Source organism: Methanosarcina sp. (assembly GCF_035390745.1).
GTDB lineage: Archaea > Halobacteriota > Methanosarcinia > Methanosarcinales > Methanosarcinaceae > Methanosarcina.
The window spans coordinates 57,672-99,963 of record NZ_DAOOUJ010000006.1 but is presented as its reverse complement, the minus strand read 5'-3'; the positions used below and the strand labels follow the sequence as shown (position 1 = coordinate 99,963).

Genomic DNA, 42,292 nt, shown 5'->3' with positions numbered 1-42,292 from the left:
ATCAATTTTTTTAAAATAAAATAACATTAGTTAGAAAGATTGATATAGAAATAATATATAAAGTATGACGAAAGTTAAAATTTGTAGGAAAAGATAAGCTTTTGAAATATGCGGCTGCAGGACCGAAATGGGAATGGAAAAACGCCCTCAGATTCGCTTTATCAGCATAGTTTTATCAGTATAGTTTTAAAACGCCAGAAATTAAAATGTCTTTACTGAAAGGAGCTGGAGATTTATATGTTATTAAAAAAAGAAAATATGAGCAGGTTTTTACTATACCTTGCAGGAGTACTGATTTTTTTCACATATATTTCTCCATGCCTGGCAACTTACAACTTTGAAGGCACCCCTGAACAGGATGAACTGATTGAAATCACATCAGGTACGGTAAAGGGAGGATTGTATATTGACGGAGGAGAAGGGCTTAAAAAAACTCCTTACGTTCAGGAATTCAATGTCCCGGGAGATTCCGTAGTTTGGGCAAGAGTATATGTAGGGCTATGGGGAGGCACAGAAACAAAAACAGGAACTCTTGACCTTACTGTTGGAGATAAAGAGTATGAAAGCCTTGATCTGGAAGGCAAAGCAGATAAAGGGGATGACGAGGACCAGAATCCTGCTATATACTGTTCCGGTCATGGGGTTTACTGGATAGCTTATGATGTCAGCTCAAACATAAGTACCGGCCCCTTAACAGTAGAAGCAAAGACAAGCGGAGATATTGATGGAAGAGTGTACGGGATAATCCTTGCTGCGGTATATGAAGATAAAGAAGGGCAGGACACAAAATACTGGGTTGAGGAAGGTAACATAAACCTTCACGGAAAAGGGTGGAGTGAGGACCTGGCATCAACTCATGATGAAGCATATGCGGAATTTTCCGGAAAGATGGATGTAGATAAATACAAAACCGCAAACCTTGCTGTAGTGTACCTCTGTGGCAGCCCAGGTCTTGAAGATTCCCTTTACTTTAACGATGAGCAACTTGCAGATGGGGAAAATAAAAACGACATAGCAAGCTCAAAAAGTTATTTTGATTTTAAATTCTTTGATGTACTGGATTTTCTTGCAGAAGAAGATAACGAACTGAAGTTTCAAAGGGATGATGAAGATTATGTGCATCCGGTGCTGGCAGCTCTGAGCCTGGGGACGGGAGAAGAAGGAAGCTCTGACCTCATTGTCTCAGGACTTACCGTTCCTTTGCTTTATGCAGGGGAAGACAATACAATAAAAGCAAGCATCAAAAACATAGGAAAGGACTCTGCATACGGTTTTCAGGCAGCGCTTTATGCTGATGACGAAATAGTATCCACAGCCCCTGTATCTTCTCTTTCTAACGGTAAAAGTAAAACAATTGAATTCAGCTGGGAACCCTCCCGTGATGGGGAACAGGCTCTGAAAGTATACGTTGATTACACCAATAAGAAAAAAGAACTATGTGAGGTAAACAACTGGAACACCCCTTTTCTTGCAAGGATTGTGGATCTAACACCTCCTGAAATCGAGATAGAGTATCCGGAAGATGGGGACTCTGTGGATGCCGGATACCTTACAGTCAGCGGAACGGTTGAAGATACAAACAGGAACCTTACAGTAGATGTTAACGGCCAGAAAGCACTGCTTTCAGGGGAGAGCTGGAGTGCCAGCGTTCCAGTAGTTTCTGGCCCCAATACAATAGTTGTTTATGCGGCTGACGGGGAAAACAATACTGCAACTGAGCTTATTCTCGTCGACGGAAAGGCTTCATCCCAGCCTGAATACAGGCAATCCATAGAATCTGAGAATGGAACGGTAATCTATAATCAAGCCAATCAAATAGAGCCACTTAACCAAACAAAAACCCAGAATCAAACAGGGCCAGTATCCAAATACGAAAGTAAGATGCATGCAGTTCTTCGGATTTTAATGGAGAGATTGGGCTTATTTCTGCAGTTTTATTTGCAGGGCTTAGAAACAGGAGGGGAACAGTCATGAACAGAAAGGCAAAAAGAAATTATGCATTCTGTGTATCTGCAGCTTTTTTCATTGCATTGTTTCTGCTTTCAGGTCTTCTTCCTGCATCGGCAAATGAAGACGACTGGGACAACCTGACAGTTACCCTCGGGCCTGAGAACTCAATAGTTTCAAAAGATGAATACTCCCTGGAAGCACTGAAATTTGACGGGTACGGCATGGTGTGGGTTCAGGTCTTCAAAAACGGCATTCTTATCGGAGATGCTGTTCTGGAAAATAACAGTTCGAGCTGGTGCTATTTTGACAGTGAGAATGTAAGGCTGAAAGCATACAATGTCACTGACCAGAGAAGTCTTCCTATGTTTGGTAGTCTATTTTTCCCAAAAGCCGAGCTTATCTTTGAAACAAAAAGAAATTTTGAAAATAACGTTATCCTTGAGCTCGATCTCGAAGCAGACAAAGATGAATACTATCTCAGTGATGAAGTAATTGTTGATATGGAACTCAGAAATACCGGACTGGTAAAAGCCGAGAAAATAGAACTTGAGCTGGATTCGGACGAGCTCCTTGTAAAGGAAGGATGTCCGGAGAAAATAATGCTTGATAAGGGTTCAAAAAAGTCCTGTGAACTGCGGTTTAAGTTTCCTGAAAAAATAAAAGAAAATTATTTCATAAAACTAGACGTAAACTGGAAAGATAGTTCCGGCAAACACTCTCTTTCCAAAAATGTAGAAATTGAGGTCGCTGAACCGCTGGCAATCTACAAAAATACAGGTTCAGAAGGTTTTGCAGGAAGCCCTGTGTATATTACGCTCTCTGTGAAAAATATCCAGGACAGGGCGGTTAATGTCAGGCTTCTGGATTTGCTGCCAGCAACTTTTTCAGTTGTTAATAATACCTCTGGAGGAAAGGAACTGAATTCAGGAAGTTCATCCTGTTTAAGCTGGAACTTTGTGCTGGACCCGGAAGAGAAAAAGACCTTTTCTTACAGTGTAAAGTCAGAGATTTTAGGAGCCCACCGGGTTCCCCAGGTACATGCATATTCAAATTTATGCGGGCAGCCCTACACCGAAAGTTCCGATTCCGAGAATATAATTACCATATATGAAAATATTTCATACAGCCCGTACAGCAATAAAACCCTGACAGAAGTAACTCTTGCTTCAGGAGCCGACATCTCAGCTTATCTGGATAATAACGGATATGCTCTTCTGGACATCCTGGTGAAAAATGATGCCCTTGATGCTTCCATATTTATTCCAAAGGGCACAAGGCTGCTTGATAGTCAGAAAGAGCCTCTTAAAGCAATAACGATAACAGAGACAGACCATCCTGCCCTTCCAGGAACGCTGTATCTTGCAGGGAAATATTATTATGGGCTTGAACCTGAAGGCGCAGAATTTGACCCTTATGTTAATCTCAGTATGGGCCTCAACAGCTCAATGAAAGGAAATTTCGTATCCGTATACTGCTATGATGAGGATAACTCCGCATGGACTCTGGTTAACAGCACTCTCAGCGAAAACAGAATTTCAGCAAAGCTCACTGGCTTTTTCGTGTATGCAGCTCTTGCAGAACCTCCGGCACAGGTAAATCTGTATGTTAACCTGACATCTCCATAATGTGGCTGTTTATCGGTAATGGTTTGCTCTCTATCACGTTCCATAAAAGAGATTTTCTTCTAAAAAAGGTAGAAAAGAGCAGAGATTAAGAGCTATTCGAGCACTAAAAACCTGCAAGTAGAAATTTCAGTTTTCTTTTATTTAAAACTAAAATACCTGACAGCTATATACAGGAACGGTACAATACATTTCCTGTCATTTATTATGAATTCTTATATAGTCAGCAGCAAGGATTTCTTTGAATTCAAGTATTTTTCACAGGCTCCAGGGATGATACAAAATGCTTAAAACACGCCTCCGAGATTTTCTTCTTACAAAAGATGACTGGCTTTTTGCAGTTTCTGATTACTTCCGTAAAGATGGAATAAGAGCCACACTCCGTTACGTGCCGGATGAAAACGGGGAAAGGGAGTTAAACGGGATAAGGTACAAAAAATACGATTTCGGCCCTGCTTTTGAGTTCATGAAAAAACACAGGCCTGACTGGGTTCAGGACGTTCATGTTGTTCCGGAATCCGAAGTAAAAAAGGTGCTCCGTCCCTCTGACGTGATTCCGGAACTTGTGAATTCCGACAGCCGTGTAAGGGCAATCGTAAAAGTGCTTGACCTTGCAGAGATTCCCAGGACAAGTATGGGGGTTACGGGTTCAATGCTTGCAGGACTGCAAAACGAAAGTTCTGACATAGATTTTGTTGTCTACGGTCCCATGTGGTTCAGGGCAAGAGACGCTATAAGCGCTGCCAAACAGCAGGAGGGGTCCATAAAAGAGCTCGATGAGGATATGTGGCAGAGGATCTACAGAAAAAGAATCCCTGAAATCTCTTTTGATGAATTCATGCTTCACGAGTCCAGAAAAGGAAACCGCGGCATGGTTGAAGGCACTTACTTTGATCTTCTCTTCGTGAGGGAATGGGACCAGATTAAAGATCCCCTGCTTCGGGGAAAAGATACTGTCAAAATGAAAATCGAAGCCGAAGTCAAAAACGCTGACTTTGCCTTTGACAGCCCTGCTTATTATAAAGTGGAGCACGAGGAAATTGACCATGTTCTCTCCTACACGCATACCTATGCAGGTCAGGCTCTTCCCGGAGAGATTATAGAAGCCTGCGGTGTGGTCGAAGAAGTTGGGGACATAAAACGGCTTGTTGTGGGTACTTCGAGGGAGCCGAAAGGAGAATGGATAAGGTCTCTTACATGGCTTGAGAAGTGCGGATACACTTGATTTAAACGAAAATCTACTAAAAACTTAGAGAGAATATTGAATACAGCATAAAAATAGAGAGGAAGGTTTTTCCGAACCTTCCCATATTTTGGAAACCTTATTCCATTTTTCTTTTCTTCAGGGCTGTATATGATGCCAGAATCCCGGCTGCCGAGAATAAAACTCCGGCTCCCGGAGCACTTTTGTTTTCCTTCTCTTCATCGGAATCCAGATTTCCATCACTTTCTTCTGATGCTTCTTCTGAACTCACAAGATTATTATCTCTGGCAGGATCAATTTCGATTGACTGGCTGTTTTTCTCCTGACCTGAGATTGCAAAAGGTGAAAATCCAGGGGTTTCTGAGCTAAAGTAGAAATAATCTTCATCTTTTCCGGTCAGAGTTGTGGGCAGTGAGTTCCATGTGTTGTTGCTGTACCTGTAAAGAGTAATCGTGTTTTCACCTATCCCGTTATCGGAAAGCCATGTCCGGTTTACCCTGAAGCTTATACTGGCATTTTCAAGGTTTTCTGAACTTGAAAATCCGCTGTTCCCAACCCAGATATTCAGGTTTTTGTAAACCGTTCCAGGAGCAGGCTCTTTAACTATTGAGGATGTGTTCTTCAGCATTTCCACAATTGTAGTAGTTTTTCCGAAGTTCTTTTTGGGATCAAACTCTATTTTTACGATCTCGTTTGTTTCTCCTTTGAAGGTGTAGCAGGTGTGGATTCCCTTGAAAATCTGCTCATTTGAAACCTCTTTGAGTTCTACATTTCTGCTCGATTCAGGAGAACCCCCCCCGCCTCCGCCTCCGCCTCCGCCTCCCCCACTGCTGCCTCCCCCGCTGCTACCTCCGGAAGAAGTTGTTTTCTCCTTGACTGTGATATAGCCTGTTTTTGTCTCGGTATCGTTTCCATAGGTAGCATTGGATGCCTTGAGACTTACGGTATATGTCCCTGTTGTTTCATAGGTCCATGCCGGATTTTTCTCTGAAGAATCAGCGCTTCCGTTCCCGTCAAAATCCCATTCCCAGGAATCCGGGTTGCCTGTAGATAAATCAGTGAACTGGACTTTAAGAGGAGCAGTACCGGAGATAGGGGCTGCGGAAAAATCAGCTTCAGGAGGGGAATATGTCGCTGTAATTTCAGAAGCCCCCGTGACAGGGACTGCGGAGACCAGATATGCGGAAATATTACCTGAAAATGTGAAATTGCCAGGTTCTATGACTGAAGGCACTGTAACATTGTACACAACAGTTTTTCCTTCTCCTGCCTGAAGGCTCTCAACCCATATCCATTCCAGGGTAGACTCTTTGAAAGTCCCGGTACTCTGGAAAGTAGCTCCGTCACTTTCAACCACACTCACATTCCATCCGTCAGGAAGGTTTTCGTCGAGGGTGAGGGCTTCAACATACTGATCAGTTGATATATTCACAGTCACTGTAAAAGTTCCGCCTGTATAAACCGTTCCTGCGGAAACCTCCCTGTTTGCTTCCATTCCAGAAGCTGAAACCGGAAGTATAGCTGTTACAAAAAATATACCCAGTATAAGACCGGAGATTAAATATGAAAATCTGATCCGGTTTTTTGCTTCAGGGGTTTCAATCGTTTTCATGAAGACGAATCCTTTAGTTTTCTTGAGCTTATCTATACATCTTTCTTAAATTCCATATTCTGTATTGGTCTATATTATTATAACTGTACTCACCCGGACTGGAGCAGTAATTTTAGTAGACACGCAAGGACTTATCAATATTCAGCATCATAAGGCATCAAAATTAAGGAAAGAAAAGATATAACTTCAAGTTCACCCGCAGTCAAAGTCACATATAAATAAAACAGTGCCCTATTTTCTGTTATGATAACCAGAAAAAGTTATGTATGGCTTGCTCTGATTTTTGTAGGAGTTGCAGCTGCCGGTGCAGTGTTTGCTTACTCTGCCCCTGCTGGAAATACGGTTCAGGCAGATGAGCGCGAAACCACTGCTGATGGAGGAGAAATAACTGCCAATGGGATTGAATCTTCTTCCAGTGTAATAACAAAGGTAAAACCTTCAAATCCCCTGGAAATTCTCACTGCTGGAGCTGCAGAGACTGATTCGGCTACCGAGGTTACGGTCTATAACGATAACCTTGCCCTTGTGAAAGAACGCCGGAAACTCGACCTGAATACCGGAGTTAACAATGTCGAATACACCGATGTGGCTGCACTTATCGATCCGACCTCGGTCATGTTTGAAGACACAAAAAACAAAAACACTGCCGTGCTTGAACAGAACTATGAGTATGATCTGGTAAGCAGTTTCAAACTTCTTGACAAATTCCTGGGTAAGGAAATCACTGTAACCGAAAAGGAAGGAGAAACATACACAGGGACTCTTCTCAGCCACGACGGAAGGGTTGTGCTAAAGCTGAGCGACGGAAAGGTTGTAAGTATCACGGAGGTCTCCAGATTCGAGTTCCCTGACTCCGCAGGTCTGCTTACAAAACCCACCCTTGTCTGGCAGGTCTATTCTCCCGTTTCAGGCAGCCGCGATGTTCTCACATCTTATCTTACAGGCGGCATGAGCTGGAATGCTGATTATATCGTGAAGACAAATGCCGATGATACAAAAGCTGACATACAGGGATGGGTCAGCGTCGACAATCAGGCTGGAACCACCTATGAGGACGCCAGATTGAAGCTGGTCGCAGGGGAAGTCCACCGTATAGCTGTACCGGAGCCAATCTATTATGAAGGGAATGTAGAAGAAGCGGAAGTAGCTTATGAAGTTGAGAAGGGAGGCTTTGCTGAAGAATCCTTCTTTGAGTACCACCTTTACACCCTTGAAAGAGCAGCTACCCTGAAAAACAACGAGGTTAAGCAGATTTCCCTGCTCTCTGCGGATTCCGTGCCTGTAGAAAAGGAACTCATCTTTGATGCCTCAAAAAGCAGTGATGTGCAGGTAGTCCTGAACCTTACCAACTCCAAACAAAAAGGCCTTGGAATGCCTCTTCCTGCCGGGGTTGTGAGAGTGTACAAGGCTGATTCCGAAGGACAGCTCCAGTTCCTCGGGGAAGACAGTATAGACCATACTCCAAAGGATGAGGAAATAGAGATTGTTGTCGGAAATTCCTTTGATGTAACCGGCACCAGGACCCAGACCGATTACAGGAGGGTAAGTGATGATGTCTGGCGGGAAAGCTATGAGATCGAACTGAAGAACCATAAGTCCCAATCCCAGAAAATAAGGGTTGTAGAACACTTCTATGGAGACTGGGAAATTACCACTACATCAGATACTTATGAAAAGACGGATGCTTACACTGCCGAGTGGGAAGTAACCGTGCCGGCGGACGGTTCAAAAAAGGTCACTTTCACAGTGGAACGCAGGTATTGAGTTTCCGGATATAAGTATGAGTCTGGACTAAAAATATCTGAGAAATCTTCCAGATTCCGGCTTGAAAGAATAAGCCCGAAAAATTTTCACAGGGGGCGTTTGCCCTCTTACTTTTCAAATTCCTCTTTTATCTTTTTCCAAAAAGTCAGTGATCTCTAATTAATTGTTTGATCTATTCAGGAATCGTTAAAGGTAATATTCTTAGTTTTTTCTTCCTGCACCGCACACTTAAGTCCTGTGGGATAAGAGCCTCTCCGAAAAGTGGTTACCTGCTGTAACTTTTAATATGCAGTATGCAAAATCACAACGGGTACTTTGATATTATATACCTGTTATGGCTTTTCAACGTGCATTACTGACTTTCCGGACAGGCTCTAAATGCTATATCACCTTTTTATTTTTGAGAATGTTGCCATGTATGTCTGATCCTGTTATATCAACCTCTGATTTTACAGAACCCTTACTTTCTTTTATGTAAATATACAGCAAGCAAGCTAAACACCCCACAAACCATTTCAAAAGCAGGTATATTTACAGTTTCTCCCTCAGAATTTACATCGTAAATCACGAAACTATGTGTTCCTGGGCTGACTGTATGGAAAATATAATACACATTATCCGCGTGGATTACATTATCAGTACCAATAGCAGAACCGTCATATTGAGCCTGTATACCATTCTGAATATTTGTTAGTTTTATTGTGAAGTTCTCTATCTGTCTGGTTGTGGTGATGTCCACTGAAACACCATCAGGTATGTTATGTGCCTGGATCTTTGCGGTTTTGAGATTGTTATAGTCGGCTATCTGGTCCAGGTTAGAGAAAGCTGTATAATCGTGACCTTCATTTACATAATCCAGTAACTTTGACATATTTTCATACAGGTCTGGTCTTGTCATTATTCCCTGTATATGGCCACCAATAATGTAGTTTGCCGGGAAATTGATGCCATAGAAATAATTCATCTCTGCAACGTTCTGCGTGTAGAAGTCTTCCGCATTATTGTAGCTAATATCAAAGGTCTTGGGTATCTCTATCTCTATGAGGTTTGACTCCTTACCGTAAAGAATCTTTTGTTTCGGGAAGAAAACATTGTTGCTTAAAGTGTACCCTATTGGCACATTACCTGTATACCATCCATAGTTTGTACTGATGGAGAATCCAGCATCCGATGCCGCCTGGTATGCAGGCATTGCTGCATTGGCTCCAGGAAATCGGATTGATGAAAAACCGTAGTCTGAAACGCCGTAAGCTTCGTTTATTATATTTTCTGCATCAGTCACGTTTTCTTGGAACTGAGAAATGCTATAGTCACTGGATGTCCAATCAGTAATGAAATGCGGGTGAATTGTATGTGTGTCGCCATACTGAGCATAATAATCTAACCCTGTCTTTGTTGTTTTAGTGGAATTTGGTATTATGAAAAATGTGTTTAGGTTCTTTACATCTGTCAGACTTTTGCTTGCTTCCATATCAAAGAAAGGTTGCACTTTAGCGATCTCTGAATCAGATGCAAGGACGTCATCTATCGTAATCGTAAATTGTTTGTCTCCTTTTGGATACGTGATACTAATACCATATGTGTTGTTGTCAAGTTCAAGCATCCAGGCTTTCACGCTTTGGAATAATTTTGTTGCAGATGCCCTGTCAAAATAGTTACACGAGCCTCCGCTGATGAACATGTTTTCATTACTGAAGATAGCTCGAGCTCCGGTTTCAGGGTTTTCGAATTTTATGAGCATATCACCATCCCGTGAGTCGAACATTAAAACCCTGTATTCAAAGTCTGAAATAGTTCCCGAATCAGGATCGAATGCTCTCATATACGTAGATTTTTCAGTAGAGCCAAGTGAAGTGTAAGTGTTATTCATGCCATATGTAATCGGATCATTTGTATCTACAAAGATTGTAGTGTAGTTACCGACTACGGCCTCGGACGGGTTTCCTAATATGTTGATTCTATTTGCAGATATTGTACCATCCTCTTCCAGCCGTGGATCGGCAAAAAACCAAACTCGTCCACCGCTGGAAAGGTACATGTTGATTGCTGAAGCTGCAGTATCTGACATATGTTTGTCAGGAACAAGCAACAAATCATAGTTATCTTTATTGAGGTTCTCAGATATTGTGGAATCAGTGAGATATGATAATTTATATTCGAAAAACATCGACGTAAACAAAGGGTCATGAGCTACAGTATCAGTGGATGGGAGATAGACTGCTATTTTCAGTGTATTATCCAGACAGTTTTTGTTTTCTGAATCTGCCACTGCTGGTGTAGATATAAGTAAAGTATATATTATTATGAAAAGTATATTTTTGATATGCATGTTAACCCCTTTAAGTACCCTGGTGCATCGATTCCCAATTAACTCCTCTTTCATTTAGATTATATTTTGGCCAGACATTTTCGTCTTTTTCTTCAATTATAAGTTTCCAGATAAAAGTGGCTGGCTATTCGTAAGTTACCTATATATTACCTGATTTTCCCTTAATTCCTTTATTGAGTCAACTTTTATCCCTCTCAACAGGCTTCTTGCCATTTTACTGAAAAAACTTTCAATTATATTTAGCCATGAATCATGTTTGAGTATTAATACAAATTCAAATTTACCCGGGAACTGTTCCGGATATTCTCGAGTTTCTATAGAGGTATGTGTTTTGTGATTGTCCTTATAATTTGATCTTTTCTTTAGAATAAATTAACTCAAGTCCTTTAAGGGATTGTATGAATCCCAATTTTCTATATTTCTAAAATATGTTATAAAGATTTTTTTGGATATAAAATCAATGCCTGAAAATATAAAAAGAGTTTTACATCTTCTGTATTCATAAACTCTTGCTATTGCGGGATTACGCCCTTCTACTGGCATAAGATCCGGGTAAACATTTCCAGTAACTCTTAACAGATAACCAATGGAACGGCTTTATGTAGGTGAAAAGAATCGAAGCGAATCTTGTAGAAGTATTTAAACATAAACTAAAACTGAACGAAATATTAAATAAAAAAGTTTATTTATTATTTGTAAAAAATTATAGTATTAGGTATAGTGAGCTATTGATAGCGCTTTTGTTTTTTATTTAATGGTAAGTCCTTCTTTTCTGCCAGTCAAAATCAAAATCAATCAACTTGTTATTTTTGGCTAAATGTTACAGTATAACTAAAACCTGTATTATTTCATTCACAGAGCCTTTAGTTCCGTTTATTAATCTTATACGACCAGCATTCAGAGAATACTATCTAAATAATGTTAGTTCAATAAGCTAACATTATATAGATAGTAGATGTAGTTTATAGCAAGTACAATTAAAAAAGAACTTAACAGTGGGGGAAAGAAAACATGAAACTGGCCTTGGATAAAACTGGTTAGTTTCGGAGAAATCTTTACATAAAATCTAAAAGCGCCTTGTTCACCTGGCTCTTATGCCTTCAAACAAGGATAATCTGGAACGATAGAAACCTGCCCGAAAACTGGGTACCTAAACTTACACGAATACAGTCAAAATTACTTGAAATAAAGATGGGTGATGCATTATGGAGTATGTAACAAAAAAATGTCCAATTTGTGGGCATGAATTTGTAGTCCTGGAGAATGTGGAGAAAAAGGCAATTTACTGTACACTTAAATGCCTTTCAGCCGCTCAGGGAAAAGTGAAGAGAGGAAAAGTTTCCTCGTTCATGTCTGTATAATTATCCAGTTCATCGGAAAAAGTATAATTTCTTTACTTTTTCCTTTTAACCTGAAATAATTAAACCTGAAGCAATAAAAACTAAAACCAGCTTAAATCAAAAAACCAGCTTAAATCAAAAAAATAACTTAACAGTGGGGGAAAAGTATGAGGATAAGAGTTGTCAGTTCAAGGGAAGAGATCTTTACACTTAATCCGAATGAGCGTATTGTTCACCTGGCTTTCAGGCCTTCAAACAAAGACATCCTGGGATTGGTGGAGACATGCCCGAAGATCGAGGTAATTCAGGTACCTAAATCTTACATGGCTACTGTCTCCAAATCCATCGAAATGTTCCTTCAGATGCAGAGGATCCATCTCCTCGAAGGAGACGTCTGGGGGCACAGGAAGGACATCAACGAATACTACGCAATTCCATCTTCAGTAATTGAAAAGATTAAGGAAATGAAAACCGAAGGTAAATCCACTGAGGAGATTGAGAAAAAGATCTCAAGGGAAAGCAAGCTGAACCCTGGAATGGTTTCTTACATCATGACAAAAGAAGCTCCTGTCTGAATTCAAACAGGACAAAGTAAGACAATAAGGACAAAATAAGACAATAAAAATTTGCTGAAGATTAAAACATAAAAAAGAATTGAATCGAAAATAATCAGGATAAAACCAGATATTAAAATTATTAAAAATTAATTGAATTTTCCATTTAATATCTGATAGCTATACAGGCAATCAGATGAGGTAGGATGTGGGGGGGTTAAAATGATTAAGAGAGATATCGGAGATTTTGCAAAAATTCTAAGAATATCAGTAGTGCATCAGCCGGATGTCGTATTTAGCCGAAAAGAGAAGAGCAAGAAAAAATTTTCGAACTCATCCGGCAATCACCTTATACACAAATTCATGCCGATTGTCTCATTACTTCTGGCTATATTAATCACCGCTTCAGTGGGATTATTCCTTTACACGGGAATTAATCACTTAAACGGCAGTACGCCTGGAAGTGTCACTATAAGCGATAATCCTACAATCGGAAGTATAAATGTCAATAAAATAATGGAGGTATACTTCTGGTTCTTTATCATAACCGCTTTGTTGCCACTTTCGTTCTTCGTGATATGGAAAGTATTGTCAGAGTGGAATAAGAAGAGGGAGCAGACTAAATACCTGCTTAAAGGTGGTAAAGATCCTGAAGATCCCGATCATAAAGATCCGATGCTAGTCTCTGTTATAGCCCCGGCTTATAACGAAGAGAAATCAATAGGCAAGTGCCTTGAATCCATACTTAACCAGGACTATAAAGGGGAAATTGAGGTAATCGCTGTTAATGACGGGTCCAGTGACCGGACTGCAGAGATTATTTCAAAATATCCTGTAAAACTTCTCGATCTGAAAGTAAACGGAGGAAAAGCAAACGCTCTAAATAAAGCGATTGAGATTGCAAAAGGAGACATCCTGATCTTTACGGACTCAGACTCATATATGGCTCCCGATGCTGTGAGCTCTTTAGTCAAATGTCTAAACGAGAATAAGGATGCCCAGATGGTGGCAGGAAATGTCTATATCCATGACAATCACGGAAAAAAACAGATAATAAAGTACTTCCAGATGATTGAATATCGCATAGAACAGGAAATTACCCGCCATCTTCAGGGACTGTCCAACAGTATTCTCGTATGCCCTGGACCTCTTACTGCTGTCAGGAGAAAAGTATGCGACGTAGTCAGGTTCAGTAACGAAACAATAGTTGAGGATGCAGACTTTACAATCAAAGCTCTTAAAAACTCTATAAAGATAATTCAGGAACCAAAAGCAATAGTTTACACGAACGCACCTGAAACTGTTCGCGGGTGGTATAAACAGAGGAAGAGATGGTGGTACGGAAACCTCCAGTTATGGAGGCTCCATAAGAAATGGGCAGTGAGAAACCTCTGGATGGTATTCAACTATTCAGGATACATTACGGGAATCTGCTCTATCATCCTGATGATATCAGTACCGTACTTTATCCTTCAGTATGATAACATCCCGCTGGTACTGATGATCGGAATGCAGTGTATTGCTTTCTCTATACTGCTGTATGTAATGCTCATTGGTCCATTCTTTGCCAGAGACAAAAAACTGCTACTAATGCTGATACCCTATGTATTGATCTATGCGACAATAAAAGTGGTAGTAATCAGCAGCCTGTTCCTCCGCTACTTAACAGGCATAGGAGTAAAAGTCAAATTCGGTGCAAAGACCTTTGTAGTAAGATAATAAAAACTTAAAAACTAAAAACAGTTACAAAAAATTATCTTCTACAGGGGTCAATCCCCCTGTTTTTTGAGAAAAATGTGGAGAGAATCTTATGCATATATTTTTGTGGGAAGTTGGCGGCTTTCATCTCCACCTGCCATTTCTGCCAAACCGTAACTGCAGAGGAATGAGACTTCAAGCATGGAGTTAAAAACCATGAAATGCCACTATATTACTCATTTCCAGTCTAACCATACAGGAACCGCCCGCATGAAGTTTAAGGGAATCCACAAATTGTGCAGGCAGTTCTGCAGTCAGACTTTTGTTATGTTTGACAAGTTTGAGGGAAATTCTTTTTTTAGGTCCTTTATTTATGATACTGTTGACATGTGCAGGATAAATGTTTTCGTCCCGACCTTCAGAATCGGAGTCATCCCGAAGAAGAGTTATATTCTCAGGATGGATTCCCCAGGATATTTTATCTCCGGATTTAAGGTTCTGAGATTTTATTTTTATTCTCATGTCTCCGCTTTTTAACACTGCACTTTTTGACTCTTCCTCATATTTTTCCACATAAGCATCGTCAAAAATATTTGATATGCCTGTAAGTTCTGCCACATGAATGTTTTCAGGATGACAGAAGATTTCTTCCGGGGTTCCGAACTGCTGGGCCTTTCCCCCATGTAAAATAAGAACCCTGTCAGCCAGCAGGAGAGCTTCTTCAAGGTTATGGGTTATAAATAACAGCGGTATTTCAATCCTGTTTTGCAAATTTTTTATTTTTTCGGCAAGTCTGATTCTTATTTTCATATCAAGTGCTGAGAGAGGTTCATCCAGAAGTAAAATTCCCGGTTTGGGAGCCAGAGCTCTTGCAAGGGCTACCCTCTGCTTCTGTCCGCCTGAGAGTTGAGAGGGAAAACGGGTTTCCAGCTCCTCTATATGGAGAAGGCTCAGCACTTCCATAATCCTTTCTTCTCTTTCTTCTTTTTCCCAGTCTTTGAGACCGTATTCTATGTTTTTTCTAACGTTCATATGAGGAAAGAGGGTATAGTTCTGAAAAACATAACCAAGATTGCGTTTCTGGATGGGAAGATTAATTTTCCGGTCTTTGTCGTAGTAAACTTTATTTCCAACAATTATTTTTCCATTATCAGGTTCCGTGATTCCCGATATGCACTTAAACAACGTGGTCTTTCCTGATCCAGAGGGCCCAAAAAGTACGACAAGTTCGTTTTCCATTTCAAAGCTGACATCTAACGTAAAAGCCTTCCTGGTGCCTTTTTTTCCGTTGATTTCAGCTTCATTATACCGTTTTATAAGGTCAACTTTAACGCCCAATCTCATACCTCTAATTTTTCTACGAATCTACCGGTTAGAGCAATGGTCAGCAAGGACATAAAGACCAGGATTAAAACCAGCGCTTCGGCAAGTTCATTGTTACCTGCCTGGAATGCGCTGTATATTGAAATAGACATTGTATTCGTTTTTCCTGGAATATTTCCTGCCAGCATCAGGGTTGCACCGAATTCTCCAGTAGCCCTGGCAAAACTGAGTATCAGCCCTGCCAGTATTCCTTTTTTTGCAAGAGGGAATGTTATTTGCAGAGCGGTCTCAAGTTCACTTTTTCCAAGGATATAGGCAGAGTACTCAATTTCCCTGTCCACTGCTTCAATGGCTGCTTTCGCGGTATATACCATCAGTGGAAGAGAAACCGTATATGCTGCAATAACTGCTGCCTGCCAGGTAAACATGATCCCTTTCCCAATAACATCGAAAATCATCTGTCCAAGAAGCCCGTGTCTTCCTACAAGAATCACAAGAAGATAACCGATTACTGTAGGAGGAAGGACGAGGGGAAGGGTCACGAGCAATTCCACAAGCCTTTTTCCCCGGAAATCATGCCTTGCAAACACATAACCTATGGCTACGCCACTGCACAGTACAAGAATGGACGATATGGCTGCTACCCAGAGCGTGAGAGTTAAAGGAAACCATATCTTGTCCATCATGGAGATCATTTCTTATGTTTTTAGCTTATGCTTTTATTTTGATGCGGCAGTAAACCCGTATCCTTCCAGAATCTCCTGACCTTCTTCTCCGGTCACGTAATCCAGGAATTCCTGTGCTTCTTCTTTGTTCTCAGAAGTAGAAACCACAGCTATCGGATAGCTAATAGGGGTACTTACAGTCACATTGGTGACGATTTCTATTGTTCCAGGGTCTGCAGTCTTTGCATCGGTCATATACACAAAACCTGCATCTACCTCTCTTCTTTCAACATATGTAAGAACCTGTTTGACATCTTCGGCAAGTACAAACTTGTTTTCCGTCTGATTTAACAGTCCTGCTTCAGTCAATGCGGTGAGAGTATAGTTTCCGACAGGAACAGAGTCAGGATTTCCAATTGCGATTTTTTCAACTTCTGGAGCTGTAAGGTCTTCTATTCCCGTTATATTGAGGCTACTGTTTGCAGGAACTATGAGCACAAGGGAGTTCTGGGCAAAGTCTTTCCTTGTACTGTTTTCAATCAGTTCCTCTCCGGCAAGTATGTCCATGTTTTTCTCGTCAGCCGAAGCAAAAACATCAACCGGGGCTCCTCCCTCTATTTGCGTACGCAGGTTTCCTGATCCTGCAAAATTGAGACTCACATCTACACCAGGATTATCGGCTTCAAACCGTGATTCCATATCAGTAAAGGCTTCGGTAAGGCTGGCAGCTGCAGACACCATAATTGTTTCAGACTCCTGCTCAGAAACCGATGTCTCTTCTGCAACAGGGGTACTCGTTTCGTTTGTATCTTCGCTTCCGTTTTCAGCACATCCTGTTGCAAGGAACACGCCTAATAACACTAACAGAACTATTAGTCCTTTTTTCATAATTTCACCTGCACAAAATATAATAAGACGTTATGTTTGATAATACACAACGATCCTTCTGTATTTTTATAGTATAAGAATGTTCCCGAATTTGCCATAAGTTCAAAGCCATGTTTTTATACACGGTAACGAAACAGGTTTAATAATATCGTTTTTGATTCTTTGACTTCCTGAATCTGTAATTTTACAGAAAAAATGGCATGCCATCAGGTACTGGTTCAGGAACCCATTTTATCATGGAAACATTCTGCGTGACGGAGTTGAGTATTCAGAATAATCGTGAAATAAATTAAGTCGCTTTTCAGGACTATTAAGATAAGATAATTCCACTTTCCGCAGATCTACACTGCTATTTTATCTGCATCTTCAAACGAATAATGAGATAGCAGTAGCTTTCTGTGCACTTCTGTGGAAAGTGGAAAGGTTTTGATTATTTTATTCCCTTATTAAATGAGGAAAAGGAAATAAGGCTTTCAGTCTGTTGCTACCATCACACTTGAGGCCTTGAATGCTGCGTATACTTCACTTCCTACTTTTAACTTCATACTTTCAGCTGAGGTCTTTGTGATGATGGAAGTGATTTCTGTTCCTTCTGGCAATTCGATTACAATTTCCGCATTGACCATTCCAATGACAATACTTTTAACCTTACCTTTTAAGACATTGCGTGCACTCAGTTTCATTTTTTTGGACCTCCATTTAACACGGAATTTTACTTCCGCAAACTTACATATAAATATATCCTTATATGAACCTTACGAACTCAGGATTAATTTCCGATCTGTGGCCCAGGTATCTGAATAGGAATGTAAATTTTCCACTCAAAAAAATGAGGAGACGATATGTTTATATCAGGTTGTAAATTTACTTCTAAATGAAATTCTTTGTAGAATTCCAGCTATTGGAAGGAAAAGCATCTTACCGGTAGCGAACCCAAATATAAGGAATATTAACTGGTAAACAACAGCAAAAGAGCTTGAACACGGTTTTTTTCTATTGGGATATGGAAAGTCCTGAACTATCTTTGATTCCCCCACCCGTCTTCCTGGCTGCAGGAGAAAAGGCGCATTCCTGAGACCTGTTGACATTGAAGTACTAGTTCATAAAAATGATACAGTGCTGTACAACTGCTGTGCACTGTTCATTCAAATAAATATGAACTGCTGTGCAGCGCACGGAGCAATGTTGAGAGGTACACAAAATGCAGGGCAATAATCTATTGTTTTTCTGTTTTGAAGAAAGCACCGAATATGTGATATTGGATATTTATGCTGGAGGGCGGCGATTATGTTATTTAAAAACATAATATGTCCAGCCTGTGGGGCTGCCTGCGACGATATCCAGGTTGAATTCAGGAACGGGGAACTCGAAGCTAAAAACATATGCAAAGTAGGAGCTTCGCGGTTTAAGGTGATTAAAAGTTCCCGAAGGCTCAGGCAGCCACTTATAAAGCTGGAAGGGAAATTAAAGCCTGTTTCATGGGACAAAGCTCTTGAAAAAGCTGCTGATATCCTTGTTTCGGCAAAACGTCCTCTAATTTTCATGGGCAGCGATAATTCCTGCGAAACACATGAAATAGGGCTCATGATAGGGGAATACCTTGGAGCTGTTGTCGATTCAAATACCACAATTGGAAATGGGCCGGCAGCAATGGGAACTCAGGAATCCGGAAAAACAGGTGCAACCGAAGGGCAGAAGAAAAACAGGAGCGACCTCATAGTCTACTGGGGAACGAACCCCCTTGAATCCATGCCCAGGCATATGTCCAGATACGGAATTTTTCCCAGAGGGTACTGGACAGGAGGCGGACGTTTTGACAGAACAATTATTACCGTAGACCCGAGAAAAACTCTTACTTCTAAGGTTTCCGACCTTCATGTGCAGCTCAAACCCAATTCCGATTATGAACTGATAAGTGCCCTTCTCACCCTTCTTCACGGAAAAAATCCTCACCCATCAGTAGAAGAAATCACAGGAGTTCCCATCTCCTTAATGAAACAGATGCTCCACATGATGAAAAACTGCAACTTCGGCTCAATCTCGGCAGGTGTCGGGCTTTCGTCCTCAATCGGAAAACACAGGAACACCGAAATTGCCATGAACCTCGTAAAGGAGCTGAACAGCTACACGAGGTTTACCTTTGGAATTCTCCGCAGCAACTGCAACGTGGCAGGCTTCAATCAGGTTGCATCCTACATGTACGGATATCCTTTCGCGCTTGACTTCATGCGGGGTTATCCGCGTTACAATCCGGGAGAATTCACTGCTGTGGACCTATTGCGGGAAAAGGATATTGATGCAGCCTTTGTGGTATGCACGGACCTATTAAATCAGATCCCTGCCGACTGCTCAGCTTACCTTGCCGAAATTCCCCTTATCTGCCTGGACATTTCTCCATGTCCTACCGTAGTTGCCTCGGATGTTGTGCTTCCAGGGGTAATTGACGCTATGGAATGTGAGGGAACCCTTTACCGGCTCGATGATGTGGCTGTTCACTTCGAACCGTTCGTTAATTCCCCATTTGAATTCACAAAGAGTAACGAAGATACCTTAAAACAAATTTTTATAAAAATTCGAAATAAAAGAAATCAAGCTAATTTCCTTCCTTCCAAAAATAAAGAAGAAGCGAAAGAAAAAGAAGAAGAAGAAGAAGAAAAAGAAGAAAAAAAAGAAGAAGAAAAAGAAAAACTGATACTTGGAAATTTGCTCTGAATATCCTCAACCGTTATGTTTGATTAAACATAACGTTATATATAGTTAGTGTGCATTTAGCTGTTGAGGATCACAGGAGAGTAAAACGGTGTTCAAAAAAAGTCTCATGCCCTCGAAAGAAGTAAGGTGCATATCTCAGGCAAAGGTAAAACGCTGAAAATATTACCTTTGGACCGTCCGCCTTTGAGCCGCCCAGCTTTTTAACGCAGGAGAGTTGGTAAGAGAAAATTTTCTCTCTTTTCCAAAAGTTTTCCTCTTCTCAGGAAAATACAAAATCCACTGTCCACAATCCTTGCTCCGATCAAAAAATATAAAAGTGGATTTTTCCTGAAAGATCATGTAAATGATAGAAAGCCAAACTCCCGGTGAAGAAAAGATGGACCTGGTTCGGTAAGACCTTTTTACTCAAAATCCTGATGGATGGTTTTAAGAGTATCCTTTTCCAGCACATGAATAGGGACTCTAAGAGACATTATCAACACCGTACCCGGTCCTGTGATCCCCATAAAATTCCAAAAGTTCATGCCCAGCAAAAAGCAAACTGTCTAAATGTGGTTCTATGGTAGACTCCATTCATGAGATGATTAGAGCAAGTTTCGGATACGAAGATGCGGTAAAATGCATATTCGGTTTGAACTCTCTTGATCTCGAAACATACAAAACCCTGCTCTTACACGGCCCCATTACAACCGAAGGACTGGGAGAAATAGTGAAAAGAGAAAAAAGTACTGTATACCGTTCCCTGCAAAACCTCATAGCATGCGGTATTGCTTATAGAAAAAAAAGGTCTATTGAAGGCGGAGGGTACTACTATGAATATATATCAGTCGAATCCGGGAAAGTTAAACAGGTACTAAAGAAGAATATTGATGATTGGTACTATCAGATGAACGAACTAATAGAGAAAAATGAGTTTGTTGACAATGTCGGTTGATTAAAATAATGGATGAGCATACCCAAAACTTATAATTACATCTCTGAACCTCAAACTCTGAACCTCAAATTCCCATGATGCATCTCGCCTCCAGTCATGAAAACAGTTCTAAAACTATTATTATGCAAAACAAAATTGGTTTTGGGACGGACTCACTTATAATTTAAAAATGATATAAGAGATCTTCATGAGAGATTTTATATGATAGACTCATATAATCCACTGGCTTGGTTTTTTATTTTTTGATTCTTTTTTCTTCAGCTCTTAATTTTTAAGCTGGACAGGTCATTGACAGTTTATTGTCTGTGGGTGAGAAAGTATGAAATTGAAGCTGAAAATGAAAAATTTAGATATATCCATACTTTGTGTCCTTTTGATTGTGGTCCTTGGTGCATCTCCTTCTCTTGCTCAGATGGGCCAGGGCGGAAATGCCGCTGGAGGCATGGGCCAGGGAATGGGCCAGGGTATGGGTCAGGGAATGATGAATGGTTACGGGTTTGACCAGTACGATAGCAGGTTTTCAGGGTTCGGATCAATGACTTTCGAAGAAGCCTGCAACAATTTCGGAGTTCCGGTTGAAACAGCACTTTCTGACCTCGGGCTTCCTGAGGATATGGACACGAAGCTTACCGTTCTGGAAGTCGAAGAGCAGTATGGAGTCACAGGGCAGGAAATTGCAAGCTACATGGTAATGACCATGAAGAAGACGCCGACTTCCCTCAATTCCAGGCAGCGACTCATGATGTGCCAGCAGGCCGTGCAGAACGTAAGAGGCATGGGGCAGGGAATGTATTTTATGCATCAGGGCCGCTTTGCATACGGAAACTACACGACTTTCAGTTTTGATCCCGATGCAGGAGAAATCAGCAACTTTGCGCTTAGCGGAGACCAGATTTTCAATTCAGTAACGGTTTCTGATTTTGCCTTTAAGGATGAACATCTTGCAGGGGCAGCATCTATTTATTATGGCAAAGACAGCCGGATTTTGCTTCACGACAACCCTATGGGAATCATGCAGATCATGGCTTTTGCCAATAAAACCGTTATTTTTAACCTCTCCGAATATGTGGAAGCAGGTGTGGATACTGAACTTTCTGATGATCTGGGAGATGCAATTATCGTAAATATAACCAAAAACAACTTTGAGGGATCCCTTATTGTCTTCAAGAATTATCTCGCCACCGTTACTGATGACGAACCTCTCGAAGGGCTTGATGTTAAAGTCTCGGGTGATAAAGTCACAGTAACTCTTGTAAACAACAGCGTGGTCATGTTCCGTGCATCCCCCATGGACCCTGCTCTCATGCAGACCGGCTACATGTACGGTTCCCATGCTGCATACATGAACCGGATGCTCAACAGGGAAATTGCCCGCGGCATGGTAGGAGCTGAAATCGCTCTCCGTGCAGGAGGAAATAATTCCTCAGCTGTGAACTACACTCCCATGGGCATGCAAATAAGAGAAAGGGACAGAGACCGTATAGTGCTCGCGGTAGAATCAAACCTTTCGGATGGCAAGGTCATTACTATAAATCTGGACAACGAGACCATCAACCTTTCAAATCCCGACCGCCTCAGGCTTCGGATTGATGGAAATGCAATTGAAAGAGCCGAAAATATAGATAAACTCTTTGCTGGCGGAAACCGTCCGCTCTGTTATCTAGTGCAGGAAAACGAAACTGCGACCATGGCAGTATATATCCCCGAATTTTCGGAACACGAAATCGTAATTGACCTTGAGCCAGAAGCTGGGGAAGAGGAAGCCGGAGAAGAGAGAGCTACTGAAACTGAATCCAAATCCACACCGGCTTTCGAGATTGGGCTCGGAGTTGCAGTGCTGACTTTCACATGCCGGTTGAGGCGCAGGAGGCAATAAATAGTTCTTCCCGGTATGTTTAAATCAGTATCATTTAAAATAGATTCAGAGACTGCAGAATTCAAAATTCTGCACCACATCCCTTATTTTTAAAGATTTACATTTTGCAGAATAAGGTGTGGAGAGAAATTTGCAGAATCTCCGGAGGCTGAAAAAAGCCCTCACAGGGGGCAGCCGCCGGCAAATTTCTCTAAAGTGGATAAAGTAAATATTCTGGAATAAAGAAGTGAAAAGGAATTGCAAGACCGGGTACAGAATTGTTCTGTAACCTGGTGTTTTTTTTTGCATTTATCCTTCGAGGACAATCTCAATGTTAATGTCCTTTGGGACCTGGATTCTCATGAGCTGGCGGAGTGCTCTTTCATCGGCTGCTATGTCGATGAGCCTCTTGTGTACGCGCATTTCCCAGTGGTCCCAGGTTGCAGTCCCATCACCGCTTGGACTCTTCCTTGTGGGGACGACAAGCTTCTTTGTGGGCAGCGGAACAGGTCCTGAAATGCTAACTCCTGTTCTTTCCGCAATTGACTTTACCTGGTTGCAGACTCCGTCCAGATCCTTGGGACTGATGCCTGACAATCTGATTCTAGCTTTTTGCATACCTTTTTTCTCCTTAAAAAAATGAAAAAAGGAGAGTGTTATTTCTGCTTAACACTCATGCACATGCCTGCGGCAATTGTCATACCCATATCACGGATAGCGAACCTGCCGAGCTGTGGAATCTCTTTTACGGGCTCGATGACCATCGGCTTTGTTGGTTTGATGGTAACGATTGCTGCGTCTCCGGCCTTAATGAAGGTTGGGTGCTCTTCCTTAACCTGGCCAGTCTTCGGGTCCAGCTTCTTGTCAAGAGAAATCAGCTGGCATGCGATCTGGGAGGTGTGGGCGTGGAAAACAGGTGTGTAGCCTGCGGTGATTGCTGAGGGGTGCTGAAGGACGACGATCTGTCCGACAAACTCGTCAGCGACCTTTGGCGGGTTGTCAACGTGACCACAAACGTCTCCTCTGCGGACGTCGTTCTTGCCGATACCACGGACGTTCCAGCCGATGTTGTCTCCGGGGAGTGCCTGTGGAATTTCTTCATGGTGCATCTCAATGGACTTAACTTCACCGCTGGCTCCTCCGGGCATGAAGACTACCTTGTCACCTTTCTTCATTACACCGGTTTCAACTCTGCCTACAGGCACAGTTCCGATACCGGAGATGGTGTATGCGTCTTCGACAGGGACCCTGAGAGGGAGAGTGGATGGTTTTTCTGGTTCCTTGAGGTTGTTGAGGGTGTCCATCATGGTGGGACCCTTGTACCAGGGAGTTTTGTCGCTGTGCTTTACGATGTTGTCACCGTAGAATGCAGAGGTTGGAACGAAGGGGATTTCGCTTGGCTTGAATCCAATCATTTTCAGGATACCGGATACCTGCTCAACGACTTCCTTGTACCTCTTCTCGCTGTATTCAACTGCGTCCATCTTGTTGACTGCAACAATAAGCTGGGTGATACCGAGGGTTCTGGAAAGGAAGATGTGTTCCTTGGTCTGAGCCATGACACCATCAGGGGCTGCAACGACGAGAACTGCAGCGTCAGCCTGGGAAGCGCCTGTAATCATGTTCTTAACGAAGTCACGGTGGCCAGGGCAGTCCACGACTGTAAAGTAGTATTTGTCTGTGTCGAATCTCTTGTGAGCGATGTCAATTGTGATACCTCTTTCACGCTCTTCCTTAAGAGAGTCCATAACCCATGCGAATGCGAAGGATTCCTTACCCTTCTGCTTTGCTTCTTCTCTAAACTTGTCAATGATGTGTGGAGGTACAGCTCCTGCATCATACATTAAGCGTCCTACGAATGTGGATTTTCCGTGGTCAATGTGACCAATCACTGCTAAATTAAGGTGTGGTTTGTCTGCTGCCATTTATTATTCTCCTTTATAAATTATGGATGAGTTTCAATGCTATATTAAATCAAAGTATATTAATATTAGGGCAGATCTCGTAATGATCAGACCTTCTCCGGTCTTCTTTCAACCATTACTTACAATTTCCCGACATGAACATATATCAGGTCAACGTAATTTGAATTTCCAGCGGCCTGGACTGTTTTCCCCATTATAGGCATATCTTGTTTTAAACCTTTCCCATTGACTGAACTCTCTAGAAAATTCTGAAACCTTTTATTTGAAACATTCCAGACCTTTCTTTTCTGAATTAGAAGGGAATTTTGACTTAAATTGGTTTTGCCTTAAATAGAGGATGAAGCGGAAAAAATTCCGCTTACATTGAAAGGTAGTCAGAAGCTTTGGGCAGATCTTTCTTCAGGCCCTTCCTTTCTCTGATCTGGCCGACGATTTCGCCCAGGATGCTTGAAGGCACAACGTCAAAGCCTCCGAACTCGGTGCTCCACATAGCACGCCCTTCGGTTGCTGACCTGATCTCGCCGGCAAACCCGAACATTTCAGCCACAGGTACTCTGGCCTCTATAATTGCCAGGTCCCCTTCTGTGGTCATGTTGAGGATAACACCGCGGCGGCCCTGAAGTTCCTTTGTTGCACCGCCCATCAAAAGCTGGGGTACCTGAACAAAGACCTTCTGGTAAGGCTCAAGCAGACTGTCTTCTGCCATGAGCATGCCTGCCTGGATTGCCTGCCTTGCTGCAGGAATAATCTGGGCTGGACCTCTGTGGATTGCGTCTTCGTGGAGTTTTGCATCTACAAGCACGCACTTTACATTTGCCACAGGTTCTCTGGTAAGCGGACCTGCACGCATAACCTCTTCAAACCCATCGAGAACCAGTTCCATGGTTTCGTTAAGGTACTGGATACCCTTGGTCATATCGATGAAGATATTGGAGTTGAAGATGCCGACAATGCCTTTTGCTTCTTCTTTGTCCATTCCTAGATCAATAAGTTTCTGTCTCCTCTCAAGTTCAGGCATGTTCATGCTGACTTCCCCTTCCTTGATTGCGCTGACAATCTCGGGGTCAAGGGGTTCGACATAGATATAGAACCTGTTGTGCCTGTTCGGAGACTTTCCTTCTACAGCCTCGATCTTCCTCTTAATTGTTTCCCTGTAAACGACAATCGGCTTGCTCGTGGTGATTTCCACATTCTTATCCCTTTCGATCCTGTGGGCGATAACTTCCAGGTGAAGTTCTCCCATACCTGCCATCAGGTGTTCCCCGGTTTCCTCATCCAGAGTAATCTGGAGGGTCGGGTCTTCCTTTGCGACCTGCCTGAGAACCTCAATGAGCTTGGGAAGGTCTTTGGTGTGCTTGGCTTCGACAGCCACGGTCACCACAGGTTCGCTTACGTGCCTGATGCTTTCGAAAGGAGTCATTCCTTCAAGGGTGGTTACGGTGGATCCGACAATTGCGTCTTTTAAACCGGTAACTGCGGCAATGTTTCCTGCAGGGATCTTGTCCACTTCAAGCCTTTCAGGACCCATGAAGATACCGACCTGCTGGACCCTGCTCTTCTTTGCAGTCCCTGAGGTGTAAACTTCCATACCACGGGTAAGAGAACCGCTGAACAGCCTTCCTGTTGCAACTTCTCCTGCGTGGGGGTCAACGGAAATGTCAGTTACCATGAATGCGAGGTCTCCTTCTGCATTTGCATGGGTCATGGACTTTCCGATTTCGGAGTTCTCGTCTCCGTGCCAGATGACCTTTATCCTGCCCTTCTGAGCATCAATCGGGTTTGGCAGGAAATGAATAACCATGTCAAGAACAGCTTCATGCAGAGGGCACTTTTCTGCCAGGGTCTTCATGTCTCCAGCTTTACAGTAATCATAAACGTCCTTAAAGGAAACCCCGGTCTTCTTCATCATAGGAACACTGATTGCCCAGTTGTAAAGAGCTGACCCAAAAGCTACGGTTCCGGCTGCTGCATCGACTTTCCAGCCTGCCTTGAACTTTTCAGGGTTCATGTTCTTGATGAGCTTGTTCACGTGGTCAATAACTTTTCCGAGGCGGACCTGCATTTCCTGAGCGTCGACCTGCAACTCATTGATAAGCCTGTCTACCTTGTTAACGAAAAGCACGGGTCTTACATGTTCCCTGAGAGCCTGCCTCAGCACAGTCTCGGTCTGGGGCATAGTGCCTTCTACTGCGTCAACTACCACTACCGCACCGTCTACTGCTCTCATGGCACGGGTAACGTCCCCACCGAAGTCAACGTGTCCGGGGGTGTCGATAAGGTTAATCAGGTAGTCTTCATTATCAAATGTGTGAACCATGGAAACGTTGGAGGCATCAATTGTAATACCTCTTGCCTGTTCCTCTTCATCGGAGTCCATGAACAGCTGTCTGCCGGCAAGTTCCTTGGAAATCATGCCTGCGCCTGCTAACAGATTGTCCGATAATGTGGTTTTACCGTGGTCAATGTGTGCAACGATTCCGATATTTCTGATCTTCTCTGGATCATTCATGAGCGTTGTCACACGCTCGACCATTTTCTTTCTTCGTCCCATGCTAATACCTTTTAAGCGAAATATGAATGATTATATGTTTATTCAGGAAAGGCCCGGATAACGATTAACGGGCTGCCTTTGCAACTCTTTCCTTTGCATCCTTTCTGTTAATGGAGAAGGATTTTGTATCACGGTTTGCGGCTCCAATGAGTTCAGTTGCCAGACATTCTGCAACAGAGCGCTTGGATTTGAAGGCTGCAGCATTTGTTCCCATGCTGATGTAGCGCAGAGCAGTGTCAACGCGCCTCTGAGGAGCAGTGTCAACTGCTTTTGGAACAGAGATTCCGCCGTACTTCAGCCTGACCACTTCTTCTCTGGGTCCTGCATTTGCAATGGCGTCCACGAGAACCTGGATGGGGTTCTGCTTGGTTTTCTTGTTCACAATGTCAAAAGCTTCCTCAACTGCGCGGAGAGTCACCTGCTTCTTTCCGCTGTTGATTTCGGTCCTCATGAGGTTGTTTGCGAGGCGCTCTACAATCGAGATTTCGGATTTGTTGAACTGCTGCCTTGCATGTTTCCCGCTGCTGTGAGGAACAATTACAGGTGTAAGGCTGACATAGCGCTTAATTCCAAGGTCTTTGACCTCGACTTCCGTAGGGTCCCATTTCCCAAAAATCTTGTACAAATAAATCATCTCCTGGGCTTTTCCAATCTGCCGATGACCAGCTGGTTCAGGGACACGTTGTTTACGGCAATTACCTTGAAACGTACGCCTGGAATGTCACCCATAGCACCGCCCATGCGGCCTCCTATCCTCTCAACGGTAACTTCATCGTGTTCATCAATGAAGTTTACTGCACCGTCTCCGGGACAGAAAGCGGTAACCTGACGCCCGTTTTTAATGAGCTGGATTCTTACGCATTTTCGGATTGCAGAGTTCGGCTGTTTGGCTTCAACTCCCACTTTCTCTAATACTATACCCCGACCCTGCGGTGCGCCACCAAGAGGGTCAGCTTTCACGTTCAGACCAAGAACACGCCTGCCGTAGTATGTATCTTTCCAGCGGGCATCCTTCCTGGCTTGTTTGAGTATATTAGCTGCATATTTTCCTTTAGCCATAGTAATTTCTCCAGTTAATAATTGATCACAGTTTCCTGATTTGGCATAAAATGCCAGAATTGTCCTTCAACGCCGGATTAATGGATCAACGTAAATTAAGGAATATCACTGCAGGATCACGTCTTCAATAGTGTGATGACGGCGTGCAAGCATCTTTACTTTCTCTATATTTTTTCCGTTGCGACCGATGGCAAGCCCCTTCTCTTTATTGGGTACCTCTACATAAGCTAATCGCTTGCCATTTTTGTTTGTAAGGTTCACTGAACTTACAGATACCGGCCCGAAAGCATTCTTAATAAAGGTTACAGGGTCCTCTGAATACTCCACAAGCTCAATGGGTTTGTCAAGGGCTTTTTTAACACGGTTTATATTCTCCCCGTTTTTGCCTATTGCAAGCCCCATATCACCCTGCTTTACAACATATACGAGCCTTTCCTCTTCCGGAATACAGTCAAGTATTTTGGCCCGCGTCATGTTTTCAAACAACGCAATGTACTGGATGCTTTCTGCAGTAAGTCTTATTTCACCCAAGACGTTGCAACTCCTTTTTATCAAGCTGTAGCTGCCAGTATATCCGATTCGCCCGCGTCAAGGATTGCCATGGCTGCAATCGTGAAAGGCTTTCCGCATACAGGTCCGAGTTCTACACTTGTACCTTCGTATTCAAGAACCGGAACATTTGTTTCCTGAACTTTCTTCTTAATTTCTTCTGGGCAGTTTGATGCCAGGATAACCATTTTTGCTGAGCCATTTGCTGCTGCATCAACGGTCCTGTTGGCTCCGATAATTACTTTTCCTGTTTTCACAGCCTTGATAAGGGATTTATCAACATTGATCTTCATTTTCATCAACTCTCGTCTCAAATTAGCTCTTCTACTCTATCTATTTCTGAATAAAGATTCCAAGCTCGGTGAGTATATGGTACTCTAAATACCTGATGCCTTATATCAATTTTCTGGTTATGAGCCTCGCGGACTCAAGTTTCTGCAGCAGGATTTGGTGAAGTCTAATAAGGTAATGTATACCTGATCTGGACTCGTCCTGTATCAGATTATACATTTAAATAATTATAGGTCATGCCGGAGTTTTAACTCCCGAATTTATTCTTCTTTGGCTTCAACTTCTTCTGCTATGATTTCCGGTGTTACATCAGGTGCTGCTTCCGCCACTTTCTCTGCCTTTATTTCCGGTGACGCTGCTTCCGACATTCTCTCTGCTTTTCTGCTTATCAGATGGACATCTCCCGTACCCATGCGGATCGGCTGGCCCACAATGATGTTTTCCGTAACACCCTGCAGTTCATCCACATATCCGCGCATACCTGCATCAAGCAGATGGTTGACAGTAACTTCGAAAGCTGCACGGGCAAATACACTTGCCTTTTCACCTGAAATTCCGTGCCTGCCTATCTGTTTTACTTCCCCATCCGAGGTCATGAGGTCTGCCACAAGCATGATATGCCTGATGTCCACGGTAAGACCCTGTTCACGCAGGGTATCCGTAGCTTCTTTAATAATGGCGTTTCTCGCAGCCTCAATGCCCAGGACTTCATAAATTTCATTAATGTTGTTTGTACTGGTTCTGGTCTTGTCAACACCCTCGAACTGGAGAACTTCACGCAGAGCTGACCCTTCTGTATAGAGAGTATATTCTTCACCCTCTTTTCGGACCACGACTCTTTTGATACCTTCTATGCCTTTGAGAGTAACATTGTGTATGCTCTTTGCAAGCTGGAGCAGTTCCCTGTAAGAGGGCTCTCCGGGAGTAATAACTATCTGGTTGTCTATATCGGGAGAAATGCTGACCAGGACATTCAGCTCTTCATTAAATTTCTCCTTTACCTGGTCTATGGTAATATTCCTGCCTTCCATTGCCTTTTCGTGCAGGTCTATTATAAGCTTCATCTGGGAAAGGTCAGTTGTAACGTCAGCTATATGGTCGATTTTGGTCGCTTCAATCTCCCATGCCAGGGCTCTTGTCTTTTCCCTGTCATAAGCATAGTCTTCAGGATGTTCTTTTGAAAGAGCAATTGTCATCATAGGAGTGCTCGGAATCTTCCTCGCATCCACGATTTCAATAAGACGGGGCAGACCGAGAGTAACGTTAATCTCAGCCACACCGGCGTAGTGGAAGGTACGCATCGTCATCTGAGTACCCGGTTCCCCTATTGACTGAGCTGCAACAACACCCGCAGCGTCGCAGGGCTCAATGCATGAGGCAGTATATTCGTCCATTACCCGTTCTATAATCTCTTCCATTTCCTTTTTGCTTACCCCGGCTTTGAGGACATCTTCCCTCAGTGTTTTTAAAATGTTAGAAGGAAGCGGGAGGTCCTTAATCATGCTGTCTACTGTGGCTTCGCTGATACTCATCATGCCACCTCCTTGTTTACCACGGAACGGACAATCCTGTGGATGGTGTCAGGTTTGCTGAAATCACTCTTTGTCGGGTTAATTCCATCTTCCCCGTACTTGAACTGAACAAGCACACCTCTGGTGTCCCTGACTGTAAGGTCGTACTGAACCTCAAGGTCCTGAAGGGCATTGACAAGTCTTCTCTGCAGGTAACCTGACTGTGATGTCCTGACTGCAGTGTCCACAAGACCTTCTCTGCCACCGATTGCGTGGAAGAAATACTCGGTCGGGTTAAGCCCGCTCTTGTAGCTTGCCTTGACGAACCCATGGGCATCCGATCCCAGGTCACCTTCAAGGAAGTGGGGCAGGGTTCTGCCTGCGTACCCTCTGCGGATGCGCTCACCACGCACTGCCTGCTGGCCGACACAGGCTGCCATCTGGGTAAGGTTAAGGATAGAACCTCTTGCTCCTGAACGGGCCATAATAACTGCAGGATTTTCAAGACCCATGTGGCTGTCTGCAATTCCTCCGGTCTTGTCTCTGGCTTTACCCAGCTTCTGCATGATGCTCATTTCAATTGTTTCGTCGAGAGTTCTTCCCGGGAGCGGATCGAGCTCTTTATTGATATACGACTTGATAAGGTTCTGTACTGCATCTTCAGCTTCAGCGAGAACCTCATTAATCTGGATTCTGGCTTCTTTTGGAATATCTTCATCAGCTATTCCGAAACTCAGGCCCGTGCGCATGATTGCCCTGATTGCCAGTTTTGTCATATCATCTATAAACTGGGACCCTGCTTCGGGACCGATTTCCTTGATGATGCGGTCCTGGATCTTTCCTTTGAAAGCCCCTATTGCCGCTTCGTCTATCGTGCCCTTAATGAGTTGTCCATTCTTTATTACCACATATGCATCGTTGGGACATTCTGCTTTCTTACAGGTGTCACAGTGTGAGCAGACCTGGGCTGTGAACTCTGTATTGAGACCGTCAGGAAGAATCTGGCTGAAAATCTGTTTTCCTGTCCAGTATGGCTTTCCATTCTCATCGTACCCTGCAGGTTCAGGCAGGCTGCGTGCGCTGCTTTTTCTCAGGAGGTCGTAAGCATCATGACGGGAAATTTTGTTTTCAAAACGTGTCAGCAGGAAAAGCCCTGAAATGTGGTCGTGAATCCCGCCGATAATGGGACCTCCGAAACGCGGGGAGAGAATGTTTTCCTGAACCTGCATGAGGATCTTTGCCTCAGCCCTTGACTCTTCAGTCTGGAGGGCATGCATGTTCATTTCGTCACCGTCAAAGTCAGCGTTGTACGGAGGACAGACTGCAGGGTTCAGCCTGAAAGTTTTGTTCGGCAGCACTTTCACAGAGTGTGCCATAATACTCATCTTGTGCAGAGACGGCTGCCTGTTGAAGAGCACGGTATCCCCGTCTTTTAACTGGCGTTCCACAGTCCAGCCGAATTCCAGCTTATCGGCAAGGTCATCCTTGTTCATATTGGTTACTTTTATGCGCCTGCCATCAGCCCTGAACACATAATTTGCTCCGGGATGAATATCTTCGCCGTTCCTCACATAAACCTTGAGCTGTTCGATGTTCCTTGGGGTTACAACTACAGGAACTGTCAGGGTCTTTGCAATGGGCATAGGGACGCCGACTTCGTTTATACTGAGGTTCGGGTCAGGAGAGATGACGGTACGGGCAGAGAAGTTAACACGCTTACCTGACAGACTTCCTCTGAACCTTCCTTCTTTACCTTTTAAACGCTGAGAAAGGGTCTTGAGAGGTCTGCCTGATCTGTGCCTTGCAGGCGGAATTCCTGAAACTGAGTTATCAAAGAATGTAGTAACGTGATACTGAAGCAGCTCCCAGAGGTCCTCAATGATAAGCTGAGGAGCTCCTGCTTCCCTGTTTTCCTGGAACCGCTGGTTAATTCTGATAATGTCTACCAGCTTGTGGGTCAGGTCGTCTTCACTGCGCTGCCCGGATTCAAGAGTAATTGAAGGGCGCACTGTAACAGGAGGTACTGGAAGGACGGTAAGGATCATCCATTCAGGCCTTGCGTTCTTCGGGTCCATCCCTACAACCCTGATGTCCTCATCAGGGATATTTTCAAAGCGGTCCCTTATCTCGGTAGGGGTCAGCTTCTCTCCGTTTTCCAGGTATTCACTGGGCTTTTCGAATTTGATTTCGAGCTGTTCTTCATTACAGTATGGGCAGTTCTTTACCTTGCTGGCTTCTTTATACACTTCATTAATCAGGTCATCAGGCATGTGCCCGATTTCTTCAATTGCAATGAGCTGATCCAGAAATTGCTGTTTCTGAGCCGGATCCAGCAGGAGCCTGCTGCATTTCCTGCAGGTTGCCCTGAGGAGTTTTCTGATTACCTTGTTAAAACCTACGTGGACAACAGGGGCAACAAGTTCAATGTGCCCGAAGTGTCCGGGACACTCTCCTGCCCTGCCGGAACAGGTCTTGCAGCGAAGCCCGGGGTCAATAACCCCGAGTTTTGTGTCCATGAGTCCCATGTCAATTGGAAATCCGTCGTCATCATAGGTGTCAGCCGTGATAATAGGGGTTGCACTCATCTTACGAATTTCTTTTGGGGACATTAAACCGAATTTGATAGAAGCAATTCTTTTAGGAATCGGAGGTACGTTTGCCATATGTCCACCTCAGTTACACAGCATCTTCGAGTTTAAGCCTGGGAGCTACTCCGAGTGACTTAATCTCGTCAAGTAACAGCTTAAACGCATAGCTCATCTCTACAGGATATATGTCCGTGTCAGCCCCGCATGCCGAACAGAAAGCTATGTTCCGCTGCTTGTCGTATGTTGCAATCATTCCGCAGTGCGAGCAGACAAGTTCCACCACTTTGTCAGACTCGTCGAGCAATCTTTCTTTTAAGGACATGGCAGCTCCGTGCCCTACCAGCACATCACGCTCCATTTCACCGAACCTGAGACCACCTTCCCTTGCACGACCTTCTGTCGGCTGGCGGGTGAGCACCTGTACGGGTCCGCGGGACCTTGCATGCATCTTGGAGGTAACCATGTGGTGCAGTTTCTGGTACAGGATTACACCAACGAAGACATCTGCAGGGATCATCCTGCCTGTTGCCCCGTCATAGAAAACCTCTTTTCCTGTGTGGGCAAAGCCGTGCTTTTTCAGGGCTTCTCTGAGGTCTTCTTCTTTTTCTCCTGAGAAGGCTGTTGCATTAATTCTTCTGCCTTCCATGGAACCTACTTTTCCGCCGATCATTTCCAGGACGTGCCCTACAGTCATACGTGATGGAATTGCGTGCGGGTTAATCATCAGGTCAGGAGTCAAGCCGGATTCCGTAAACGGCATATCAGCAATAGGGACTTTTAAGCCGATAACTCCCTTCTGCCCGTGTCTGGAAGCGAACTTATCCCCTATGTCCGGGATCCTTTCGTCCCTTACTTTTACCTTGGCAAGGCGTGTTCCGTTAATGGATTCTGTAAGGATAACTGTGTCCACAATCCCTGTTTCGTTGGATCTCATTGTAACAGAGCTTTCTCTCCTCTGTTCAACTGCAATCCCGAAGTCAGAAGGCTCTTCAAGGAATCTAGGAGGGCTGGTCTTTCCTATAAGCACATCATTCGGGCCGACAGGGGTTTCAGGGTTTACAAGCCCGTCTATGTCAAGGTTTGCGTATGCATCTGCGCTCCGGGCTCCGCGGTATTCGGAGTCAGGAATCTCGAACTTGTCTTCCTGCCCGCCGGGATATCTCCTTTCTTCACCTTCAAAAGTCCTGAGGAAGTGGCTTCTCCCTAATCCTCTTTCAATTGAGCCCTTGTTGAAAATCAGAGCGTCTTCAATATTATACCCTTCATAAGACAGGATTGCGACCACGAAGTTCTGGCCTGCAGGTCTGTCGTCGAAACCTATTGCCTCACAGGTTCGGGTTCTTGTCATTGCCCTCTGCGGATAGTGCAGGACGTGGGCACGGGTATCGGGTCTTAACTTCTGGTTTGCTGTGGAGACTCCGATACACTGCTTGATCATGGCTGCACCCATGGTATTACGCGGAGATGCATTGTGTTCCGGGTAAGGGACCATTCCGGTACAGATGCCGAGCATAAGTTCAGGATCAAGCTCCATATGGGTATGCCTGTCAGTAATGTCAGCCTCGTAGAGAGCAATGTATGCATTTTCTTCTTCTTCGGCATCCAGGTACTCTACACAGCCTTCTTTTACCAGGTCATCAAAACTGATTTCCTTATTCTTCAGTTTCTGCACCTGCTCCGGGGTTACTTTGGGAACGCCGTTTTCCACAACCAGAAGAGGTCTTCTTGCCCTGCCCATATCGGAGTTTATAATTACTTCCCTGGTGCTGTCATTAAGAGCTATATTGACCTGTCTTGAAATGAACCCCTGCCGCCTCATTTTTCTGAGCTCTTCCACGAGTTCCGCAGGGTTGTCATGGGTCCCGACGAGCTCTCCGTTTATGAATACTTTTGCTTTAGTCATCTGACATCAACCCCTCAGTCACCATACATTGATCCAGAGTCGTCCATATCTGAATAATCGTAGAAATCATCATCTTTGTATTTGGTTTCGGGTTCCGGAGTTTCTTCAAACTCTTCAATAATTTCTTCCCCGAATTCATCGAGTACTATTTCTCTCATTCTTGCCGGGATTTCTGGCATTTTCACAACTACTTTCTCAACGTTGAGGTCGTAGAGTATTTTCTTAATGTTCTCTGTTTCTTCTATCCCCGTGGAGAGTTCAACCATTTCGGCGAAGTTTTTCACAAGGCCACAATTTGGACCTTCTGGAGTTTCGGAAGGACAGAGGCGTCCCCATTGGGTTGCATGCAGGTCACGGGCTTCGAAGTGAGGCTGAGCACGGGAAAGCGGAGAAATCACGCGGCGCAGGTGAGAAAGAGTAGAAATATAATCGTTCCTGTCAAGAAGCTGGGAAACACCTGTTCTTCCTCCTACCCAGTTTCCTGTTGCCAGAGGGTGCTGCAGGCGGTCAGTTAAAACGTCTGCCCTTACAATTGTGGCAACATTAAGTTCCCTGTTCCTCATGTTTGCACGTTCGAGCTGGTACTTTATGTCCCTTGCCAGCCTGTTGAAGGATACCCTGAAGAGGTCTTCCATCAGGTCGCCTGCGAGTTTAAGCCTCTTGTTTGCGTAGTGGTCTTTGTCGTCTTCTGTACGCTTGCCAAGTGCAAGTTCAAAGCAGGACTCAGCCATTCTTGCCAGGAAATGAGCTTTTGAGATCCGGTCTCTAATGTCATTTCCCAGATGGGGGAAAAGATACCTGTCAATTACGTAGTTTGCTCTTTTTATCTGGTATTCCTTAGCCTGCCCGGCAGCAACCCTTGCCCCGATCTTTTCGATCGCTTCTTCCTGAGTCTCTACTTCGGCTTCTTCAAGGTTTTCCAGCATGAACTTGATAATTTCGGGATCGCTTGAAACTGCGTTTACGATATCTTCGTCAGTTACTATCCCGAGAGCCCTCATAAGTGTAATGAAATATACTCTGCCGGATATTGATGGGAAAGAAACCTCAAGCAGGGACTTTCTTCCTCTTTCCACAATTACGAGTGCCCTGTATCCTCTTTTCTGTGAAAAGACCTTTGCGACCTCTATCACGTCACCGTAACGCTCTCCGTACTCAACAAGGATTTTGTTAGGGGCAAGGTCTTCAAGGGTCATAACTACCCTTTCAGTACCACCGATAATGAAGTATCCCCCCGGGTCAAGAGGGTCTTCTCCATAGCGGACTTTCTCAGCCTCGCTCAGCCCGAGAAGGTTGCAGATTTTGGACTTAACCATAACAGGAAGCTGCCCGATCTTTGCTTCCATTGCCTCTGACTCTATCCCGTCTTTTACAACACTCATTTCCAGGTAGAGGGGACCTGAGTACGAAAGGTTTCTGAGCCTCGCTTCATTCGGGTAAAGCTTTTCGATCGCTCCGTCTGCCTCCTTTACTACTGGATGCTCTACCCGGATCTTGCCGAGCTTGAGATAAGTGTCTTCAATGTCGGTTTCTATTATTCTCTGTTCATCAATGATCTTTTGCAGCCCATAATCTATAAACTTATTAAATGAGTCTATATGATGCTGCACTATCTTGTCCCGTGTAAAATAGGCCTGCGACAGTATACTGCTTTCTAACGCGATGATAGCACCCTCTTTGCTTTGGTAAAATGAAAATCAATAAATGATGATCCTCAGATCTGGATCTTTATGTAGTCGTTGAATCTTTTCCGTATGATGGTGCATGGGATTCAAAAAGATATTCAGTGAAAAAAATATGATTTTGCAAGCGATTTCAACTCCCCGTCGCTTACTCAATCACAAGTCTGTAATAATCTGCCTCCCCTGCAGTCTGACTTTTTCTTGTTATTTTCACGACATCTCCGACAACAGCTCCTATTTCTTTGCAAACAGGATCCTGCACTTTGATTTTCGGAAGTTGTTCCTTTTCAATAAAATATTTGCTTAAAACAGACTTTAACTCGCCCTCAGACATGATTTCATGCTTAGGGACCGCCTCATGGTCGAGCAGGCTGAACTTTGTCAAATCCTTTCCTCCAAAAATAAAGCATTCAAAAAACTTGATCAGATTTCTACAGCGGATGGCCTTTCCGCCAGTTGTAATAAAGAACATGGCGGGCCCGTAGGGATTTGAACCCTAGGCCGACTGGTTAAAAGCCAGTCGCTCTGCCTGACTGAGCTACGGGCCCAGTTTGTTTATTTCTCCACCTCTAGATTTTGCACCATTGAATGCTAATTTCTTAGCATGCAACCCTGCTGCCCCGCTGCATCAGGGAGCACCTCTTTCACGGGTGCAACCCTCTAATTATAGCTATACTATTTATAACTTATGGTGGGTTTCCTTTTTTTCCCGACTTCTTTTAAATTTTGCAATAAATTTATTTTGTATGTATTTAATTTCTGCATATAATTCTCTGATTTTTCCAGTAAAATATATGTACGATAATTTTCACTTTTTTAAAAGTAAAGCTGAAAACTGAATAATTCCTCCATATTTTAGGGTGAACTTAAATTTTTGCCCTGATTTTAGATAACTTCCCGCGTTCTCGACAGTAGCCTCTAAAATAGTAGCCTCTAAAAATGAAGCATCGATTCGTCATATTAATCAGTTAGTCATATTAAATTATCTAATTTTAAACTCTTTCTATATTCACTGAAAGTTATGACTCCTTATCTTTCCGTGTTCGCATCGAGACCTTGATTGCAGCTCGGTAAAGGAAAAAAGGAAAAATTCCTGCGAAGGAAATCTTAAATGCGTATATTTGCGCCGAGCAGTTCAACGAAAGCCCTTAACCAGGAGGGATGGTTGGGCCATGCCTGAGCCGTTACCAGGTTTTTGTCAATTATCACTGGTTCCGGCTGCCAGTCAGCACCGGCTAACCGGCATTCCGAAGCACATGCGGGATATGACGTTACCCGATAGCCTTCCAGAACTCTGGCAGCCGCCAGAAGCTGCAGACCGTGGCAAATAACTGCTACAGGTTACTCAGCCTCAAAGAAATCCTTTACGAGTTTAATGGTTTCATCATACATGCGGATGTATTCCGGAGCTCTGCCGCCCGGGACGACCAGACCTGCATAATCATGCGAATTTACTTCAGCAACAGGTATATCAACAGGAATACGATGCCCTGTCAGCTCAATGTAGGTATCGAGCGTGGTAAAATCGTGCACAACCAGTTGCAGCATATCACCAGTTTTTTTGTTGGGTGCAGTTACATCCACATGGTATCCCAACATCTGGAGCGACTGTTGAGGTACCTTAACCTCATAATCCTCGGCGCAATCGCCTGTCAAGATAAGGATTTTCCTGGACATGTCTTTTCCTCCTCGCTATTTTAGTCATTTCCAGCTTATTAATCCTATTTTTTCAGATAGTCCAGACCATATCAAATAAACGAATATCTCAAAAGAAGAATTCTTCTTACTTTTCTTCTACTATTCTTCTTACTTTTCTTCTACTGCAAATTTTATGCAGAACTCCGTTCCAGAATCCCTGTTTATTTCAAGTTCGCCGTCCAGCTGGTCTACAAGGGTAGTTATCAACTGCATACCAAGAGTTTCAGGATTTTCCAGATCAAGACCTTCAGGAATACCTGCTCCATTATCTGAAACTTTCAAAATGAAGCTGCTGCCTGTACAATCTCCGTTTTTGCTTCCTGCACCTGTGTTACATTCCCCGTTCAATTCCCTGTAAAGTTTAATTTTAATTTCTCCTTTTCTATCGGGAAATGCGTGTTTGAGGGAGTTAGATACAAGCTCATTGACGATCAGCCCCAGAGGAATGGCAGTATCCATGTCAAAGAAAGTGTCCTCTTCCAGATTGATATTTAAGCTGATATCGGCATTTCCAAGGGTATAAGTATGAAATAGATTCTCAACAAGTCTCTGGAGGTATGGTGAAAAATTCAATGTATCTTTTCCCCTGCCTTCATGAAGCTCTTCATGAATCAGGGCAATCGATATTACTCTGTCCTGGCTTTCCCGAAAAGCGTTCAGAACTTCCGAATTCTCAACGTATTTTCTGCCCCGGAATTTTTCAGCCTGGAGGTCGAGTAAGGAAGAAATTACCTGCAGGTTATTCTTGATCCTGTGATGAATTTCTTTTTTGCGGGCAATCTCAAGGTTTACAAGGGCTTTTTCAGCCTTTTTACGTTCAGTTATATCCTCAACTATTCCTTTTACCCGAACAGGGACATTTTCATCATTATAAATAAAATCGGATTTTATATGGAGTGTACGTTCTTCCCCGTTAGCTAAAACAATTCTAAAATCAAGTCCAGAAGTACGTACATTACTTGTATAATCATTGACTTTACAGTAATAGTCAAGGTCGTCGGGATGAATATAACTTAAATATTCATCTAAAGATGGGGCTGATTTTTGAGGATCACGTCCAAAAATCCGGTACATCTCTTCAGACCAGTATGCTTTATCAGCCGCAATATCCCATTCCCAGCTCCCTATATGAGCCATTTTTTGAGCTTCAGCAAGGCTCTCTTCTCTTTCTTTCAATAGCTTATAAGCTTCTTCTAGTTCTACTGTGCGCTCTTTAACCAGGTTTTCCAGATTATCGAGTGTGTCTTTTAATTTAGCTTCTGCTTCTTTAATGTCTGTAATATCATGAGAAATAGCAAGAACAGAGACTACCTCGCCGTCAATAAACTCAGGTACTACCTGTGTATTAAAGTAATATTTCTTTCCCTGAGGAGACGTATAATGGAACTCCATCACCTCAGGAACTCCGGTGGTAAAAACGTTTTCATAGTGCTCTTCCCATAGTTTAACCAGCTCAGGGTCCATTCCCAGATCACCATTGGTTTTTCCAATGATTTCTTCTGGAGAACAACCATAAGGCTCTACATTGGCAGGATTTACATATATGTGGCGTTTTTGTCTGTCAAAACGAGCAATCAGGTCAGGAGAATTTTCAGCCAGTGTGCGGAATTTGTTCTCACTTCTTACCAGTGTTTCTTCAACCTGCTTTTTTTCAGTGATATCGCGGACGATACCTGCCCTGAAGCGGACAATGCCGCTTTTATCCTTAATGATCGAGAAGTGGTCAGCTAGCCAGCGGTATTTTCCATCCTTGCATTTAAAGCGGTACTCATGTGCCCCAAAACCCTCTTCTAATGACCTGGAAATTTCCATAACGATACGCGGACGGTCTTCCGGATGAATGCGGCAAAGAAGATCACTGCTGGTCATCGCATCTATTTCCCTTGTAGAAAAGCCTGTAATCTGCTCTATCACCGGGCTCATATAATCAAAGCAGTTATCCTGAAAATCCATTCGGTATGCCGAGTCGAGCGAATTCTCAAGAACTGAGCGAAAACGCTCATAGCTCTTCCTTAACTCTTCCACAAGGGCATCGCGTTCTGCCAGAGACTGAGCCAGCTTTATATTGCTATAGCTCAGCTGCGAGAGTATATTGGCAAAACCCATCAAAAAAGCCATCCCTGCATCAACAGTCTCTCTGCTCAGCCTCGGAACTTTCTCAAGCGCTGATATGTATTCGTCCTCATTGAAACCATACTTTCTTGCCTGAGAACGGAAAAACTCATAGTCCAGAATTTCATCCTCAAAAAAAAACTGCCCTGAAAAAATGATGCCTACCTGCTTGCCTGCAACCATAACAGGGGTCGTTACATCCCACATATTGTTCCGGCACCTGTAAAGCTTATACTCTCCCGGAGAAATGCCCATAGACAGCTCCATGTCGCTTTCTCTGCAGTACCTGCAGGTTTCAGGGTGAACCCTGTGGAATCTCGTGCAGATCTCCTGCCATCCGACACATGCCAGAACATTGCCTTTGAGATCGTTCAAACCTATGGGAACATTAGTAAGCTTATAAAAATCGTTTATGAGAGACTGAATAACCGGAATATCAACAATCTCCGCAAGCTCAAAGGTATCCGGACTGCTGACAGGTGAGAGAATTTTCTCCAGCTTTAACCTGGCGTGCTGCTCACTCTGACGAAGTGCATCCTCAGCCTGCTTGCGTTCGTTGATATCACGGGCAACATGAACGCTCCCGATGAGTTTTCCTTCAGAGTCGTGAAGCGGTGAGACGCTTACTAAAAAATAGCCTCCAAAGCAGTCCTCATAGACTTCTGCGGTATGTTCGAGACCGTCCTTAAGCAGCTGCCTGTGCGGGCAAAAAGAAGGAGGTTCGTCTGTCCCATGAACAGCTTTATAGCAGATCAGGCCTGCACACTCTTCCGGTGCCACATTCAGTTTTGATGCCATGGCTCTATTTGCCCGGACGATTCTATACTGGTCATCGAGTATGGCGACCAGATCCGGAATAGCATCAAAAGTATATTCCCAGTTCCTCGTTGCCTGAACAGCAATCTCCTCTGCTTTTTTGCTCCTGGAACTTTCTATCTTCTGCCATTCTCCTTTCTTTTTAATCAAAGCAAATTGATGGTTGACCATCACATCTATTATCCCGGTTGAACTGCACCTGTCGAGAGAATAGGTACAGAGAGCTATCATCCGGTAATTTCCAAGGATTCTGTCTACCTCGTCTTCATAATCTACAAAGTCGTCCCAATCTCTTTTTTCCATCCAGGAAGTGTTTCCGCTCAACCTTAAACCGTCAAAACCAGTTTTCAGGGCATTATTGAGCTTTTCAATCCAGCCGTTTAAAGACCTCCTGGAATCGAATACGCCCTCGTTCACATACCAGTGGGTATATGGAATAATTTCAATTTGCCCTTTCTCCAGATAAGCATCAATGCCGGGAACAGCCTTTTTAAGGGCTTCTTTTGCCTCTTCTTCGCCCAGAGGTTCTGATGTGACCCAGATGCAAAATTCATTATTTTCCAGCCCTGCTTTGAAGTAAGGTACAAGTATGTCTTTCAAATCTTCTTTTGTCTGGTAAAACTGGCAGAAATGTGTCCCCCAGGAGATATCCCCTATAATGTCAATACCAGACTTCCTCAGTTGTCCTTTCATCCCAACCCCTTCTCCGGGCTTATTCCCAGACTATCGTTTTACATGAATCGGTTGCCGTACAAGGCTCTCAGCTTATGTTTTTGGGAGAATCCTCTTTGTTAAAAGAAGTTTAGACTTCTTAAAAAAATAAAGTGATTTATCTGCGATCTGGATATTTTATGAATGAAAACAGAATTGTAAACGTTCTCCCAATACGAATTTCCGGTTTAACTGTTTTCTTAATAAGAATTCCCAGCTTGTAAAAATGAAATTATATGTATTAGTAACTAATTATTTTTTGATCTTATTTTGTAATTTAAGTGGGTAAATATTTTCACTTTTCCATAAATGGAAACATGGTCATATTTACCGCACCCAGTATATCTGGAATTTCCAATATATCTGGAGTTTATATTTGCTTAGAGCACTTTCTTTTGCTTCGTCTCTGAATTACGTTCCGCACTCCCATCCGCTCATGTAGCACT

Annotated in this window: 31 protein-coding genes, 1 tRNA gene and 1 pseudogene (1 of these 33 running past the window's edge); 10 read left to right on the top strand and 23 right to left on the bottom strand. The window is 43.4% G+C overall.

Features of this window, described 5'->3' with window-relative positions:
- Positions 1-237: 237 nt before the first annotated feature.
- The 3 genes from PLL47_RS03310 to PLL47_RS03300 all read left to right on the top strand — a co-directional run bounded on the left by PLL47_RS03310 (position 238) and on the right by PLL47_RS03300 (position 4,797).
- Entirely contained in the window at positions 238-1,974 is a 1,737-nt protein-coding gene (locus PLL47_RS03310; protein ID WP_324444772.1) for a DUF3344 domain-containing protein, read from the top strand.
- The gene (locus PLL47_RS03305; protein ID WP_324444770.1) at positions 1,971-3,575 is read left to right on the top strand and encodes a COG1361 family protein; all 1,605 of its coding nucleotides are present in this window, start codon (positions 1,971-1,973) and stop codon (positions 3,573-3,575) included. The genes PLL47_RS03310 and PLL47_RS03305 overlap by 4 nt, the downstream gene beginning before the upstream one ends.
- Positions 3,576-3,855: 280 nt before the next feature.
- A complete protein-coding gene (locus tag PLL47_RS03300) occupies positions 3,856-4,797 on the top strand; it encodes a nucleotidyltransferase domain-containing protein (protein WP_324444768.1) in 942 nt (313 codons plus the stop codon).
- 97 nt (positions 4,798-4,894) lie between these two features.
- On the opposite strand, the gene PLL47_RS03295 is transcribed toward PLL47_RS03300, so the two are convergent.
- Complete coding sequence (locus PLL47_RS03295; RefSeq protein ID WP_324444766.1) at positions 4,895-6,388, bottom strand: PGF-pre-PGF domain-containing protein; 1,494 nt, start codon at positions 6,386-6,388, stop codon at positions 4,895-4,897.
- A 243-nt stretch (positions 6,389-6,631) separates the two neighbouring features.
- Here PLL47_RS03295 and PLL47_RS03290 point away from each other — a divergent pair, with 243 nt between their 5' ends.
- Positions 6,632-8,152, top strand: coding sequence for a DUF4139 domain-containing protein (locus tag PLL47_RS03290; protein ID WP_324444764.1), 1,521 nt, complete (start codon positions 6,632-6,634; stop codon positions 8,150-8,152).
- A gap of 460 nt (positions 8,153-8,612) precedes the next feature.
- On the opposite strand, the gene PLL47_RS03285 is transcribed toward PLL47_RS03290, so the two are convergent.
- Positions 8,613-10,535, bottom strand: a complete 1,923-nt coding sequence (locus tag PLL47_RS03285) for a hypothetical protein (RefSeq protein ID WP_324444762.1) — start codon at positions 10,533-10,535, stop codon at positions 8,613-8,615.
- 1,151 nt (positions 10,536-11,686) lie between these two features.
- Between PLL47_RS03285 and PLL47_RS03280 the strand changes: the two genes are divergently transcribed.
- The 3 genes from PLL47_RS03280 to PLL47_RS03270 all read left to right on the top strand — a co-directional run bounded on the left by PLL47_RS03280 (position 11,687) and on the right by PLL47_RS03270 (position 14,094).
- On the top strand, positions 11,687-11,842 hold the full coding sequence (locus PLL47_RS03280) for a hypothetical protein (protein WP_324444760.1): 156 nt from the start codon (positions 11,687-11,689) through the stop codon (positions 11,840-11,842).
- A 146-nt stretch (positions 11,843-11,988) separates the two neighbouring features.
- Complete coding sequence (locus PLL47_RS03275) at positions 11,989-12,396, top strand: DUF1699 family protein (protein ID WP_324444758.1); 408 nt, start codon at positions 11,989-11,991, stop codon at positions 12,394-12,396.
- A gap of 201 nt (positions 12,397-12,597) precedes the next feature.
- Positions 12,598-14,094: a glycosyltransferase family 2 protein gene (locus PLL47_RS03270; protein WP_324444755.1), complete on the top strand. Its 1,497-nt coding sequence runs from the start codon at positions 12,598-12,600 to the stop codon at positions 14,092-14,094.
- A 186-nt stretch (positions 14,095-14,280) separates the two neighbouring features.
- On the opposite strand, the gene PLL47_RS03265 is transcribed toward PLL47_RS03270, so the two are convergent.
- The 4 genes from PLL47_RS03265 to PLL47_RS03250 all read right to left on the bottom strand — a co-directional run bounded on the left by PLL47_RS03265 (position 14,281) and on the right by PLL47_RS03250 (position 17,632).
- Positions 14,281-15,417 (bottom strand): ABC transporter ATP-binding protein, encoded by a 1,137-nt coding sequence (locus tag PLL47_RS03265; RefSeq protein ID WP_324444753.1) that lies wholly within the window; start codon positions 15,415-15,417, stop codon positions 14,281-14,283.
- Positions 15,414-16,091 carry a molybdate ABC transporter permease subunit gene (gene modB / locus PLL47_RS03260; protein ID WP_324444751.1) on the bottom strand — a complete coding sequence of 226 codons (678 nt, stop codon included), beginning with the start codon at positions 16,089-16,091 and terminating at the stop codon, positions 15,414-15,416. The genes PLL47_RS03265 and modB overlap by 4 nt, the downstream gene beginning before the upstream one ends.
- Before the next feature lie 24 nt (positions 16,092-16,115).
- Positions 16,116-16,949 carry a molybdate ABC transporter substrate-binding protein gene (gene modA / locus PLL47_RS03255; RefSeq protein WP_324444749.1) on the bottom strand — a complete coding sequence of 278 codons (834 nt, stop codon included), beginning with the start codon at positions 16,947-16,949 and terminating at the stop codon, positions 16,116-16,118.
- Between the two features lie 473 nt (positions 16,950-17,422).
- Positions 17,423-17,632, bottom strand: a complete 210-nt coding sequence (locus PLL47_RS03250) for a TOBE domain-containing protein (RefSeq protein WP_324444747.1) — start codon at positions 17,630-17,632, stop codon at positions 17,423-17,425.
- 604 nt (positions 17,633-18,236) lie between these two features.
- Between PLL47_RS03250 and PLL47_RS03245 the strand changes: the two genes are divergently transcribed.
- The gene (locus tag PLL47_RS03245; protein ID WP_324444745.1) at positions 18,237-19,661 is read left to right on the top strand and encodes a formylmethanofuran dehydrogenase subunit B; all 1,425 of its coding nucleotides are present in this window, start codon (positions 18,237-18,239) and stop codon (positions 19,659-19,661) included.
- Between the two features lie 401 nt (positions 19,662-20,062).
- On the opposite strand, the gene PLL47_RS03240 is transcribed toward PLL47_RS03245, so the two are convergent.
- On the bottom strand, positions 20,063-20,185 hold the full coding sequence (locus tag PLL47_RS03240; protein ID WP_324444743.1) for a hypothetical protein: 123 nt from the start codon (positions 20,183-20,185) through the stop codon (positions 20,063-20,065).
- A gap of 35 nt (positions 20,186-20,220) precedes the next feature.
- Here PLL47_RS03240 and PLL47_RS03235 point away from each other — a divergent pair, with 35 nt between their 5' ends.
- Together PLL47_RS03235 and PLL47_RS03230 are read left to right on the top strand one after the other, a co-directional pair.
- Positions 20,221-20,595, top strand: a complete 375-nt coding sequence (locus tag PLL47_RS03235; protein WP_324444741.1) for a helix-turn-helix domain-containing protein — start codon at positions 20,221-20,223, stop codon at positions 20,593-20,595.
- A 337-nt stretch (positions 20,596-20,932) separates the two neighbouring features.
- Positions 20,933-22,471, top strand: a complete 1,539-nt coding sequence (locus PLL47_RS03230; RefSeq protein WP_324444739.1) for an MAST domain-containing protein — start codon at positions 20,933-20,935, stop codon at positions 22,469-22,471.
- Between the two features lie 288 nt (positions 22,472-22,759).
- Here the strand turns inward: PLL47_RS03230 and rpsJ are convergent, their stop codons facing one another.
- From rpsJ to PLL47_RS03150, 16 genes and pseudogenes are all read right to left on the bottom strand, one after another.
- On the bottom strand, positions 22,760-23,068 hold the full coding sequence (gene rpsJ, locus PLL47_RS03225; protein ID WP_048124829.1) for a 30S ribosomal protein S10: 309 nt from the start codon (positions 23,066-23,068) through the stop codon (positions 22,760-22,762).
- Between the two features lie 38 nt (positions 23,069-23,106).
- Entirely contained in the window at positions 23,107-24,375 is a 1,269-nt protein-coding gene (gene tuf / locus PLL47_RS03220; protein WP_324444732.1) for a translation elongation factor EF-1 subunit alpha, read from the bottom strand.
- Positions 24,376-24,733: 358 nt separating this feature from the next.
- Entirely contained in the window at positions 24,734-26,926 is a 2,193-nt protein-coding gene (locus PLL47_RS03215; RefSeq protein ID WP_324444730.1) for an elongation factor EF-2, read from the bottom strand.
- A gap of 64 nt (positions 26,927-26,990) precedes the next feature.
- Positions 26,991-27,560 (bottom strand): 30S ribosomal protein S7, encoded by a 570-nt coding sequence (locus PLL47_RS03210; protein ID WP_324444728.1) that lies wholly within the window; start codon positions 27,558-27,560, stop codon positions 26,991-26,993.
- Entirely contained in the window at positions 27,557-27,985 is a 429-nt protein-coding gene (locus tag PLL47_RS03205) for a 30S ribosomal protein S12 (RefSeq protein ID WP_324444726.1), read from the bottom strand. The genes PLL47_RS03210 and PLL47_RS03205 overlap by 4 nt, the downstream gene beginning before the upstream one ends.
- A 105-nt stretch (positions 27,986-28,090) precedes the next feature.
- Positions 28,091-28,516 carry a NusA-like transcription termination signal-binding factor gene (locus PLL47_RS03200; RefSeq protein WP_048137975.1) on the bottom strand — a complete coding sequence of 142 codons (426 nt, stop codon included), beginning with the start codon at positions 28,514-28,516 and terminating at the stop codon, positions 28,091-28,093.
- Between the two features lie 20 nt (positions 28,517-28,536).
- Positions 28,537-28,833 carry a 50S ribosomal protein L30e gene (locus PLL47_RS03195; protein WP_324444722.1) on the bottom strand — a complete coding sequence of 99 codons (297 nt, stop codon included), beginning with the start codon at positions 28,831-28,833 and terminating at the stop codon, positions 28,537-28,539.
- A gap of 252 nt (positions 28,834-29,085) precedes the next feature.
- Entirely contained in the window at positions 29,086-30,357 is a 1,272-nt protein-coding gene (gene rpoA2, locus PLL47_RS03190; protein WP_324444775.1) for a DNA-directed RNA polymerase subunit A'', read from the bottom strand.
- Positions 30,357-32,999 carry a DNA-directed RNA polymerase subunit A' gene (locus PLL47_RS03185; RefSeq protein WP_324444720.1) on the bottom strand — a complete coding sequence of 881 codons (2,643 nt, stop codon included), beginning with the start codon at positions 32,997-32,999 and terminating at the stop codon, positions 30,357-30,359. The genes rpoA2 and PLL47_RS03185 overlap by 1 nt, the downstream gene beginning before the upstream one ends.
- A 13-nt stretch (positions 33,000-33,012) precedes the next feature.
- Complete coding sequence (gene rpoB / locus PLL47_RS03180) at positions 33,013-34,827, bottom strand: DNA-directed RNA polymerase subunit B (protein WP_324444718.1); 1,815 nt, start codon at positions 34,825-34,827, stop codon at positions 33,013-33,015.
- Between the two features lie 14 nt (positions 34,828-34,841).
- On the bottom strand, positions 34,842-36,437 hold the full coding sequence (locus PLL47_RS03175) for a DNA-directed RNA polymerase subunit B'' (RefSeq protein ID WP_502883671.1): 1,596 nt from the start codon (positions 36,435-36,437) through the stop codon (positions 34,842-34,844).
- 220 nt (positions 36,438-36,657) lie between these two features.
- A complete protein-coding gene (locus PLL47_RS03170) occupies positions 36,658-36,894 on the bottom strand; it encodes a DNA-directed RNA polymerase subunit H (protein ID WP_048037333.1) in 237 nt (78 codons plus the stop codon).
- An 86-nt stretch (positions 36,895-36,980) separates the two neighbouring features.
- Positions 36,981-37,057: transfer RNA gene (locus tag PLL47_RS03165), tRNA-Lys, on the bottom strand.
- A gap of 559 nt (positions 37,058-37,616) precedes the next feature.
- A pseudogene (locus tag PLL47_RS03160) lies at positions 37,617-38,186 on the bottom strand (DJ-1/PfpI family protein).
- Positions 38,187-38,315: 129 nt separating this feature from the next.
- Complete coding sequence (locus tag PLL47_RS03155; RefSeq protein WP_324444699.1) at positions 38,316-41,828, bottom strand: PocR ligand-binding domain-containing protein; 3,513 nt, start codon at positions 41,826-41,828, stop codon at positions 38,316-38,318.
- A gap of 429 nt (positions 41,829-42,257) precedes the next feature.
- Positions 42,258-42,292, bottom strand: partial view of an adenosylhomocysteinase gene (locus tag PLL47_RS03150; RefSeq protein WP_324444697.1) — the final stretch only. 1,201 nt of this gene lie beyond the right edge of the window; the window shows 35 of its 1,236 coding nt (coding positions 1,202-1,236); its start codon lies beyond the right edge, outside the window — the gene reads right to left on this strand; it ends in the stop codon at positions 42,258-42,260.

What these genes read in the sequence shown, in the direction of transcription:
- rpoA2 (WP_324444775.1), bottom strand. Translation starts at nt 30,357, where the DNA reads ATGAGTATCAGCGAAGCCACAGTAGACAGCATGATTAAGGACCTCCCG.
- PLL47_RS03300 (WP_324444768.1), top strand. Translation starts at nt 3,856, where the DNA reads ATGCTTAAAACACGCCTCCGAGATTTTCTTCTTACAAAAGATGACTGG.
- PLL47_RS03205 (WP_324444726.1), bottom strand. Translation starts at nt 27,985, where the DNA reads ATGGCTAAAGGAAAATATGCAGCTAATATACTCAAACAAGCCAGGAAG.
- PLL47_RS03310 (WP_324444772.1), top strand. Translation starts at nt 238, where the DNA reads ATGTTATTAAAAAAAGAAAATATGAGCAGGTTTTTACTATACCTTGCA.
- rpsJ (WP_048124829.1), bottom strand. Translation starts at nt 23,068, where the DNA reads ATGCAAAAAGCTAGAATCAGATTGTCAGGCATCAGTCCCAAGGATCTG.
- PLL47_RS03185 (WP_324444720.1), bottom strand. Translation starts at nt 32,999, where the DNA reads ATGGCAAACGTACCTCCGATTCCTAAAAGAATTGCTTCTATCAAATTC.
- PLL47_RS03295 (WP_324444766.1), bottom strand. Translation starts at nt 6,388, where the DNA reads ATGAAAACGATTGAAACCCCTGAAGCAAAAAACCGGATCAGATTTTCA.
- PLL47_RS03210 (WP_324444728.1), bottom strand. Translation starts at nt 27,560, where the DNA reads ATGATTTATTTGTACAAGATTTTTGGGAAATGGGACCCTACGGAAGTC.
- PLL47_RS03265 (WP_324444753.1), bottom strand. Translation starts at nt 15,417, where the DNA reads ATGAGATTGGGCGTTAAAGTTGACCTTATAAAACGGTATAATGAAGCT.
- PLL47_RS03155 (WP_324444699.1), bottom strand. Translation starts at nt 41,828, where the DNA reads ATGAAAGGACAACTGAGGAAGTCTGGTATTGACATTATAGGGGATATC.
- PLL47_RS03195 (WP_324444722.1), bottom strand. Translation starts at nt 28,833, where the DNA reads ATGAAAATGAAGATCAATGTTGATAAATCCCTTATCAAGGCTGTGAAA.
- PLL47_RS03285 (WP_324444762.1), bottom strand. Translation starts at nt 10,535, where the DNA reads ATGAAAGAGGAGTTAATTGGGAATCGATGCACCAGGGTACTTAAAGGG.
- PLL47_RS03215 (WP_324444730.1), bottom strand. Translation starts at nt 26,926, where the DNA reads ATGGGACGAAGAAAGAAAATGGTCGAGCGTGTGACAACGCTCATGAAT.
- PLL47_RS03290 (WP_324444764.1), top strand. Translation starts at nt 6,632, where the DNA reads ATGATAACCAGAAAAAGTTATGTATGGCTTGCTCTGATTTTTGTAGGA.
- modB (WP_324444751.1), bottom strand. Translation starts at nt 16,091, where the DNA reads ATGATCTCCATGATGGACAAGATATGGTTTCCTTTAACTCTCACGCTC.
- rpoB (WP_324444718.1), bottom strand. Translation starts at nt 34,827, where the DNA reads ATGACTAAAGCAAAAGTATTCATAAACGGAGAGCTCGTCGGGACCCAT.
- tuf (WP_324444732.1), bottom strand. Translation starts at nt 24,375, where the DNA reads ATGGCAGCAGACAAACCACACCTTAATTTAGCAGTGATTGGTCACATT.
- PLL47_RS03230 (WP_324444739.1), top strand. Translation starts at nt 20,933, where the DNA reads ATGAAAAATTTAGATATATCCATACTTTGTGTCCTTTTGATTGTGGTC.
- PLL47_RS03305 (WP_324444770.1), top strand. Translation starts at nt 1,971, where the DNA reads ATGAACAGAAAGGCAAAAAGAAATTATGCATTCTGTGTATCTGCAGCT.
- PLL47_RS03270 (WP_324444755.1), top strand. Translation starts at nt 12,598, where the DNA reads ATGATTAAGAGAGATATCGGAGATTTTGCAAAAATTCTAAGAATATCA.
- PLL47_RS03280 (WP_324444760.1), top strand. Translation starts at nt 11,687, where the DNA reads ATGGAGTATGTAACAAAAAAATGTCCAATTTGTGGGCATGAATTTGTA.
- PLL47_RS03275 (WP_324444758.1), top strand. Translation starts at nt 11,989, where the DNA reads ATGAGGATAAGAGTTGTCAGTTCAAGGGAAGAGATCTTTACACTTAAT.
- PLL47_RS03250 (WP_324444747.1), bottom strand. Translation starts at nt 17,632, where the DNA reads ATGAAACTGAGTGCACGCAATGTCTTAAAAGGTAAGGTTAAAAGTATT.
- PLL47_RS03235 (WP_324444741.1), top strand. Translation starts at nt 20,221, where the DNA reads ATGGTAGACTCCATTCATGAGATGATTAGAGCAAGTTTCGGATACGAA.
- PLL47_RS03240 (WP_324444743.1), bottom strand. Translation starts at nt 20,185, where the DNA reads ATGAACTTTTGGAATTTTATGGGGATCACAGGACCGGGTACGGTGTTG.
- PLL47_RS03245 (WP_324444745.1), top strand. Translation starts at nt 18,237, where the DNA reads ATGTTATTTAAAAACATAATATGTCCAGCCTGTGGGGCTGCCTGCGAC.
- modA (WP_324444749.1), bottom strand. Translation starts at nt 16,949, where the DNA reads ATGAAAAAAGGACTAATAGTTCTGTTAGTGTTATTAGGCGTGTTCCTT.